General features: G+C 69.7%; 48 protein-coding genes and 1 pseudogene (2 of these 49 running past the window's edge). 30 read left to right on the plus strand and 19 right to left on the minus strand.

The genetic code is table 11. From position 1 onward, the window contains the following. Window positions 1-736, minus strand: partial view of a malto-oligosyltrehalose synthase gene (treY, locus tag AC3EUV_RS17250; RefSeq protein WP_432142735.1) — the beginning only. It extends 1,724 nt beyond the left edge of the window; the window shows 736 of its 2,460 coding nt (coding positions 1-736); the start codon lies at window positions 734-736; its stop codon lies beyond the left edge, outside the window. 151 nt (window positions 737-887) lie between these two features. Here treY and AC3EUV_RS17255 point away from each other — a divergent pair, with 151 nt between their 5' ends. Further along, window positions 888-2,204: an MFS transporter gene (locus tag AC3EUV_RS17255; RefSeq protein WP_435603262.1), complete on the plus strand. Its 1,317-nt coding sequence runs from the start codon at window positions 888-890 to the stop codon at window positions 2,202-2,204. Here the strand turns inward: AC3EUV_RS17255 and glgX are convergent. Continuing rightward, complete coding sequence (gene glgX / locus AC3EUV_RS17260; RefSeq protein WP_435603263.1) at window positions 2,164-4,377, minus strand: glycogen debranching protein GlgX; 2,214 nt, start codon at window positions 4,375-4,377, stop codon at window positions 2,164-2,166. The genes AC3EUV_RS17255 and glgX overlap by 41 nt on opposite strands. Window positions 4,378-4,632: 255 nt before the next feature. Between glgX and AC3EUV_RS17265 the strand changes: the two genes are divergently transcribed. The 4 genes from AC3EUV_RS17265 (at window position 4,633) to AC3EUV_RS17280 (ending at window position 11,404) form a co-directional block, all read left to right on the plus strand. After that, window positions 4,633-5,439, plus strand: coding sequence for a Tat pathway signal sequence domain protein (locus AC3EUV_RS17265; RefSeq protein WP_435603264.1), 807 nt, complete (start codon window positions 4,633-4,635; stop codon window positions 5,437-5,439). A 39-nt stretch (window positions 5,440-5,478) separates the two neighbouring features. Then, complete coding sequence (locus AC3EUV_RS17270; protein WP_435603265.1) at window positions 5,479-6,801, plus strand: copper amine oxidase; 1,323 nt, start codon at window positions 5,479-5,481, stop codon at window positions 6,799-6,801. Between the two features lie 100 nt (window positions 6,802-6,901). After that, complete coding sequence (locus tag AC3EUV_RS17275) at window positions 6,902-8,152, plus strand: DUF5919 domain-containing protein (RefSeq protein ID WP_085927119.1); 1,251 nt, start codon at window positions 6,902-6,904, stop codon at window positions 8,150-8,152. 111 nt (window positions 8,153-8,263) lie between these two features. Continuing rightward, complete coding sequence (locus AC3EUV_RS17280) at window positions 8,264-11,404, plus strand: ATP-binding protein (RefSeq protein WP_435603322.1); 3,141 nt, start codon at window positions 8,264-8,266, stop codon at window positions 11,402-11,404. A gap of 19 nt (window positions 11,405-11,423) precedes the next feature. Here the strand turns inward: AC3EUV_RS17280 and AC3EUV_RS17285 are convergent, their stop codons facing one another. Further along, window positions 11,424-12,227: an SDR family NAD(P)-dependent oxidoreductase gene (locus tag AC3EUV_RS17285; protein ID WP_432142729.1), complete on the minus strand. Its 804-nt coding sequence runs from the start codon at window positions 12,225-12,227 to the stop codon at window positions 11,424-11,426. Window positions 12,228-12,454: 227 nt separating this feature from the next. Between AC3EUV_RS17285 and AC3EUV_RS17290 the strand changes: the two genes are divergently transcribed. Next, entirely contained in the window at window positions 12,455-13,174 is a 720-nt protein-coding gene (locus AC3EUV_RS17290) for an exonuclease domain-containing protein (protein ID WP_432144106.1), read from the plus strand. A 51-nt stretch (window positions 13,175-13,225) separates the two neighbouring features. Here AC3EUV_RS17290 and AC3EUV_RS17295 read toward each other — a convergent pair whose 3' ends face one another. Continuing rightward, on the minus strand, window positions 13,226-14,116 hold the full coding sequence (locus tag AC3EUV_RS17295; protein ID WP_435603266.1) for an aminoglycoside phosphotransferase family protein: 891 nt from the start codon (window positions 14,114-14,116) through the stop codon (window positions 13,226-13,228). Between the two features lie 281 nt (window positions 14,117-14,397). Between AC3EUV_RS17295 and AC3EUV_RS17300 the strand changes: the two genes are divergently transcribed. From AC3EUV_RS17300 to AC3EUV_RS17325, 6 genes are all read left to right on the plus strand, one after another. Next, the gene (locus AC3EUV_RS17300; RefSeq protein WP_435603267.1) at window positions 14,398-15,339 is read left to right on the plus strand and encodes a carbohydrate ABC transporter permease; all 942 of its coding nucleotides are present in this window, start codon (window positions 14,398-14,400) and stop codon (window positions 15,337-15,339) included. A gap of 173 nt (window positions 15,340-15,512) precedes the next feature. After that, on the plus strand, window positions 15,513-16,283 hold the full coding sequence (locus AC3EUV_RS17305; RefSeq protein WP_435603323.1) for a carbohydrate ABC transporter permease: 771 nt from the start codon (window positions 15,513-15,515) through the stop codon (window positions 16,281-16,283). Further along, on the plus strand, window positions 16,283-17,602 hold the full coding sequence (locus tag AC3EUV_RS17310) for an ABC transporter substrate-binding protein (RefSeq protein ID WP_435603268.1): 1,320 nt from the start codon (window positions 16,283-16,285) through the stop codon (window positions 17,600-17,602). The genes AC3EUV_RS17305 and AC3EUV_RS17310 overlap by 1 nt, the downstream gene beginning before the upstream one ends. A 451-nt stretch (window positions 17,603-18,053) precedes the next feature. After that, the gene (locus AC3EUV_RS17315; protein ID WP_432144102.1) at window positions 18,054-19,253 is read left to right on the plus strand and encodes a S8 family peptidase; all 1,200 of its coding nucleotides are present in this window, start codon (window positions 18,054-18,056) and stop codon (window positions 19,251-19,253) included. Window positions 19,254-19,432: 179 nt separating this feature from the next. Further along, window positions 19,433-20,020, plus strand: coding sequence for a TetR/AcrR family transcriptional regulator (locus AC3EUV_RS17320; protein WP_432144101.1), 588 nt, complete (start codon window positions 19,433-19,435; stop codon window positions 20,018-20,020). Next, window positions 20,017-21,546: an MFS transporter gene (locus AC3EUV_RS17325; protein ID WP_435603269.1), complete on the plus strand. Its 1,530-nt coding sequence runs from the start codon at window positions 20,017-20,019 to the stop codon at window positions 21,544-21,546. Before AC3EUV_RS17320 ends, AC3EUV_RS17325 begins: the two co-directional genes overlap by 4 nt. Window positions 21,547-21,559: 13 nt before the next feature. Here the strand turns inward: AC3EUV_RS17325 and AC3EUV_RS17330 are convergent, their stop codons facing one another. Both AC3EUV_RS17330 and AC3EUV_RS17335 read right to left on the minus strand, forming a co-directional pair. Next, entirely contained in the window at window positions 21,560-22,333 is a 774-nt protein-coding gene (locus tag AC3EUV_RS17330; protein WP_432144099.1) for an RNA polymerase sigma factor, read from the minus strand. A 217-nt stretch (window positions 22,334-22,550) separates the two neighbouring features. Continuing rightward, a complete protein-coding gene (locus tag AC3EUV_RS17335) occupies window positions 22,551-24,275 on the minus strand; it encodes a sigma-70 family RNA polymerase sigma factor (RefSeq protein WP_435603270.1) in 1,725 nt (574 codons plus the stop codon). A gap of 461 nt (window positions 24,276-24,736) precedes the next feature. On the opposite strand from AC3EUV_RS17335, the gene AC3EUV_RS17340 reads away from it, so the two are divergent. From AC3EUV_RS17340 to AC3EUV_RS17350, 3 genes are all read left to right on the plus strand, one after another. Further along, window positions 24,737-25,774, plus strand: a complete 1,038-nt coding sequence (locus AC3EUV_RS17340) for an SPFH domain-containing protein (RefSeq protein WP_435603271.1) — start codon at window positions 24,737-24,739, stop codon at window positions 25,772-25,774. Then, the gene (locus AC3EUV_RS17345) at window positions 25,744-26,655 is read left to right on the plus strand and encodes a C40 family peptidase (protein WP_435603272.1); all 912 of its coding nucleotides are present in this window, start codon (window positions 25,744-25,746) and stop codon (window positions 26,653-26,655) included. The genes AC3EUV_RS17340 and AC3EUV_RS17345 overlap by 31 nt, the downstream gene beginning before the upstream one ends. Window positions 26,656-26,794: 139 nt before the next feature. Further along, on the plus strand, window positions 26,795-27,379 hold the full coding sequence (locus AC3EUV_RS17350) for a response regulator transcription factor (protein ID WP_435603273.1): 585 nt from the start codon (window positions 26,795-26,797) through the stop codon (window positions 27,377-27,379). 30 nt (window positions 27,380-27,409) lie between these two features. Here AC3EUV_RS17350 and AC3EUV_RS17355 read toward each other — a convergent pair whose 3' ends face one another. Both AC3EUV_RS17355 and AC3EUV_RS17360 read right to left on the minus strand, forming a co-directional pair. After that, on the minus strand, window positions 27,410-28,375 hold the full coding sequence (locus AC3EUV_RS17355) for a hypothetical protein (protein ID WP_435603274.1): 966 nt from the start codon (window positions 28,373-28,375) through the stop codon (window positions 27,410-27,412). A 180-nt stretch (window positions 28,376-28,555) separates the two neighbouring features. After that, window positions 28,556-28,816, minus strand: coding sequence for a WhiB family transcriptional regulator (locus tag AC3EUV_RS17360; protein WP_432144111.1), 261 nt, complete (start codon window positions 28,814-28,816; stop codon window positions 28,556-28,558). 573 nt (window positions 28,817-29,389) lie between these two features. Between AC3EUV_RS17360 and AC3EUV_RS17365 the strand changes: the two genes are divergently transcribed. Continuing rightward, complete coding sequence (locus AC3EUV_RS17365) at window positions 29,390-30,667, plus strand: RICIN domain-containing protein (protein ID WP_435603275.1); 1,278 nt, start codon at window positions 29,390-29,392, stop codon at window positions 30,665-30,667. Between the two features lie 195 nt (window positions 30,668-30,862). On the opposite strand, the gene AC3EUV_RS17370 is transcribed toward AC3EUV_RS17365, so the two are convergent. Genes AC3EUV_RS17370 through AC3EUV_RS17395 form a run of 6 tightly spaced genes read right to left on the minus strand, consistent with a single transcriptional unit; the run spans window position 30,863 to window position 36,433 of the window. Beyond that, window positions 30,863-31,897, minus strand: a complete 1,035-nt coding sequence (locus tag AC3EUV_RS17370; RefSeq protein ID WP_435603276.1) for a mannonate dehydratase — start codon at window positions 31,895-31,897, stop codon at window positions 30,863-30,865. Continuing rightward, window positions 31,894-32,745, minus strand: a complete 852-nt coding sequence (locus AC3EUV_RS17375; RefSeq protein ID WP_435603277.1) for a fumarylacetoacetate hydrolase family protein — start codon at window positions 32,743-32,745, stop codon at window positions 31,894-31,896. The genes AC3EUV_RS17370 and AC3EUV_RS17375 overlap by 4 nt, the downstream gene beginning before the upstream one ends. Before the next feature lie 31 nt (window positions 32,746-32,776). Beyond that, the gene (locus AC3EUV_RS17380) at window positions 32,777-33,511 is read right to left on the minus strand and encodes an SDR family NAD(P)-dependent oxidoreductase (protein ID WP_432144090.1); all 735 of its coding nucleotides are present in this window, start codon (window positions 33,509-33,511) and stop codon (window positions 32,777-32,779) included. Continuing rightward, on the minus strand, window positions 33,508-34,791 hold the full coding sequence (gene eno, locus AC3EUV_RS17385; protein WP_432144089.1) for a phosphopyruvate hydratase: 1,284 nt from the start codon (window positions 34,789-34,791) through the stop codon (window positions 33,508-33,510). The genes AC3EUV_RS17380 and eno overlap by 4 nt, the downstream gene beginning before the upstream one ends. Beyond that, entirely contained in the window at window positions 34,788-35,768 is a 981-nt protein-coding gene (locus AC3EUV_RS17390; protein ID WP_432144088.1) for a phosphotransferase family protein, read from the minus strand. The genes eno and AC3EUV_RS17390 overlap by 4 nt, the downstream gene beginning before the upstream one ends. A gap of 14 nt (window positions 35,769-35,782) precedes the next feature. Further along, window positions 35,783-36,433: a GntR family transcriptional regulator gene (locus AC3EUV_RS17395; protein WP_432144087.1), complete on the minus strand. Its 651-nt coding sequence runs from the start codon at window positions 36,431-36,433 to the stop codon at window positions 35,783-35,785. A 149-nt stretch (window positions 36,434-36,582) separates the two neighbouring features. Here AC3EUV_RS17395 and AC3EUV_RS17400 point away from each other — a divergent pair, with 149 nt between their 5' ends. From AC3EUV_RS17400 to AC3EUV_RS17425, 6 genes are all read left to right on the plus strand, one after another. Next, a complete protein-coding gene (locus AC3EUV_RS17400; RefSeq protein ID WP_435603278.1) occupies window positions 36,583-37,416 on the plus strand; it encodes an ATP-binding cassette domain-containing protein in 834 nt (277 codons plus the stop codon). Then, a complete protein-coding gene (locus AC3EUV_RS17405) occupies window positions 37,413-38,462 on the plus strand; it encodes an ABC transporter permease (RefSeq protein WP_432144085.1) in 1,050 nt (349 codons plus the stop codon). The genes AC3EUV_RS17400 and AC3EUV_RS17405 overlap by 4 nt, the downstream gene beginning before the upstream one ends. Window positions 38,463-38,513: 51 nt before the next feature. Then, on the plus strand, window positions 38,514-39,491 hold the full coding sequence (locus AC3EUV_RS17410; protein ID WP_432144084.1) for a substrate-binding domain-containing protein: 978 nt from the start codon (window positions 38,514-38,516) through the stop codon (window positions 39,489-39,491). A 76-nt stretch (window positions 39,492-39,567) separates the two neighbouring features. Beyond that, window positions 39,568-40,350, plus strand: coding sequence for an SDR family oxidoreductase (locus AC3EUV_RS17415; RefSeq protein ID WP_435603279.1), 783 nt, complete (start codon window positions 39,568-39,570; stop codon window positions 40,348-40,350). A gap of 121 nt (window positions 40,351-40,471) precedes the next feature. Further along, window positions 40,472-41,335 (plus strand): SMP-30/gluconolactonase/LRE family protein, encoded by an 864-nt coding sequence (locus tag AC3EUV_RS17420; protein WP_432144082.1) that lies wholly within the window; start codon window positions 40,472-40,474, stop codon window positions 41,333-41,335. After that, a complete protein-coding gene (locus AC3EUV_RS17425) occupies window positions 41,332-42,504 on the plus strand; it encodes a DUF4432 family protein (RefSeq protein ID WP_435603280.1) in 1,173 nt (390 codons plus the stop codon). Before AC3EUV_RS17420 ends, AC3EUV_RS17425 begins: the two co-directional genes overlap by 4 nt. Here the strand turns inward: AC3EUV_RS17425 and AC3EUV_RS17430 are convergent. Continuing rightward, window positions 42,481-45,369: a LamG domain-containing protein gene (locus AC3EUV_RS17430; protein ID WP_432144080.1), complete on the minus strand. Its 2,889-nt coding sequence runs from the start codon at window positions 45,367-45,369 to the stop codon at window positions 42,481-42,483. The genes AC3EUV_RS17425 and AC3EUV_RS17430 overlap by 24 nt on opposite strands. A gap of 272 nt (window positions 45,370-45,641) precedes the next feature. On the opposite strand from AC3EUV_RS17430, the gene AC3EUV_RS17435 reads away from it, so the two are divergent. The 3 genes from AC3EUV_RS17435 to AC3EUV_RS17445 all read left to right on the plus strand — a co-directional run bounded on the left by AC3EUV_RS17435 (window position 45,642) and on the right by AC3EUV_RS17445 (window position 49,300). Then, on the plus strand, window positions 45,642-47,063 hold the full coding sequence (locus tag AC3EUV_RS17435) for a DUF11 domain-containing protein (RefSeq protein WP_432144079.1): 1,422 nt from the start codon (window positions 45,642-45,644) through the stop codon (window positions 47,061-47,063). Between the two features lie 24 nt (window positions 47,064-47,087). Continuing rightward, window positions 47,088-48,509 carry a glycosyltransferase family 2 protein gene (locus AC3EUV_RS17440; protein ID WP_435603281.1) on the plus strand — a complete coding sequence of 474 codons (1,422 nt, stop codon included), beginning with the start codon at window positions 47,088-47,090 and terminating at the stop codon, window positions 48,507-48,509. A gap of 161 nt (window positions 48,510-48,670) precedes the next feature. Next, a complete protein-coding gene (locus AC3EUV_RS17445) occupies window positions 48,671-49,300 on the plus strand; it encodes a class F sortase (protein ID WP_432144077.1) in 630 nt (209 codons plus the stop codon). A 114-nt stretch (window positions 49,301-49,414) separates the two neighbouring features. On the opposite strand, the pseudogene AC3EUV_RS17450 reads toward AC3EUV_RS17445, so the two are convergent. After that, a pseudogene (locus AC3EUV_RS17450) lies at window positions 49,415-50,515 on the minus strand (glycosyltransferase family 2 protein); the annotation flags it as partial. Window positions 50,516-50,810: 295 nt separating this feature from the next. Here AC3EUV_RS17450 and AC3EUV_RS17455 point away from each other — a divergent pair. Both AC3EUV_RS17455 and AC3EUV_RS17460 read left to right on the plus strand, forming a co-directional pair. Beyond that, a complete protein-coding gene (locus AC3EUV_RS17455) occupies window positions 50,811-51,767 on the plus strand; it encodes a trypsin-like serine peptidase (RefSeq protein ID WP_432144075.1) in 957 nt (318 codons plus the stop codon). A 210-nt stretch (window positions 51,768-51,977) separates the two neighbouring features. Beyond that, window positions 51,978-52,571 carry a DinB family protein gene (locus AC3EUV_RS17460; RefSeq protein WP_432144074.1) on the plus strand — a complete coding sequence of 198 codons (594 nt, stop codon included), beginning with the start codon at window positions 51,978-51,980 and terminating at the stop codon, window positions 52,569-52,571. Between the two features lie 26 nt (window positions 52,572-52,597). Here the strand turns inward: AC3EUV_RS17460 and bla are convergent, their stop codons facing one another. Then, on the minus strand, window positions 52,598-53,515 hold the full coding sequence (bla, locus tag AC3EUV_RS17465; RefSeq protein WP_432144073.1) for a class A beta-lactamase: 918 nt from the start codon (window positions 53,513-53,515) through the stop codon (window positions 52,598-52,600). A 140-nt stretch (window positions 53,516-53,655) separates the two neighbouring features. Here bla and AC3EUV_RS17470 point away from each other — a divergent pair, with 140 nt between their 5' ends. Beyond that, the gene (locus AC3EUV_RS17470) at window positions 53,656-54,585 is read left to right on the plus strand and encodes a LysR family transcriptional regulator (RefSeq protein ID WP_432144072.1); all 930 of its coding nucleotides are present in this window, start codon (window positions 53,656-53,658) and stop codon (window positions 54,583-54,585) included. After that, window positions 54,582-55,484, plus strand: a complete 903-nt coding sequence (locus tag AC3EUV_RS17475) for a serine hydrolase (protein WP_432144071.1) — start codon at window positions 54,582-54,584, stop codon at window positions 55,482-55,484. The genes AC3EUV_RS17470 and AC3EUV_RS17475 overlap by 4 nt, the downstream gene beginning before the upstream one ends. 18 nt (window positions 55,485-55,502) lie before the next feature. Here the strand turns inward: AC3EUV_RS17475 and AC3EUV_RS17480 are convergent, their stop codons facing one another. Next, window positions 55,503-55,979: a DUF1453 domain-containing protein gene (locus AC3EUV_RS17480; RefSeq protein ID WP_432144070.1), complete on the minus strand. Its 477-nt coding sequence runs from the start codon at window positions 55,977-55,979 to the stop codon at window positions 55,503-55,505. A gap of 70 nt (window positions 55,980-56,049) precedes the next feature. On the opposite strand from AC3EUV_RS17480, the gene AC3EUV_RS17485 reads away from it, so the two are divergent. Next, a complete protein-coding gene (locus AC3EUV_RS17485) occupies window positions 56,050-56,667 on the plus strand; it encodes a TetR/AcrR family transcriptional regulator (protein WP_432144069.1) in 618 nt (205 codons plus the stop codon). 94 nt (window positions 56,668-56,761) lie between these two features. Here the strand turns inward: AC3EUV_RS17485 and AC3EUV_RS17490 are convergent, their stop codons facing one another. Then, window positions 56,762-57,671 carry the end of a SpoIIE family protein phosphatase gene (locus tag AC3EUV_RS17490; protein WP_435603282.1) on the minus strand. Its footprint extends 1,589 nt past the window's final position, so the window shows 910 of its 2,499 coding nt (coding positions 1,590-2,499); its start codon lies off the right edge, out of view — the gene reads right to left on this strand; it ends in the stop codon at window positions 56,762-56,764.

A 57,671-nucleotide genomic window follows, 5' to 3' on the forward strand; every position in this document is an offset into this window, starting at 1 on the left:
GGTGGTCGATGCGCAGCCCGTCGATCACGCCCTCGTCCATCAGCCGCAGCACCGTGCCATGCGTCGCCTCGAACACCTCGGGGTCCTCGACGCGCACCCCGATCAGCTCCGAAATGGTGAAGAAGCGGCGGTAGTTCAGCTCGCTGCGGGCCAGCCGCCACCAGGCGAGGCGGTACCACTGGGCCTCCAGAAGGCGGTCCGGCGGCAGCTTCTCGGTCCCGGGACGCAACGGGAAGGCATGCCCGTGATAGCGCAGCACCTCGCCCTCGACACGGAAGTGCCGCCGCTCCTCGCCGATCCGGCCGCCGAGCACCGGCAGCAGCAGCCGTCCGTCGTGCCCGGCACCCCAGTCGATGTCGAACCAGCGCGCGTACGGGGACGCCGGGCCGTCCCGCAGCACCTGCCACAGCGGCCCGTTCAGCGACATCGGCTCCGGCACCGCCATATGGTTCGGCACCAGGTCGACGACCAGCCCGAGGCCGTGCGCACGGGCCGTCGCCGCCAGCGCCCGCAGCCCCGTCTCGCCGCCCAGCTCGGCCCGTACGGCCGTGTGGTCGACCACGTCGTAACCGTGTGTGGAGCCCGGCACCGCCTCCAGCACCGGAGAGAGATGCAGATGGGAGATGCCGAGCGCGGCCAGATGCGGGACGGCCCGCTCGGCGGCGGCGAACGGGAAGTCCGGCTGGAGTTGCAGCCGATAGGTGGCGGTCGGTGACGGACTGGAGGGCTGCGTCATGGGAACACCCGTACCCCGCTGACGGCCCGTTGTGTCATCTCCCTCCCGCATGGGTGTCGTTGTTTCCTCCGACGGAGTGGGCTCCGGGGGCGGGGAGCTTCGTAGGTCCGGTCCATGGGGCGCGCGGCGGCCCGCCGGTTAGCGTTGGGCGATGACCGCTGCCACCGCCGCCTTCCGCCGGGTGCTCGCGCTGGGCGGGCCGCTGCTGCCCGTCGTCTCCTTCCTCGGCCGGCTCCCCACCGCCATGTGCCAGTTCGGCAGTCTGCTGCTGGTGGCGGAGACCAGCGGCTCACTGGCCACCGCGGGCCTGGTGGGCGGTGCGCTGGCAGCCGGCCAGACGGCGGGCGGACCGCTGCTCGGCCGGCTCGCCGACCGGCACGGACAGCGGCCGGTGGTGCTGGCCGCCTGCTGGTTCGATGCGCTGGCCGTGACCGCGCTGGTGCTGGCCGCGCTCGCCCGGACCGGGGCGCTGCCGCTCGCCCTGATCGCGCTGCTCGCCGGCGCCGGAGTGCCGCAGATCGGGCCGCTGGCCCGCACCCGGCTCGTCGCCCTCGCCCGCCGGGACCGGGCCGATGACCGCCTGGTCGACACCGTGCTGTCCTGCGAAGGCACCCTGGACGAGGTGTCGTTCGTGCTCGGTCCGGCCCTGGTGGGGCTGTCCGCCACGGTGGCCCACCCGGCCGTGGCGCTCGCCCTGGCCGCGCTGCTGCTCGCGGTCTGCGGCTCGGCCTTCGCGCTGCATCCCACGGCCGCGGTGCTGCCTCCCACGGCCAAGGCGCTGCGGCCCACGGGCGCCGGGGCCGGGCCGGCGCCGGCCCGCCCCTGCGGCCGGCGCCCCGGCGCCCGGCTCGCCCGGCCCGCCCGCGCCCGGATGCCCCGCGCGGTGCACGCCATGCGCGCCTCGATGGCGTTGCAGGGCGCCCTCTTCGGCGCCTGCCAGTCCGGTATCACCGCGCTCACCGCGGACCTGCACCGGCCCGCCCAGGCCGGGCTGGTCTATGCCGCGATGGGGGTGATGAGCGCGGTCGCCGGGCTCGCGATAGCGCTGGTGCCCGCCCGGATCGGGCTGCCGGTCCGCTGGCGGGCGGCCGCCGTGGCGCTGATCGCGCTGTCCGTACCGCTGCTGTTCGTACGGTCCCTGGGGGCGCTCTACCTGGCCGTCGTGGTCCTCGGTGTCGCCTTCGCCCCGCATCTGATCACGCTGTTCGGCCTCACCGAACGGCTGGTGCCGGCCGGCCGGCTGGCCGAGTCGATGGCCTTTCTGACCAGCGCGATCGTGGGCGGCCAGGCCCTGTCCCTGGCCGTCTCCGGCCGGCTCGCCGAGGCCCACGGTCCGTCCGCCGCCTTCGCGGTGGCCGTGGGCGCCGCCGTCCTGATCCTCGGCCTGGCCCTGACCACCCGGGCCACCGGCCGGCCGGCCGCCGCGGTCAGGCCGGCCGCTGGAGCACCAGCAGGCTCCGCCCGATGAGCGTCAGCCGGTCGCCGGCCTTCACCTGTGCGCCGCCGCCGTCCGCGACCGCCCGCGGCCGGTCGGTGTCCACCACGACCTGCCACTGACGGCCGAGGTGCTCGGGAACCCTGAACTCCTTCTCCTGGTCATGGGCGTTGAACATCAGCAGGAACGAGTCGTCGGTGACCGGCTCGCCCCGCGGGCCCGGTTCGGAGATCGAGCTGCCGTTGAGGAACACCGTCAGCGCCTTGGCATGCACCGACTGCCAGTCGCGCGGCCCCATCTCCTCGCCGCCCGCCGTGAACCAGGCGATGTCGGACAGCTCGTCATGGGCGCCCTCCGCCGGGTGGCCCTGGAAGAACCGCCGGCGCCGGAACACCGGATGGTCGCGCCGCAGCCACACCATCTGCCGCACGAACGCCAGCAGCGCCAGCTGCTCCGCGTCCGCGTCCGCCGCCTCGTCCGGCCCGTCCGGCCCCTCCGCCTCGTCCGGTCCGTCCGCGTCCGGTTCGTCGGGCGCCAGGGCGCCCGCGCCCCGCCCCCGCTCCGGCCAGCGCACCCACGACAGCTCGTTGTCCTGGCAGTAGGCGTTGTTGTTGCCGCCCTGGCTGCGCCCGAACTCGTCCCCGTGGCTGAGCATCGGCACGCCCTGCGACAGCATCAGCGTGGCCAGGAAGTTGCGCATCTGCCGCGCCCGCAGCCGCCGCACCCCGGGATCGTCGGTCGGCCCCTCGGCACCGCAGTTCCAGGACCGGTTGAAGCGCTCACCGTCCCGGTTGTCCTCGCCGTTGGCCTCGTTGTGCTTCTCGTTGTACGCGACGAGATCGCCCAGCGTGAAGCCGTCATGGCAGGTCACGAAGTTCACCGAGGCCAGCGGCCGCCGGCCGTCCTCCTGGTAGAGGTCCGACGAGCCCGTCAGCCGGGACCCGAACTCGGCCAGGGTGCGCGGTTCGCCCCGCCACAGGTCCCGCACGGTGTCCCGGTACTTCCCGTTCCACTCCGTCCACAGCGGCGGGAAGTTCCCCACCTGATAGCCGCCCTCGCCGACGTCCCACGGCTCGGCGATCAGCTTCACCTGGCTGACCACCGGGTCCTGGTGGACCAGATCGAAGAACGACGACAGCCGGTCCACCTCGTGGAACTGCCGGGCCAGCGTCGCCGCCAGATCGAAGCGGAAGCCGTCCACCCGCATCTCCTGCACCCAGTAGCGCAGCGAGTCCATCACCAGCTGGAGCACATGCGGGCTGCGCATCAGCAGCGAATTCCCGGTGCCCGTGGTGTCCATGTAGTACTGCCGGTCGTCCGACAGCCGGTAGTAGGAGGCGTTGTCCAGCCCCCGGAAGGACAGCGTCGGGCCCAGATGACTGCCCTCGGCGGTGTGGTTGTAGACCACATCGAGGATCACCTCGATACCGGCCTGGTGCAGGGCCCGCACCGCCGTCTTGAACTCCAGCACCTGCTGCCCGCGGTCGCCCCAGGACGCATAGGCGTTGTGCGGGGCGAAGAAGCCGATGGTGTTGTAGCCCCAGTAGTTCGTCAGCCCCGCGTCCACCAGCCGGTGGTCCTGGACGAACTGATGCACCGGCATCAGCTCCAGCGCGGTCACCCCGAGCTTGGTGAGATGCTCGATGATCGCCGGATGCGCCAGCGCGGCATAGGTGCCGCGCAGCTCCTCGGGGAGCTCTGGATGGCGCATCGTCAGGCCCTTCACATGGGCCTCGTAGAGCACCGTCTCGTGGTACGCGGTGCGCGGTGGGCGGTCGTCGCCCCAGTCGAAGTACGGATTGACCACCACCGACGCCATGGTGTGCGGCGCCGAGTCCAGGTCGTTGCGCACCTCGGGCCGCCCGAAGTGGTAGCCGTAGACGGCCTCGTTCCAGTCGATCCGGCCGCTCATGGCGCGGGCGTACGGGTCGAGCAGCAGCTTCGCCGAGTTACAGCGCTGCCCCCGCTCCGGCTCGTACGGACCGTGCGCCCGGAAGCCGTAACGCTGCCCCGGCATCACCCCCGGAAGGTACGCGTGCCGCACATTGGCGTCGCTCTCGCGCAGCTCGACGGCGGTCTCCGAACCGTCGTCGTGCAGCAGACACAGTTCGATGCGCTTCGCGGCTTCGGAGAACACCGCGAAGTTGGTGCCCGCCCCGTCATAGGCGGCACCCAGCGGATACATCTGTCCCGGCCAGACCTGCATGGGTAGACTCTTCCACTTTCTTCTCGGGCGCTGCGGCGACTCCACGACACACCTCCGCGGAACGGTGCGAAATCCTTCCCCCCTTCTGTCGCAACTTTTCGTACACAAAGGCTTTTTCGCGAGATCTCCGCTGAATGGTGGCAACCTGTCGCGATGTCGCATCGTCCTACTGGTCGCCCTACAGGTCGTCCTACCGGAGGGCCGGCCGGGGGAGCCGACATGCGGGTCACGAGGGTGTGACAGCAGGGGGGAACCGTGCGCCATCTGATGCACCGCCACCTGGGCAAGGCCGTCGCGGGCGCCGCCGTCGCCCTGACCGGCACCGCCGCCATGGTCGCGATCACCTTGCCGTCCGACGCCGGCGCCACCGGCGGTACGGACTCCCGGAGCCGGCCCGCCGCGGCCGCACCGGGACGCGACCAGGGGCCGCCGCCACCCGGCGTCGTGGAGAAAGCCCCCGCGGAGGGGGAGCGCGGCCGGGGACGGGACCCGCTCACCGACGACGAACTGCGGCGCGCCCAGGACCTGGCGCTGCCGCCCACCCGGCGCGGCGCCGCCGCCGACGTCACCGGACGGCCCGGACCCGAACGCCTCACCACCGACCTGGCCGACCTCGCCCCCTCGGAGACCGGGCTCGCCGACCCGCCGCGCCGGGCGCTGGTCTCCTTCTACGACTACACGAGCGACAGCTACGTCACCAGGACCGTCAACCTCACCACCTCGAAGGTCGAGTCGACGGACACCCGGCACGGCGTCCAGCCGCCGCCCAGCCGCGCCGAGGCCGTCGAGGCGGCCCGGCTGCTGATCGCCGCCCCGCTGGGCTCCGGTCTGCGCCAGGACTACCGCGCCGCCACCGGACACGACCTCACCGGGCCCGATCCGCTCTCCGTCACCGGCTTCGTCTACCGCGGCCGCGCCGAGGGCGACGCGCCGGGCGCCCTGGGCGACTGCGGGGAACACCGCTGTATCCGCCTGTTCACCAAGGTGAAGAACGGCCGGTGGATCGACACCCGCCGCTTCGTGATCGACCTCAGTGCCCGCACCGTCGCCCGTCTCGGCTGACCGCCGCCACCGATCACCCGCCACCCACCGGAGCCCGCCTTGCCCCGAAGACCCGCCCTCCGCCGCCCGCGCCGACGCGCCGCGGTCCTCGCCACCGTCCCGCTGCTGCTCGCCACGGCGGCCCTGACGACCGGCCCGGCGGCCCAGGCCGCCCCCGAGGCCCCCGCCGCATCCGCGCCCACTCCCCACTGCGGCGCCGCCCACCGCATCACCCGGACGCTGGACGGCGGCACCGTCTGGCGCATGTGCTGGCACTACGAGGGCCACGCCGGTCTCGTCCTGGACGAGGTCTCCTACCAGCCCAAGGGCGAACGCACCCCGGTCAAGGTGCTCACCACTGCCAAGCTCGCCCAGATCCACGTCCCCTACGACGACGGCCGCAACGAGTACGACGACCTCACCGGCCAGGGCTTCGCCCAGGGCCTCCAGAAGCTCGACCCCGCCGAATGCCCCGGCGGCACCATCAAGACCGTCAAGGTCCCCGGCGCCTATGACCCCGCGCACCCCGACATCAGCGGACTGTGCGCCACCACCCGCGCCCGCGGCCACGCCTACCGCATGGGCCCCTACCCCGGCGAGCGCGCCAAGATCTACCAGCTCCAGGGCAGGGACCTGCTGCTCTACACCGTCAACAAGGTCGGCTGGTACGAGTACATCAGCGAATGGCGGTTCTCCGGCGACGGCACCATGACCGTGCAGGTCGGCGCCACCGGCACCGTCTCACCGGGCGACTACGACGCCGGGGACGGCCGGGGCGCGCCGCTCGGCAAGGGCGCCAAGGACTACGCCACCAGCCACAGCCACAATGTCTTCTGGCGGCTCAACTTCGGCCTGGGCGGCTCCGCCGCCAACAAGGTCGAGCAGTTCGACTCCGCCACCACCGTCCGGCCCGGCGGCCGCACCCCCACCATCCGCACCACCCGCACCCCGGTCACCAAGGAGCTGGCCGGGGACGCCGGCCCGCTGCGCTGGTGGCGGGTGGTGGGCGCGGGCCGCAACAAGGACGGCCACCCGCGCTCGTACGAGATCGTCCCCGGGCCGACCAGCAAATACAGCGGGCGCAGTTACACCACCCATGACATCTATTTCACCGAGTACAACAAATGTGAGCAGTTCGCCAGCAACAACCTGGCCAACTGTGGCGCCCGGGCCGGCAAGAGCGTCGACACCTGGGTCAACGGCCGGCCGCTGAAACACCCCATCGCGTGGGTCAACATCGGATTCCATCACATCGCCAGGGACGAGGACCAGGAGCCGATGCCCGTGCACTGGCAGGGCTTCCAGCTGGTGCCCCGCGATGTCACCGCTATGAATCCGCTCACTCCGCCCACGCTGTCCGGGCACAACGGGCACTATGGATAAGGGGAGTTGGTAACCGACTCGAGCCATCCTGCTGCACCGCCTCCCGCACCGCAGTAGTCTGCCTTGATCGTTGGCACGGGGGTTCGGAAGGCGGTGGCAGGTGAGCGGCGGGCTGGAGTTGCCCCCTGGTGACGAGAGTCATGAGGGCCATGAGGGCGGCTCCGTCGACGCACCGCCCGGCGCGGTGTCCCTGGCACGACCGCTGGAGATCGGCGCTGAGCTGGACTGGGGCGCCGACGCCTGGAGCGAGGTGCGCACCCGCGCCCGCCGGGCCGGCCGCGCCTACATCTGGCTGAATCTCGTCGAGCAGCGGCTGCGGGCCGTCGTCGCGGCCGTCCTGCGGCCCATCTACGAGCCGGTGCACGGCGACGAATGGGTCATCGCCGCGGCCGGCCCCGCCGGCCAGGAGTGGGTGCAGCGCGCGGTCGCGGTCCGCGAGGTCAGCCGCCGCAAGGGCTACCTCCTCGACCCCGCCGACGACAACATCGTCAGCTTTCTGACCCTGCCGCAACTCCGCGAACTCATGGTCCAGCACTGGCCCTGCTTCGAGCCCTACTTCGACGACCGCCGCGACGTCGAGCTGGCCCTCGACGAACTGGAGGTCGCCCGCAACATCGTCTCCCGCAACCGCGCCCTGTCCGAGACGGTCCTCGCCCAGGCCGAGCGCGCCTCCGCCCGACTCCTGGACATCCTCGGCTCCGGCGTCGGCACCCGGATCTCCGGACGGCTGCCCATCGATGCGGTGGAGGACCTGGTCGGCGACCGCTACGCCGATGTCATCGGGGTGCACTCCGACCGGGTGCGCCTTCAGCGCCAGCTCCCCGCCGAGGACCTCTTCGGCGACGCCCGCCGCCTCGACGCCGTGGGCATAGGGCTCAACCTCCTGGTCCAGAACTACTCGGGCCGCCGCCTGGTCCGGCTCGCCGAATCCGGCTGCCGCGTCCGGCTGCTCTTCCTCAACCCGGCCAGCAGCGCGGTCCGCCGCCGGGAGCGCGAAATCGGCCTGAAGAAGGGCGAGATGAGCCGCTCCATCGAGATGAACATCCTCCATATGCGGCGGGTGCGGGCCCGGCTGCGCGACCCCGGCGCCTTCGAGATCCAGGTCTTCGACGAGACCCCGCGCTTCACCGCCTACCTCGTCGACGGCGACGGTCCCGACGGTGTGGCGGTGGTCCAGCCCTACCTCCGCAAGAGCCGCGGAATGGAATCCCCCGTGCTCGTCCTGCGCGGCGGCGGCCGGGAGGTCGTCCGCCAGGACGCCCCGCACACCCGCGACGGCGACCACGGTCTCTTCGAGACCTACCGGGAGGAATTCGAGAGCATGTGGGCGGATTCGCGGCCGGTTTCCTGAACCGGACGCCGCCCCCGTCACCCACGGGGGCGGCAGCCGCCGTACTACGGGGCCCCAGCACCGCGGGCCGGCCCCCGACTACCGTGGGGCAATGCATTTCCGTGTACCGAACTGCTCGGCGAGGCCCTGGAACTGTGGCGCGGCCCCGCCTTCGCCGGCTTCGCGGACAGCGATCTGGTGCGCCCGGTGGCCGAGAGCCTGGAGGAGCAGCGGCTGACCGCCCTGGAGGAACGGGCCGCGGCCCGCCTGGAGCTGGGCGAGCACGCCCCGCTGACCGCCGAGCTGACCGGCCTCGTGGCCCGGCACCCCCTCCGCGAACGGCTGCGCGCCCTCCAGCTGGCCGCCCTGTACCGGGCCGGCCGGCAGAGCGAGGCACTCACCGCCTACGGGGAGATCCGGGCGCGGCTGGCCGGCGAACTGGGCGTGGACCCCGGCCCCGAACTCACCGCGGTGTACCAGGCGATCCTCCGCCAGGAGCCCTGGCGGCCGCCCGGCGAAGCCACCCGGCACGACGGCAGCGCCTCCCGCCCCGACGACCGCGCCACGGCGTCCCTCACCCCCACCCGGCCGCCCGGCCCCCGCCCCCGCACCAACCTCCCCACGCCCCTCACCGCACTCCTCGGCCGTCAGGACGCCGTCCACCGGATCGGGGCGCTCCTCGCGGACACCCGGCTGGTGACGCTCACCGGCCCCGGCGGCGTGGGCAAGACCCGCCTCGCCCTGGAGACCGCCGGCCGGCTGGCCGACTCCTTCCCGGACGGTGTCTGGCTCGTGGAACTCGCCGCGCTGAGCCGCCCGGACGACCCCGCGCGGGGCGCCGGCAGCACCTGCACCGCGGCCGAGGTGGCCGAGGCGGTGCTGGCCGTCCTGGGCATCCGGGAGGGCGCCTCGACCGGACCGGTGGCCGAGCGCCTCGTCGGCGCGGTACGCGGCAAGCGGCTGCTGCTCGTCCTGGACAACTGTGAGCACCTCGTGGACGCGGTCGCGGAGGTCACCGCCCAACTGCTCGGCGCCGCCCCGGACCTCCGGGCCCTGGTGACCAGCCGGGAATCGCTGGGCCTGACGGGCGAGACGCTGTGGCCCGTACCGCCGCTGGAACCCGCCGGCGCCGTCGAGCTGTTCACGGCCCGCGCGAGCGCCGCCGACCCCGGCTTCGTCCTCGACGCCGACGCCACGGCCGCGGTGACCGAGATCTGCCGTCGCCTGGACGGCATCCCGCTCGCCCTGGAGCTGGCCGCCACCCGGGTACGGGCGCTGGGCGTACGGGAGCTGAGCGCCCGGCTGGACGACCGGTTCCGGCTGGTGGCATCCGGCCGGCGCGGGGTGCCGCCCCGTCAGCAGACCCTGCGCGCCATGATCGACTGGAGCTGGGAGCTGCTGCCCGCCGCCGAGCGCGCCGTGCTGCGCCGGCTCGCCGTCCACGCGGACGGCTGCACCCTGGAGGCCGCCGAAACGGTCTGCGCGGGCGACGGCGTCCACCGGGACGAGGTGCTGGACCTGCTGGCCCGTCTCGTGGACCGCTCCCTGGTGGCGGTGGCCCGGACGCCGTACGGGCCCCGCTACCGGCTCCTGGAGACGGTCGCCGCCTACTGCCTCGAACGCCTCCGGGAGGCCGGTGAGCTGACCGCCGTACGCCAGAGCCATCACCGCCACTACACCGAACTGGCCGAGCGCGCCGCCCCGTTGCTGTACGGGCCGGACCAGCGCGCCTGGCTGGAGCGGCTCGACCAGGAGACGGCGAGCCTGCGGGACGCCCTGGACGGCTCGGTCCGGGAAGGCGCCGCGGACCGCGCACTGCGCCTGGTCAACGCGCTGGCCTGGTACTGGTTCCTGCGCGGCCGACTCGCGGAGGCGGGCCGCTCGCTCACCGCGGCCCTCAGCGCGTACGGGGCACGACCGGAGACGGCGACGGAGGCCGGCGACCCGGCCGCCGAGGGCCGCCGGCTGCGGGCCGCCGCCTGGCAGGTCGGGATGGCCTCCCTGGCGGGCGATGACGCCGACCCCGTGGAACGGGCCACCGCCGTGCTCCGGCAGTACGGCACCCATGGCGACCCGGCCGGCCGGGCCTGGGCCCAATGGTTCCTGGGGTTCGCCCAGGTCGGCCTGGGCGACCCGGCGGTGGCGGGGGAGCGGGTGGCGCACTCGCTGGCCGCCTTCCGGTCCCTGGGCGACCGCTGGGGCATCGCCGCGGCGCTGAGCAGCCGCGCCCAGGGGACCGGCGGCGGGGACCTGCGGTCCCGGCTCCGTGACGCCGAGGAGAGCGCCGCACTCTTCGGCGAACTGGGCGACCGCTGGGGCCAGTTGCAGGCCGCCGATGTGCTCGGAGCCCTCGCGGAGATCACCGGTGACTACGAGCGCGCGGCCGGGCTCCACCGGGACGGGCTGCGGATCGCCGAGGAGCTCGGCCTCTGGATCCAGGTCTCGTACAAGCTCTCCGGACTGGGCCGGATCGCGCTGCTGACCGGTGATCTGCCGGCCGCCCGCGACTTCCACGAGCGGGGCAGGCGGCTGGCCGCGGAACAGTCCCATCTGCGGGGCGAGATGTTCGCCGAATGCGGACTCGCCCTCGGCGCCCGGAGGGAGGGCCGCCTCGACGACGCCGAGGCGCATCTGCTGCCCTGGCTGAAGTGGTGCCTCGGCCGGGACGGGGACCCCGGGACCGCGTTCGTGCTGGGCGAGCTGGGCTTCCTCGCCGAACTGCGGGGCGATGCGGAGACCGCCCGCCGGCACCATCTGGACGCCTTCGCGGCGGCCCGTGCCACCACCGACCCACGCGCCGTCGCGCAGGCTCTGGAAGGGCTGGCCGGCGCGGCCGCCCTGACCGGGCGGTGCACCGTCGCGGCCCGGCTGTTGGGGTGCGCGGCCGCGGCCCGCGCCACCGCGGGGGCGCCCCGGCCCGCCGCGGAGCGTGGCGACGTGGCACGGAGCGCGGCCACGGCACGCCGAAGCCTGGGCGCCGCGGCGTTCGAGGCGGCGTACGCGAGCGGCGCGGGCGTGACACCGGAGGTGCTGGTGAAGGAGGCGACGGAAGACGCGGGGGAAAACGGGCGGGAGCCCGCGAAGCCCCCCACCCCCGAACCCACCCCCACCCCCTCCCCCGAAGGGGGAGGAGGGGGGAGGGGGCGGGGGGAGCGCGGGCTTGAGGGAAACGGAGTGAGGGGAGAGGGGAGGGGAAAACGGGCGGGAGCCCGCGAAGCCGGCGGAGTGAGGGAAAGGACAGGGAGAAAACGGGCAACAAAGGGCGGAATGTGACCAGCCGGCCGGACACGCCCTACGGCGTCCCCGTGATCCCCCCGTCGACCCGCAGCTCGATCCCGTTGACATAGTCCGCGAGCGGGCTCGCCAGATAGGCGACCGCGGCCGCGATGTCCGACGGGCGCCCCAGCCGCCCGCTCGGATTCGGACCGTACTCCGCGACGAGCTCCGCCTCTTCCGGTCCGCCCTCCGAGTCCCCTTGGACGCCGTCGTCCCCGGCGGACCGCTCCTCGAACATCCGGTACATGGAGGGTGTGACGATCACCCCCGGGCTCACACAGTTCGCGGTGACCCCGGTCCCGGCGAGGTGCCGGGCCAGGCTGGTGGTCAGGTTCACCACGGCGGCCTTGGCGGCGGAGTACGCCACCATGTGGGGCAGCGGTGTCCGTACCGCCCGGCTGCCGATGGTGATCACCCGGCCCCAGCCGTGAGCGCGCAGCGACGGCAGCAGTGTCTGGCTGACCCGTACGGTCGGCAGCACATTCCCCTCGAAGGCCGCCCGCCAGTCGGACGGCCGGGAGCTCTCCCAGTCGTGCTCGGCGAACGGACCGGCGTTGTTGACGAGGATGTGGGCACCGAAGTCCCGTGCGGTGAGGGCGACCTGCTCGGCGATGCCCGGCTCCGTCAGATCACCGAGCACCACTTCGGCCCGCACCCCACGAGCCGCGACCTGCTCGGCCACCGCCGCCGCGGCCCCCGCACTCCGCCCATGGACGAGGACGTCACACCCCTCGCCCGCCAGCGTCTCGGCGATCGTGGCCCCGATGCCCGAACTACTGCCCGTCACCAGCGCGCCGTGCCCTGTCAGCCGTAGGTCCATGGCGGTCAGCCTAGGGGTGCGTGAGGCGGGTGGGGGCCCCGCCGCGACAGGCCGCCGGTCGATTGTCAGTGGTGCGTGCGAGAGTGGGCGAGCAACGGGGGAAGTACCACCGAAGGAGGCCGCATGAGCGGGCGCAGCAAGGGGATCCCCCCGGCCGAGGGCCGGGGGTTCGTCATGGCGGGGTGCGCGCCGCGCGAGTGTACGGCCGGGCGAAACGAGGTTTCGGCATGAGTTGGCATCAGGGGCTGCTGGTCAGCTTCGATCTGGAGACCACGGGCACCGACGTCGAGCAGGACCGCATCGTCACCGCGGCCCTGCTCCGGCTGGAGGGGGACGGCCGGCCGGCCGCCAAGCTGACGTGGCTGCTGGACCCAGGTGTGCCGATTCCCGACGAGGCAGCGGCCATTCACGGCATTTCCACCGCATATGTCCAAGAGCACGGGCGTCCGCCGGGCACCGCGATAGAGGAAATCACCGAGGCGCTGGCCGACGCCCTGCGCGCGGAGATCCCGCTGGTGGTGATGAATGCGCGCTATGACCTCTCGCTGCTGGACCGCGAGTGCCGCCGCCACGGCCTGCGCACCCTGACCGAACGCCTCGGCCACGCGCCCGCACCGGTCATCGACCCCCTCGTCCTGGACAAGCATGTGGACCGCTACCGCAAGGGGAAGCGTGCCCTCCAGGCACTCTGCGGTCACTACGGCGTCCGGCTGGACGGCGCACACGAAGCGGGCGCCGACGCAGCGGCCGCGGCCGGCGTCGCCCGGCGCATCGGGGAGAAGTACCCGGCCGTCGCCCTCCCGTCGCCCCGCGCGCTGCACACCCTCCAGGAACAGGCAGCCGCCGAACAAGCCGCCTCGTTCCAGGAGTATTTGCGACGCTCCGGCGACCCCCGGGCGATAGTCGAGCCGGCCTGGCCACTGATCCCGTACCAGGCCGGGGTCTGAGCGATAGCGGCCGGCCGGGCCGCAGGACCGGGCCCGTCAAGCCGCCCCCCCTCAGAAGGGATACCACCGCACCGTCGCGTCCTTGTCGCGCAGGGAGGCGATCCGGCGCTGGAACTCCTTGCGGGCCGCCGGGTTTCCGGGGGCGTGCTGGGAGACCCAGGCGCAGCTGGCCGTTTCCCGGGACCCGCGCAGCACGGCGCAGCCCTCCCAGTCCCGTACGTCCCAGCCGTAGACGGAGACAAAGGTGTCGTAGGCGTCGGCGGTCAGGCCGTAGCGGTCCCGGCTGAGGGCCATCACGACCAGGTCGTGTTCGCGCAGATCGGAGGAGAAGGTTTCCAGGTCGACCAGCACGGGGCCGTCGGGCCCGACATGAATGTTGCGGGCCAGCGCGTCGCCGTGGATGGGGCCGCGGGGGAGGTGCGGTTCCAGGGCCGTGGCGGCGGCCGCGAAGGCGTCCCGCCGTCCGCGCAGATACTCCGCGTCCGAGGCTGATACGGCGTCGCCGGCCAGCCGCAGCCAGCGCTCGACACCGCCGAGCAGTTCGCGGCGGGGGAGCGCGAACGGCGGCTCCGGCAGCGCGTGCACCAGCTTCAGCAGCGCGGCGAGATCGTCCGGGCCGGCGGGGCGGACGGCCTCCGGCAGCCGCTGCCAGTAGGTCACGGGATGTCCGTCCGCCAAGGTCGCCACGGGCTCCGCGGCCCGTACGGCCGGTACTCCCTCGGCGGCCAGCCATTGCGCCACGCCCAGTTCCCGCTCGGCCCGCTCCAGGAGTTCGGCGCTGCGGCCCACCCGGACGACCGGTCCGTGGTCGCCGAGGGCGAAGACGGCGTTCTCGCCGAGCGAGAGCAGTGCGGCGTCGGCGGCGGCCTCGGGGTGCCCGGCCGCGGCCAGCACGTCCCGGGCGCGCGCCTCCGTGAAGGCGGCGGGGCTCGGTTCGGTCATCGGGATGCCTCCTGGTGCATGGACGCGACCAGTGTCGCAGGTAGGGGCCGCGGCCCCGGACGGTATCGCGCGCGGGGGTTCCGCGCCGGAATCGGCCGGGGACCTTGACGGGGGTGCCGGCCGTCACGACGATGACGGCGGCCGGGAACGGCCGTCGGGGAGGAGGGGAAGAGGGGAAGGGGAAGAGGGGGAAGGGGAAGAGGGGGAGTGATGGCAGTAGTGGCAACCGTGGGGGCATACGGCATCGGACCGTCCACGACGCGTCGTGGGGAGCCGCTCCCATGACCCTGGCGACCGCACGGCGGCGGTCCACCGCACCGGCCGCGGACCGCGCCACCCGCCCGCGACGCGACCTGGGCGCCTGGTTCCTCGTGCTGCCCGCGCTGCTCCCGATCCTGGTGCTGAGCGTGGGGCCGCTGCTGTACGGCATCGGGCTGGCGTTCACCGACGCCCAGTCGGGCCGGACCCAGGACACCCGCTTCGTGGGGCTGCTGAACTTCTCCGATCTGTTCCAGGACTCGCTGTTCTGGGAGTCGTTCCGGATCGGCCTGTTATGGGCCTTCGGCGTCACCGTCCCGCAGTTCCTCCTCGCCCTCGGCCTGGCTCTGCTGCTCCATCTCGATCTGCGGCTGCGCTGGCTGGCCCGGGCGCTCGCGATCATCCCGTGGGCGATGCCCGAGGTCGTCGTCGGCATCATGTGGCGGCTGGTCTACCACCCGGACGCCGGCATCCTGAACGAGACCCTGCGCGGCCTGGGCCTGTCCGGAGCCGGCGACGGCCGGGACTGGCTGAGCGGGCTTGCCACCGCGCTGCCCGCGGTCATCCTCGTCGGCGTCTGGGCCGGCATGCCACAGACGACCGTCACCCTGCTGGCCGGTCTCCAGAACGTGCCCCGCGATCTGCACGAGGCCGCGTCCATGGACGGCGCGGGCGCCTGGCGCCGCTTCCGCACCGTCACCTGGCCCGCCCTCCGACCCATCGCCCTCGCCGTCACCGCGCTCAACTTCATCTGGAACTTCAATTCCTTCGCCCTGGTCTTCGTCCTGACCGACGGCGGACCCGGCGGCCGGACCAGACTGCCGATGCTGTTCGCCTACGAAGAGGCCTTCCGCTACGGGCAGTTCGGATACGCCGCCACGATGGGCCTGGCGATGGTCGCGGTGATCTCGGTCCTGCTGGCCGTCTATCTGGCCGGCCGGCTGAAGGGGGACGACGACCGGTGAGCGCCACCGAACGGGCCGGCGGCAGCCGCGGCAGGAGCGTCCCGCACGGCGCGGGAAACCTCCGTACCCCACGACTTCCACGACGCAACGGCAGCCCACCGCGGCGCCGCACTCCCCGCCGCGCCGCCACCCGCACCGGCCAGTACGCCGCCCTCCTCGGCTATCTCGCCTTCCTGGCCCTCCCCTTCCTCTGGCTGCTCTCCACCGCCTTCAAGCCACCGCGCGAACTGGGCAGCCCGCACCCCACCTGGATCCCCGAGGCGCCGACCCTGGAGAACTTCCGGCAGGCCTTCGCCCAGCAGCCGCTGTCGGCGGCCGCGGGCAACAGCCTGCTGGCCGCGGCGGTCTCCGCGCTGCTGGCCATCCTGCTGGCGACCCCGATGGCGTATGTCCTGGCCCGCGTCCGCAACCGACTCTCGCGGGCGGCCACCGGCTGGGTCGTGCTCAGCCAGGCCTTCCCGCTGGTGCTGGTGATCATCCCGTTGTTCCTGATCCTGAAGGGGCTCCATCTGGTGGACTCCCGGATCGGTTTGATCATGGTCTATGTGGTGTGGTCGCTGCCCTTCGCCCTGTGGATGCTGACCAGCTATGTCCGGGCCGTACCAAGGGAGTTGGAGGAGGCGGCGGCGATGGACGGCGCCGGCCGGCTCCGTACCCTCGTCTCGGTCACCGCCCCGCTGCTCGCGCCCGGCATCGTCGCCACCGCGCTGTTCGCCTTCATCACCGCCTGGAACGAGTTCTTCTTCGCCCTGGTCCTGCTCAAGTCCCCGGAGAAGCAGACGCTGCCGGTCGTACTGACCCACTTCCTGGGCGCCGAGGGCGTCGCCGACCTCGGCCCGCTCGCCGCCGCCGCGCTCCTGGCCACCCTCCCGAGCCTGCTGCTCTTCGCCGTCATCCAGCGGCGGATCACCGGCGGGATGCTCGCCGGGGCGGTGAAGAGCTGATGCGTCACGACCCTCCGCCCGGAGGCCGTGTCACCCGGCGGGGCCTGCTCGCCGCGGCCGCCGCGCTGCCGGCCGCGGCCCTGCTGCCGGGCTGTTCCGCCGCGCGCCGGCGGCCGGCCGGCGGCCCGGTCACCCTGCGCTTCCAGTCGCTGGCCTGGCAGCAGGACTCACTCAAGGCCAATAGACAGCTGGTCGCCGAATGGAACCGGCAACACCCCGACGTCCGGGTGCAGTACGTCCAGGGCGCCTGGCCCACCGTCCACGACCAGCTGCTGACCTCCTTCGAGGGCGGCGAGGCCCCGGACATCATCCACGACGCCTCCGACGACCTCGTGGACTTCGCCTACTCCGGGGACCTCGCCGACCTCACCGCCCTCCTGCCGCCGCGCCTCAAGCACGACATCCCGCAGCGGAGCTGGGAGACCGGCACCTTCGGCGGCCGTATCCACGGCGTCCCGTTCCTCCAGGAACCCCGCGTGCTGATCGCCAACCGCGCCAAGCTGCACCGGTCCGGCGTCCGCATCCCCACCCCCGAACACCCCTGGACCTGGGCGGAGTTCGAGGAGGCGGCCCAGCGGCTGACCCACGGCACCACCTACGGCGTGGCCTGGCCGCTGAAGGAACCCGTCTCCGCCACCCTCAACCTCGCCCTGTCCACGGGCGGCCGGATCTTCCACCGCCGCCGCGACGGCACCGTGGAGGTGCGCTTCGACGCCGTCGACCAGCGGGTGCCGCGCACCATCCACGACCAGGTCAACGTCGCCCGCAGCGCCTCCCGTTCGACGCTGGGCATGGGCGGATCCGACACCCTCCCGGGCTTCTTCGCCGGACGCTACGCGATGGTGCCGCTCGGCTTCTCCTACCGTCAGCAGATCGCCCAGCAGGCACCCAAGGGCTTCGACTGGACGGTGCTGCCCGCTCCCAAGGGCAGTGCCCTGGACCAGGGCGTGAGCCCGCAGACCCTGTCGATCGCCGAGGACTGCCCGTACAAGGAGGAGGCGATGGCCTTCATCGACTTCTTCCTCAGCCCGCCGAACATGGTCCGGCTCGCCCTGGGCGACTGGCTGCTGCCGACGGGTCAGGAGGCGCTGAGGGATCCGGCGCTACGGGTCGCCCGATATGACTGGGCGACGGGCACCGCACTGGCGGACTCGCTGCGTTCCGCCCCGGCCCAGTCCGTCCGCGGATATCCGGAATGGAAGGACAAGATCGCCACCCCGGGCCTCCAGGAGTACTACAGCGGCGCCATCGGCCTGGACACCCTGCGGAAGCGGCTCGTCGAGGACGGCAATCTGGTGCTGGCCCGCTATCAGCGCTGAGCGCACGGGGGGACGTATATCGGCGCACGGCTCTGAGTGCGCCGTGGTGGTTTGCCGGAGCTGTTGCCTTTCCCTCCAACTCGCCTTGCCTCCCACCGCATTGGGCGTGACACACGTCTCGCACCCACCGGAGCGCGCGTCACCAGGCATCGCCCGCACCCTCGGCACATCGTTCACTGCTCCGTTGCACCGTTCACTGCCCCGCCACCCTCTATTGCGTGAAAGTAAACGGAGTTGAGTCGCTCCGGTTCAACTCCTGGGCCACTTTGACCACTTCTGAAACATTTCCCATTTCAGGACCCTTGTTGCTTATCTCACACGCCCCGGCTGGCCTTGAATTGAACTCATCAATCAGACAGGGTTTCGAGCCAGTCCGACGCAGATCTTCCGGTCTGTGCGGGCTATTGCGCAACGCTTTCCCCCCACACCACGAACGAGGAGAATCCTCGCAATGGCTCACAAGCGTTCCAGCAAGAAGCGGCTCATCACGGCGATATCCGCCGCAGTTGCCGCCACTGGTATCGCCGCCGTCACCGCGGTCACCGCGGGCGCGTCCCCGGCCGCCGAAGGCAAGATCTACGGAGCCGAGGCCAAGGGTGCCGTCGACGGCAGCTACATCGTCATGATGAAGAAGTCGATCCGTACCACCCAGAGCGGCGACCTGGCCGACAAGTACGGCGGCAAGGTCAAGCGGAACTACTCCTCCGCCATCGACGGCTTCTCGGCGACCGGTCTCAGCACCGAGGAGGCCAAGCAGCTCGCCGCCGACCCGGCCGTCGACAAGGTCGTCCAGAACAAGAAGTTCCACATCGACGGCGCCCAGGCCAACCCGCCGTCGTGGGGCCTGGACCGTATCGACCAGGAAGACACCAAGGGCGACAAGAAGTACAACTACCCCGACAGTGCGGGCGAGGGCGTCACCGCCTACGTCATCGACACCGGTGTCCACATCAAGCACAAGGACTTCGGCGGCCGGGCGTCGTACGGCTTCAACGCCATCGACGGCAGCGACAAGGCCGAGGACGACAACGGCCACGGCACGCATGTCGCGGGCACCATCGGCGGTACCGAGCACGGCGTCGCCAAGAAGGCCAAGATCGTCGGCGTCAAGGTCCTGGACGGTCAGGGCTCGGGCACCACCGAGCAGGTCGTCGCGGGCATCGACTGGGTCACCAAGAACCACAAGGGCCCCTCGGTCGCCAACATGTCGCTCGGCGGCGGCGCGGACGAGGCGCTCGATGCGGCCGTGAAGAAGGCCATCGACGCCGGTGTCACCTTCGCCGTCGCGGCGGGCAACGAGTCCTCCGACGCGGGCCAGGGTTCCCCGTCGCGGGTGAAGGAAGCCATCACCGTGGCCTCCAGCACCAAGGAGGACGAGCAGTCCGACTTCTCCAACTTCGGCAAGGTGGTCGACCTTTACGCCCCCGGCTCCGACATCACCTCGGACTGGAACGACGGCGCCACCAAGACGATCTCCGGTACGTCCATGGCGACCCCGCATGTCGTCGGTGCCGCCGCGGTCTACCTGGCCGGTCACAAGGACGCCAAGCCGGCCGACGTGGCGAAGGCGCTGACCGACGGTGCCACGCCCGACAAGATCACGAACCCGAGCGAGGGTACGCCCAACAAGCTGCTGAAGGTCGTCAAGTAATCATCTGACTCCCTCAGCTCCACCCGCCGGCCGTCGCGCTCGCCCCCACGGGGCGCGGCGGCCGGCGTCGTTGTGCCCTCCGCGATGACGCCCGGGCGGCCCCGGCGCGCCTACCCGGCCGCCGCAGCCAAGCGTCCCGGGTGTAGACACTGTCTACACCCATGCGGTAGACAGTGTCTATGAGTGATCAAGACGCGGCGGGCCTGCGCGCCCGTTTGGTGCGGGCCGGTGTCGACCTGCTGACCGAAGAGGGCGTACAGGCACTGTCGTTGCGGGAGATCGCCCGCCGGGCCGGGGTCTCCCACGGGGCTCCACGGCGCCACTTCCCGACCCATCTGTCCCTGCTGTCCGCCATCGCCCGCCAGGGGTTCGCCGAGCTGGCCGACAAGGTCACAGCGGAGCTCGACGGCCACGGGACGGACCCCCGCGCCCAGCTCATGGCCCTGGGCCGCGGCTACCTCGACTTCGCGCTGACCCACCGCGGCATGTACGAGCTGATGTTCCGTCATGACCTGCTGGAGAGCAACCACCTCGGCCTTCGGGAAACCAGCCTGCCGCTCTTTCAGATACTCGTCGATCTCGTCTCCCGGGTGCAGCCGCAGTCCGATGTGCCGCCACAGGTCATCGCGGGCGCCCTCTGGAGCAATCTGCACGGCATCGCCCAGCTGTGGAGGTGGGGCAGCCTCCAACTCGCCACGGGGACCGACGATGTCGAGCCGCTGCTCCGGGCCGCCCTGGACGCGCACCTCGGGCCGGCGGGCCGATGAGCACCCGACACCGGCAACGCCTCGTCCTCACCGGCAGTATCACCGGGGCGGTGATCGTCGCCCTGGACGGCACCGTTCTGACCGTGGCGCAGCCCGCCCTCCAACGGGATCTGCACGCCTCATTCGGACAGGTCCAGTGGACCAGCACCGGCTATCTCATCGCCGTCGCGAGCCTGCTGGTCTTCGCCGGCCGGCTCGGTGACCGCTACGGCCACCAACAGCTCTTCGCCCTCGGGATCCTGGGCTTCGGCGCCACCTCGGCGGGAATCGGCCTGGCACCCGGCGTCGGCTGGGTGATCGGACTACGCGTGGCCCAGGGCATCTTCGGCGCGCTGCTACAACCCGCCACCCTGGGAATGCTCCGCGCCACCTATCCACCCGACCGACTCGGCATGCCCCTTGCCCTGCGCACCAGCGCCATCGGCCTGGCGGCCGCCGCCGGACCGGTCCTTGGCGGTGCGCTGGTCGCGCACTGGGAGTGGCGGGCGGTCTTCTTCCTGAACGTGGTGCCGGCGTGCCTGATCGGGGGCTTGGCGTGGGCTGTTCGGGGGGCTGCTATTACCCCTGCACCTGCCCCTGCCCCTGTCACTGCTCCCGCCACTACTGCCATGACCTCGAAGGCGGTGACCGTCAACACCGCCCGGCCCACTACCGCCGGAACTACCGCAACTACCGCAACTCGCGGCGCCCGCACCGCAGATGGCCTCGACCTGCCGGGCGCATGTCTCCTCGCGCTGGCTCTGGTGAGCCTCGTGCACACCCTCGTCGCCCTTCCGGAAACCGGTTGGACGGTGGTCACCGCACTGGGCGGGGCCGTGGCCGCGCTCGCCTGCGGCGCCTTCATCCGGCACGAACGCCGCACCGCGAGCCCGCTGGTCCCCCTCTCCGTGGTCGGTTCGGCCACCATCGCCTCGGCTCTCGCCGTCCTGCTCTCCGCCTCGGCGGCGCTGTTCGGCACGCTCTTCGTCAGCACCTACTTCCTTCAGGACGTCCTCGGGATGGACCCGCTGGAGAGCGGTCTGCGCGTGCTGCCCCTGGCCGTGCTCATGGTGCTGAGCGCCCCGGCCTCGGCCGTACTACAGCGCCGGTTCGGCCCCCGCCGGACGACCGTGACGGCGATGACGCTGCTCACGCTCGGCGTCTTCCTGCTGTCCCAACTCGACCGGACCTCGACGGCACCGGCCATCGGCGCGGGATTCCTCCTGCTGGGCGCCGGCTTCGGCACCGTGATGGTCACGGCAACGGCCGTCATCGTGCGCCATGTGTCCACGGCCCACGCCGGAGTGGCGGGCGGGCTCCAGCAAACCGCGATGAACATCGGCCCGACACTGGGTGTCGCCACCGCCACCATGCTGGTGACCCTCACGACCCCCACCACGGGCGACCACACACCTGGCGGACCGCACTGGACCGCCGAAGCCTTCCTCTCCGCGATGGGCCCGACCCTTCTGACCCTGGCGGCCGTCGCCGCAATCGGCGCCCTGGCCGCGGCCATGCTCCCGCGCAGTACGGTCGAGGGCGATTAGACGCCAGCTCGTCTTATCGACGAGTACCGGCCCGCCGTGACTTGGCCATGGTCATCCGGAAGTAGACATCGCGCGCGGCTGCGAACGCGTCCGCGCATGGCGCGCACGCCGCAATGTGGCCGACGAGTTGACTGCGGCGTCGTCCGGAGGATTTCCCCGCGAGGTAGGGGGCGAAGCGGCGCCGGTGGGCAGCACACACCGGATCATCGGTTGCCGGGATGTGGGCGGTGAGGAAGGCGGTGCGCAGCCGTTTGCGGGCGCGGTGCAGCCAGACAGATGCCTGGGTGGTGGGGATGCCGAGCTTCACGCCGATCTCGGACGAGCTGTAGCCCTGGACGGCGCTGGCCCAGACGAGCGACTGGTCGCGCTTGTCCAATGAGTTCCAGGACGACTTGGCCACGTCCGCCGCGTCACAGGGCTCCGGTGCCGCCGTCGCCCCGGCCAGCGCGGCAAGCTGTTCCGGATCGCCGATCAGGACCGTATCGGCGGACTTTGCCCGGCTGCCGTCGACGATCAGGGTGCGGACGGTGGCGAACAGGTAGGCACGGAAGTTGGAGGTCGGCCCCTTGCCTGCGCGCAGGTGACGCAGAATTCGGGCGAAAGACTCGGAGACGATGTCCTCGGCATTGCATCGGGTCAGGCTCTGCACCAGTTTCAGGGCGGTATGCGCGTAACGAATCCACAGTTCACCGTAGGCGTCCATTTTCCCCTGTCGGGTGGCCTCCACCAGTTCGCTATCGGTCGCCTGAGCCCACTCGTCGCGACTCGGTTGGCGGAAGGACCCCATCGTTTCCCGTACCTCCTGCGTAGACCGCTGTGGCATGCGGTGCATTTGCAGTCGAGAGGCCGTGGGGGCAGGTCGCTTACGCCGCGGACCATGTATGTGAGCGGCGTCACAGTCTTGATCTGCTGTCAGGCGACCACGCCTGAAGGGGGAGTTCGGCGTTCACTGGCGGATCGGTCATACCGAGGGCCCGCCCGGTGAACGGGACGGGCCCTTGGCGCTACCGCTTCGTCGTTCCGGACGGCCTCATGGCGGTCGGTCCGACTGAGGGCTCACGAGGGCTGGGAGTCCCGGTCGGCGGGGAGGGAGTCGGCGGAAGCTGGATTCGGTCGACTATCACTGCCATACGGTCCTCAAGTGGACTGCCCAGGACGCGAGTTCGTGTGGTCTGCGGGCAGTACATGCCGGGGATGGCAGGCAGGCTGTCCAGCTCCATCGCCGAGCAGTTCGTGGGGATTGCCGTCGCCGTGGTCTGGGGAGGGGGCGGCGTTGCCTTCAGAGGCGTGGGCTGGGGAGGGGGTGGCGTCGGGTTCGGGGGCGTGGGCTGGGAGGGGGGCGGCGTCGGACTCGGAGGTGTGGGCTGGGAAGGCGGTGGCGTCGGGTTCGGAGGTGCGGGCTCGGACGACATAGACGGGGACGGCCCGTCGGAGGCCGTCTCGGTCGGGCTGGAAGGTGCCGGGCCGGTGGCCGGTCCCGTGGGGTTGTCCGACGGATCTGCGGTCGGCGCCGCAGGCGTCCCAGCGACACGGGCCGGCCGCGGAACGACATGCCGCGCGGGCCACAGACTCGAAGCCGCCGGCTCCGGTGTGCCGCCGGGCGGCCCCGTCACCGTGACGGTTGACGCGTCGGCCGCAGGACCCTGCCGGGGCGGCGTCGGGCTGGTGGAGGGTGTGCCGGGCGGCGTCGGGCTGGTGGCAGGCGCGCCGGGGGAAGTCGAGGGCGACGGCTCGCTCCCGGGTGCCCAGGATTGTCCGACCTTTCCCGCATATGTGTGGTGGCCGGTGGTCTGGTGGCCGCCGGAGAGCGTCAGGGTGAGGGCGCCGGCGCCCAGCACCACGCCGACTGCGGCCGTTCCGATCAGGGCCTTGCCGCCGGTGAACTTGGCCGCGTGGCGGACACGGGCAAGGCGAGCCTGGGCGGCGTGCCCTGGGGTGCGCAGAAGATAGGTGGCCACGGCAGGGCCGAGAAACAGGGGGACGACGGCCGTGCGGATCGAGGACGAGACGTCGGTCAGTTCGAGGTAAAGGCCATTGCAGTACTGGCAGTTGTCCAGGTGTTCCCGCACGCGGGCGGTCTCCGTCGGGTTCAACTTGCCCCGCGTGTAGGCGCCCAGCTTGGCGGCGTGCTTGCGGCATGCCTCGTCGGACATGGTGGTGATGTGGGCCTGGATGTAGGCGATGCGCAGGCCCTCACGCGCTCGGTAGGCCAGTGCCGAGACGCTGTTCGGCCGGAGTCCCAGCAGGCGCCCGATGACCGCCGGCGCCTCGCCCTCCACTTCGGTGTGCCACAGCACCGCCTGCCAGCGCTCGGGAAGGGATTTGAAGGCTTCGCTGACCGCCCGGCTGTCGAATGCCTCGGCCGGGGCGTCCCTCATGGGTTCGGCCGGCTCGTGGGAGTGCCACACATCGGTGAGTACCGTTCGCCGCTGCTGCCTGGAGGAACGGAAGGCGCAGTGCTGGATCGTGCGCAGCAGGTATGCACGGAAGAACTCGGTGGGCCCTGCCCCCTTGCGCAACACGTCCAGAACGTTGGCGAACGCCTCGGCGACCAGGTCATCGACGTCCGCCTCGCGGGTGGCGAAACGCCGGGCGCAGGCGGCGGCGGCCTTGCGGTGCCGCGAGTACAGCACCTCGTATGCCGCGCAGTTGCCGGCACGTACGGAGGCGATCAGTTCGGCGTCGCCGGCCTCGGTGGGGGGTTGGGGGGTGGCAGGTCTGTCGCTCATGAAACCTCTGCATGAGGTGAGATGGGGGGACTACTGCTGGAACGAGACACCCTTGGCTGAAATGGGTGAGGACACGTTAGAAACTCGTAAGTTAAAGCGTCAACAATAGTTTGCACCGGCCTCCATGAGATTGATGAGTGAGGTCTGGGGGGTGTGCGCACCCGGAGCTCCCGCAAAGGCGGCTTGAGCTGCGGATTTCCTCTCGTGGCGGGCGCGCCCCGCATTGCCTGTGTCGTACGTCACACAGAACCGTGCTTCTCCCGCATCATGCAGCGCCGGCTGGGGCCTCATCAGTCCAGGACCGGTCAATGCGGCCGGCTGAGATGGTGAAGAGGAAGCCGCGGTTGAAGGACGAACGTGTAGGGCTGCCCGTGAACTCGGTGCCGCCCGCCGATGAGTTCCCCCTCTTCGTGGAGCGTTTGGGGAACACACCATTCAAAGATCTGGATCAGCCTGAGGAGTTGGCCGGACAAAACGAGAGCACGCTTGAGTTCCCTCCTGATTTCCTGCCGATAGCGGATTCCGGCACCGACCTCACTGCTGAACCGGAGGCACCCCGCGAGGTACGGCGGCGGGCACCGCGGCTCGTGGCGGAGATGCGTGAGGAGCGCCCGCGGCTGGTCCTGCCCGGCTGGATCGCCCTGCTGTGCGCGCTGCTGTGCGGTGCCGCCATCGCCGTGATCGTGGGGAGGTTCCGCTACCTACAGCGGTGGGTGGACCTGCCCGAGCCGGCTCCGGCACCCCTGATCTGTCTCGGCGTTGTCCTGCTGTTCGCGGTAACCGGCCTGATGGGTAACCGGGCAGGCTTCGCCGTCGTGCTGTCCCGCTGGGGGCGATACCGGGGCACGGTGCGCCGGTCCGGTCTCGTGTGGGTGAATCCCCTGCTCAAGCGGCACCGCGTGGACGTACGGCTGCGTCACTTCCGGGGCGACTCCATCGCCGCTGTGGACCGCGTCGGCCATCCGGTGGTCGTCAGCCTGCTGTTCGTCTGGCGGGTGAAGGACACCGCCCGGGCCACGTTCGCGGTCAGTGACCATGAGGAGTTCCTGCGCGAACAGGCGGCGGCAACGGTGTGCGAAGTCGCCGCCACACTGCCGTGCGACCGGTTCGGCGCACCCGGGCCGACGCTGCGCGACGGGAAGTGGTTCGGCGAGGAAATGACCCGGGCCCTGGTCTCCGAGATGGCGCCGCTGGGTCTGGAGATCTACTCCGTCCAACAGCTGTCCCTCGGCTACGACACGGAGATCGCCGAGAACATCCGCAGACTTCAGCGCGCCGAGCTCAACGCCGAACTGCGCAGCACTGTCATCAGTGATGCCGTCGACGTCGCGTGGGCGGCCCTTGAGCAGATCAAGGCCAAGGAAGGCGCCGACGAGCAACAGCCTCCGGGCCAGGACCCCACGTTCCTGCGCCTGCTCGTGCTTTCGCTGCTCACCCCGAGCGCGAATCTCAAGGAATGGGGAAGCCAATGGTCCGATCAGCAGAGTTCGTCGAAATAGCCGCCGCCGAGGGATGTGACGGCTGCGAATACTGCACCGCGCAGCTCGGAGCCCGGGACGTCGCCGCGGGAACCGGGCAACTGCCGCATATCCGCGAGAGCGCCCGTCGTAAGCGGGCGGCCGGTGTGGTACTCGCCCTCGCCACGGGCATGGTGGGCCTGGGGACGGCCGACGCGCCCTCGGCCGAGGCCATGCCGGCCCCGAGCAAGGCGGGATGGGACGGGACCAGATACTGGTTCAAGTCCAACAGCCAGTGGCGCTGGACGAGCCACTACCACATCTACCTCCAGCGCACCCGGCAGGCTCCGGCCCAGCACACCGGGCAGGCTCGGGCCCAGCGGACCTGGCTGGCGGCGCCGCAGCGCGAGGGGTGGGACGGCACCCGGTACTGGTTCCGGTCCAACGGGCAGTGGCGCTGGACGAGTCATTACGGCATCTACGTACAGCGCAGGCATACCGACGGCTCCCCGTCCACCTCCTCGGAGCGGACACCGGCCCCCACCCGCACCAGCCGCAGCTCCGGTGTCGAACGAGCCGTGGACTACGCCCTCGCCCAGCTCGGCAAGCCCTACATCTGGGGTGGCAACGGCCCCGTCGGCTACGACTGCTCCGGCCTCGTGCAGCAGGCGTACCAGCGCGCCGGGATCTCCCTGCCGCGCGTCGCCTCGGACCAGTACGGAGCGGTCACGAAGATCTCACAGAGCAGCCTCCGCCGCGGTGACCTGCTCTTCTGGTCGTCCAACGGACGGCAGTCGGGCGTCCATCACGTGGCCGTCTACCTGGGCGACGGACGCTATGTGGAGGCGCCCCGGCCAGGGAAGAACATCCGTACTTCGGCCCTGTACCGGGGTTTCTACCCCACCTTCTTCGGCCGCCCCTGAGGCGCCCCTGAGGCGCCCCTGACAAGAATGCGAGCCACTCGTCCGTGATGGCGTCATAGGAGCGGGGCTGGTGTCTCTGTCCAGGTGCCGTCTGTTCACAGCGGCGCCAGCCCTGCCCCCTACGGGAGAGGTCCCAGCCATGACGATGCCCACGCCGCCGCCCGCGTCACCGCCGCCGTCCCGGGTGCTCACGCCGCGGCAGGAGGAGGTTCTCCGGTACATGCTGAACGGTGCCACGGCGAACCAGATCGCCGAGGCGCTGACCATCGGCCGTGCCACCGTGCAGACACATCTGCGGGCCATCTACGCGGCCTTCGGGGTCCAGAACCGGGCACTGGCGGTCATCGCGGCCATTGAGCGGGGCTACTTGCCCGAGAACATCGACGCGGTCTGGCGGCACGACCGGGAGCATGTGCTGCGCGCGCTCCGGCAGGCATGGAGTCCGTGCCAGGTGCACCCGGTCTATGCGCGCGGCTGTGTGCTCTGCGTTCGCGCGGCCACCCTCACCCTCGCCATGGCACTCGTGCGGAACCCGGGCGCGGCGGCCGACCCGCCGCCGGTCGGGCCGCCGGCCGGCGTCCCCCGGCGCCCGCAGCCCGGAGTGCCCGGCAGGCGCCCGCGGATCCAGCCCGGCGTGCCCGGCACGGGCCCGCGGATCCAGCCCGGAGGATCGCCCTCCGGGCCGGGGGCCGCGCCCAAGGCCCAGTACAGAGCCGCTTCCTGACGCCCGCGCACGTGACGCCGGCCTTCAGCGTCACGGCCGATTCCGCGGTCGGCTCACGCGGCGTCCGGCGCGGCCGGCCGACCCACCGACGTGCCATCGTGCCCAGCCCGGTCCCGGTGCCCGCCCGCCTGCCGTCACCACCCTGATGAGCTGTGTCGGCAGACTGGCGCCCGGGACCGCGAGCTCCGCGACCAGGAGCCGGCACAGTGCGCACCCCTCCAGATGGGCGCGGACTTCGGCCCTCCGGCCGGCCGTCAGTTCGTACCGCACATACGAAGCGGCCGTCAGATACGACAGATGAGCCCCCCGCGTCTCCACGGTCCCGGTGCGCCGCAGCCCCCGCCACAGATAAGCGTCGACCAGAGCATCACGGCCGGCAGGCAGCAGGCCGGGTGCGTAGCGCGCTGCCGGTTCGCCTTCGATCCCGACCGCCCACAGGACGTCGGCGTGGTGCGCCGGGAGCGAGGCCAGGACGTCGTACGCGAGAAGCGTCTCCTCGCTGCTCCTGCCGTCTCCCGAGGCCGCACGGCGCAGCACGCGGTAGCCGGCGGCCACCCTGACCGCGATCCGCATCTCCCGCTCGAAGTCGAAGGTCCGGTCGTCCGCGGGGGTCTGCTGCAACGCCTGGACGGCCCGCCGGCACGAGTCGAAGAGCAACTCCTCCGTCCCCTCTCCCTCGGCGGGCCCGAGGTAACGCTCAACGAGTCTCCTGGCCGGGCGCAGAGCCCGCGTACAGAGCCGGTGAACGGCGACGCATTCGCCGAGCCTGGCCCGGCGCAGCAGTTCGGCCTTGCCCGGGGCGCGTGCGGGGGCAGCCGGAACGCCGGTGGACAGCGTGTGCGGAAACGGGTCCCGGCCGAGGCGAATCAGCCGCACGGTCTCCGGTTCGGCCTCGGCCCCGGTCGCCGGTGCCCTGGCACGGGTGATGCTCCAGCTGCCCCGGCGGCCCCGGCCGCCCCCCGCCCCACCCCAGCCTGACCTCTTCAGGTCGCTCACGGACTCCTGGCCTCCCCGCGCGGCAATTCCGGCCCCTCCGCACGCCGGAGGGCTCTGGAAGTCCTGAGACCCGGGAGGGACAGAAATGACGCGGAAGTCTTCGCGCGGTTGCGACATGCAGCGGCTGCTGCCGGTGGCCCACCACCAGCAGCAGCCGCGGTCGGCCGGAGTACCGGCGGATCAGGAACTGCGCCGCATACGGCGACGCTCCTCCCGGGTGCTTCCTCCCCAGACCCCGTAGGGCTCATTGTTCCGCAGCGCGAAACTCAGGCACTCTGCCCGGACCTCACACCGGGCGCAGATCTTTCTCGCTGCCGTCGCGGTGCCACCCAATTCGGGGAAGAACCGCTCGGGGTCGGTCTGCGCACACATCGCCCTCTCGGTCCACTCCTCATATACCGACAAGCGCTCCGACACGAGACCGAGGTCAAGCTTCTCCACCGACACGTCCACTCCTTCACACCCTTGAGGCGCACATCCGCCTCCGTGAACAGAGAGTCACGTCCGGGCGTCCATGACGCCGTCCGCGCCCCCCAATTCCTGAACGCGCAGTCAGGAGCACACCGGTGCTGCCCCGCGGGAGCCGGCAGCACTCTTCGGCCGGAGCTGCCCGGGCAAGATCAAACGATCTGCGGGTGAATTCGATCGGTCGACGGAAGCGTGGAATTTACCTGTATTCAAGCAGTCGTTGAGATCACACGCTTATGTCAGTTCTATTGGTCCTCGCTGTTGGTCAATATCCAGTGAACTGATGATTGTGGCGTCGCTGCCCTGATCGTAGATTGATGCGAGTCTCAATGAGCGGGCAGCGGGGCGCATGGTGCGCGTTCCACGCGAGTCCCTGCATCCACGCTGCCGTTCTGGCGCATCCAGATCTTCCGTCACCATCTGTCGCAGGCGAAGCCGTATCGGTTGTCGGCGAATTCCTCCGCTGCGACGCTGCCTACGCCTTCGGCCTGCCTTGGCTGAATGCCTGACGGTGGAACCCCCTTTGAAGAAGAAAAGGAGAAACCCGTGATTCTCGCACTGCGTCACAGGCGCACCTATCCAGCACCTCGGCTGATGGCCGCATTGCTGGCGATCTGCTGCATCGCCCTGGGCATCGCAGCGTCCCCGCTCGCCAGCGGCATCGCGCAGGCAACCGACGATTGCACATACAAGATCTCGGAATGCATAACGATGGCTCCGAGCAATGACAACCCCAACCAGGTGCTGAATGCGATGGACAATGGCACGGCGAACGGAACACAGGTCCTCACGTACGCGCCTCAAGGGGGAGATGCGCCTGCCGCAAACGAGCGGTGGCGCCTCGCGACAAATGACGACGGCACGTTTGAGATCGTCAACAACAACAGCGGTAGGTGTCTCGACGTCACCAGCGAGTCCTCCCTCTCCACCGGGCACTACCTTGCCTATCTGTGGGATTGCTCAAACAGTGACGGGCAGAAGTTCTACGCCGAACCTGCCGGTGACACCGGTGGTTACAGGCTGCGGCAGGCGTCGAGCAAATTGTGCTTGTCGCATCCCGACAAGATGACGCATGTGGTAGAGCTGAACACGGGAGATTGCACCACTGACGATAGCTTGATCTGGAATATCAATAGCTTCGGGGACGGGCAGACCGATGGTCTCATCCAGCTGGCGGCTGCGTACGCGATAGGAGCGTGCGGCGCTGACTACGACGCTGACACCGGCACGATTACCTGCGACCTCGACGATGCGGATGCCACCTACAGCAGAGGCAACCCTGTCTGTGTGCTGAACTTCCACAACACTGGCGACGAAGAAACGAAAGAGCAGAGCCGCGCAGTAACTGAGACCGTCGCTGACTCCAGGCTGACCGGACAGCAGACCACAACGGGGATGACCTCAGGTGTGAGCATCAAACTTGGCGCCCTCTCATTCAAGAGCCAGTTCAGCAAGACCTGGCAGGAAACGGTCCAGAACACGACCACCAACACCACTGCGGGTAGCAACACCTACTGGACCGGAAAGGTGCCGGCGCACAGCTACGCCTGGTTGCTGGCCACGCCTATAACCAAGTCCTACACGGGGAACTTCAACTTCAACATCAACCAGTGGAACGCATGGTCTTACTCTGCCGGCGAACCCGTCACGGTCACTGTGCCCGCAGACGAAAATGGCAACCCCACCCTCATCACCACCGGCAACGGACCCGACTCCGACCCCAACAACGAATGCGACGGACAAGCGGGGACCTTCACCGGTAGCAGCGGAACCATGGATGATCCGCCCGGCGAGACGGCATCGACCACGGCTCCGGTCAGCTGACCGAGCGCCCTGTGGGGCCACGGAGGTGACCGCGCGGCAGCGGTGGACGACCGATGATGCATCGGGGCGGTCGTCCACCGAACCCAGGTGGAGGGCCTCCACCTGACCGGCGAGCGCGAGCTCCAGCAGCGGCTGACGAAGCGTTGCTGGAGCACGTGCCGGCCGGCGTGATGACCGGACGTGCGCCTTATGAGCTCAGCTCAGGCCGAGACCGTTGAGCACGCCCTGGAGATATCCGATCGCGTGGGCCCTGCCCCTGCTGCAGTAGGCGTCGGACGAGATGTCCTGCCAGGTGTCGGCGTCGCCGATCATTGCGGGTACATGGTCGTCGATGAGGAATCCGTCGAACCCGGTGTCGTGGAGCCGGCGAATGACGCGCGCCGGATCGTAGTTGCCTTCACCGAGGAAGCATTCGGTGAAGCGCGGGACGCTGCCCTGCACATCGCGGAAGTGGACGTAGAAGATGGCGCGTTCGGCACCGAGGGTGTCGATCACCTCGTTGATGCTCTGCTCACCGGCCATGGACGAGACGGTGCCGAGGCAGAAGTTCAGGCCCCACGACGGGCTCGACCGTGCCTGTTTCCGCGCCGCGACCAACGCGGCCGGAGAGGTGAAAATCCGGGCCGCCCCGCCGAGCGGCTCATCGACGGGCGGGTCGTCAGGGTGCAGGGCCAGCCGTACGCCGACCTCTTCGGCGACCGGGAGCACCGCATCCAGGAAATACTGGTGGTTGTCCCACATCTGTTCCGCCGTCAGCGGCTCGGTGAGCGGCTCGCTCGGCGTCAGACGGTAGCCCGACAGGGCGTTGCCGTGGTGGATTTCGGCGAGGTCAAAGGATGTCACCTTCGCGCCGCCGCGGCCGGGCTCGGCCATGGACGTGCGCCATACGAACGTGGCAAGCCAGTTGTACCCCAGCAGATCGATGCCGACCGCGGCCATGTTCCGAATCGTTCGGCAGTAGTTCTCGATCTGCTCATCGCGCCCGGGGGCGCCGCGCTGGATCTTCCAGAAGTGCGCCAGCGGGACGTTTTCCAGTCCGTCGATGGCGAGACCGTCGGCCTCGCACCGCTCCCGCAGCGCGCGAAGCTCGGGCAGACTCCAGTACCCCTCTTCGCCGGGCAGCAGATTCGGGGTATGAAGCTGGACGCCGGTCAGCCCCAGCTGATGTGCGAATGCGGCGACCTGCCCGTCGTACTCGTCCACATGCCCGAGAGAGATTCTGATGCTCATGCCCTGACCACCTTCTGACGCTGCCGGCCGAGTCCGTCGATCTCCAGCTCCATGACGTCGCCCTCGGCGAGGTAAGGGAACCGCCCGGAAAGGGCCACGCCTTCCGGGGTGCCGGTGTTGATGAGATCGCCGGGTTCCAGGACGGTGACCTGGCTGAGTTCGTGGATCAGCGTGGCGACGCTGAAGATCATGTCCTTGGTCGAGGAATCCTGCCGTGGTTCCCCGTTGACCCAGGAACGCAGGCGGAGGTTCTGCGGGTCCGCTATCTCGTCCGGAGTGACCAGCCAGGGTCCGAGGGGATTGAACGTCTCACAGCTCTTTCCCTTGGACCACTGGCCACCGCTGATGTCAAGTTGCAGCGCCCGCTCGGAGACGTCGTTGGAGACCGCATACCCCGCCACATGGCGGAGCGCCTCGGCAGGCGACTCGGTATAGCGCGCTCTGCGGCCGATGACCACGGCGAGTTCGACTTCCCAGTCGGTCTTGGGGGAATCGCGCGGCAGCAGCACCTCGTCGTGCGGGCCGACGACGGTGTTCGGTGCCTTGTAGAACATGACGGGGTGCGCGGGTGGCGGCGATTCCGTCTCGGCGGCGTGCGCCGCGTAGTTCATGCCGATGCACAGGACGACGCCGGGACGGGCGATCGGCGGTCCGGTCCGGAGACCCGCGATATCGATGCCGGGGAGCCGGCCGTTCGCGACCGCTTCTTCCACCAGTCCGGGACCGCCCGCGCTGAGGAACTCGCCGTCGATGTCCGTGGTGAGGCCGCGCAGATCGAGGTGCCGTCCGTCTTGGGTGAGTGCCACGGGGATTTCGGCCCCCGGCTCACCGACGCGCAGATATTTCATAGGGGCCAGTTCCTTGCTGCCGTAGGAGTGGTCAGGCGGCTACCAGGCCGCCGTCTATGACCAGTGCGGTACCTGTGATGAAGGCCGCCTCATCGGAGGCGAGGTACAGAGCGGCGGCGGCGATTTCGCCCGGTTCGCCGAGCCTGCCCATGGGCTGGCGGTCGGTCAGATTCGCCCGTGCCGCTACCGGGTCGTCAGCGGCGGCGAGAAGCCGGCCGACCCAGGGGGAGTCCACCGTGCCCGGGCAGACGCAGTTGCAGCGGACTCCGGTGCCGGCGTACTGCACGGCGACCTGCCGGGTGAAGGCGATCACCGCGCCCTTGCTCGCACAGTAGGCAGCACGGTCCCTGAGCCCCACCATGCCCGCGACGGAAGCGGTGTTGACGATCGCGCCGCGTTGCTGCGCCAGCATGACCGGCAGCGCCGCGCGGGTGCCGAGGAAGACGCCCCGGGCATTCACCGCGAAGATCCGGTCCCACTCCTCGACCGTGCAGCCCAGCGGTCCAGTGGTGGACGAGGCGCCTGCGTTGTTGCACAGCACGTCCAGCCGCCCCGTCTCCTCGACCGTGCGCGTCACGGCGGCCGAGACGGAGTGCGGATCGGAGACGTCGACACGCAAGGCGACGGTGCTCTTAGGCACATCGTCGGGCTGGAGGTCGGCGGCGTAGACGAGGGCGCCCTCGTCGCGGAACCGCCGCGCCATCTCGTACCCGATGCCCGAGGCCGCGCCCGTGACGAGCACGGTCTGCCCTTCGAATCTGTTCACTGCGCTGTTCCCCTCCCTGGCCTGCCGTTGGGCCATGGCCCTGCAAAGGTGGTGGGTTCGGTGGCTTCGAACTGCAACAGGCGGTTCCACTTCGCGGTGCGTTCCGAGCGATGCGTGGAACCGACCTTGATCTGTCCGGCCCGCCAGCCGACGGCCAGGTCGGCCAGCCAGTCGTCCTCGGTCTCGCCCGAGCGCGCCGAGACGACCGTGCGGTACCCGGCGGACCTGGCGAGATCCACCACCTGCCGAGCGCCGCTGAGCAGGCCGTTCTGATTCACCTTGACCAGGACCGAGTTGGCGGCGCCGGAGTCGATACCGCGACGCAGCCGATCGGGCCGGGTGACGAACAAGTCGTCGCCCACGAGCTCAACCCGCTCTCCCAGCAGCTGCGTTGCCGTCCGCCAGCCCTCCCAGTCGTCCTCGGCGAGAAGGTCTTCCACCGAGACGACCGGGAACCGTTCACACCAGTCGGCGACTTCGGCGACGAGCTCGTCCGCGGTGAGTGCGCGGTTCTCGCGGGCGAGCCGGTACCGGCCGTGGGAGAAGAACTGCGTAGCGGCGATGTCGATCGCTATCGAGATCTGTGCACCTGGGGTGAAACCGGACGCTTCGATGGCGTCGGTGAGCAGGTGGAGGGCGGAGCGGTTCGAGTCGAGAGCCAGGCCGAGGCCGCCCTCGTCGGCGACGAGTACCGCGTGCTCATGGCCACGCGCGAGCGCCAGACGCATCGCGGAGTGGCGGACCGCGGCCGACCACTCCAGGGCCTCGGCGAAGGTATGGGCTCCGACCGGGACGACGAGGAAGTCCTGGACATCCAGCATGCGTCCGGCGTGCGCACCGCCGGACAGGATGTTGACCATCGGCATGGGAAGCAGGAGCGGGGAGTCCTCGCCGGTGAGCAGGCGTGCCAGTGAGGTCCCCTGAGCGGTGGCCGCGGCGCGGGCGGCGGCGAGGGAGACCGCCAGGACGGCGTTGGCCCCGAGGGTGCGGAAGGCCGGCGAGGGGTCAAGCGCTGCCAGGACGCTGTCCGCCGTGGCCGGGTCGGTCCCGATGAGGGAAGGAGCGATGACCGACGGGATGTTGGCGACGGCGCGGCGGACTCCGCAGCCGGCGAACCGGGCTTCGCCGTCGCGGAGTTCGATCGCCTCATGTGATCCGGTCGAGGCGCCCGACGGTGCCAGTGCCACTCCTTCGGTGCCGTCGGCGAGGACGACCCGGGCGGCGACCGTCGGTCTGCCGCGGGAGTCGAGCGCCTCCCAGGCATCCACTGCGGTGATCAACGCGCTGCCTCCACTGTTCGGGCCCATACCTCGGAGAGTGACGGGTCATCGTCGGCGAGCAGACCGAGCGCCAGGCGTCGTACGGCGTCGCGGGTGGCGGTGTCCAGATACCCCGCGGGCGACAGGCCGTCGACCCGTGCCAGCAGCAGGCAGGCGGTGTGCGCCCCGAGCCCCGCCACGGGCTCGGGGCACTCCCGCTCATAGGAGGCGAGGAACCGCTGGGCGGCGTCCGCCAGTTGGTCCGTGCGCCGGGGTATATGGAGTGCCTTGAGGATGAGGTGGCACTGGAGGAACGCCAGGTCGAGAACGGCGGCGCCGAAGTGCGCGACCTCGAAATCCAGCACCATCGGCCCGTTCGGCCCCACCAGCACGTTCTTCGGTGAGAAGTCTCCGTGCACCAGGCAGTCCCGGCGCGTGGCCAGTTCCTGCGCGCACTCGGTGATGCGTGCCGCGACGCCGGGGTACTGGGCTGCGACTCTGCGGTGGAACGGGGTGATGCGCAGCTGTTCCAGTGCCTCGTAGTCGTCGAAGCGGGTGGCGACCTCGGCGTCGTGCCAGGTCCGGGAGTGCCAGGTGCCCAGCACCGTGCCCAGTTCGGCTGCCGTTTCGGGGATACGGGCGGTCAGTTCTGACGGGGTGTCGTCGAGTATCACGCTCTTCCACGTCGGCCAGTCGGCAGGGGCGGCTGTCATGACAAGGGTGTGGCGCAACGGGTCGGCGTGACACAGCGCGGGAGTGCGCTCGGGCGTGATCGAGTGGAGCAGTTCCAGTGCGCCGGCCTCGGTCATCGCCCGCTCGGGCTTGGCCGTCCATTCCCCGGCGACGAGCAGGCGACCCAGCGCCCGCTTCACCACGAGCCGGGACGGAGCGGTCTCGACAAGGAACGTCTCGCCGGAGACGCCGCCCGTCAAAGCGGTGACCCGGGGCGGTGGAAGCTGGCCTTGCGAGCGGAGGTAGTCGATCAGCGTGTCGGTCACTGCCCGCCGCCCGCTCATTCGCTGAAGTACTCGGGATGCTTGGCGAGGAGCACCGGGCCATTTTCGAGCACCCGGCGGGCGTGCTGGCTGATGCGCTTGCGCCCGGCCCGGAGGTCGCCTGCCTCCAGCGCATCAACAATTGCCGTGTGCTCGTCGATCAGCCCGCGCATGGTCGAGGCTTCGGGCAGGCTCAGCCGTCGCAGCCGGTCGAGTTGCATCTTCATCCGCTGAACTGCCTGCCAGGCGCCCGGATATCCGGCGAGCGCGAAGATCCCCGCGTGCAGGGCTTCGTCGGCGGCGAAGAAGGCGTCGAAGTCGTTCCGCTCCTGGCTGAGCTCCTGGTCCTCCAGCAGCCGGCGGAGGGCCCGTACATCGCGATCGGGCTTGCGGCATGCGGCCTCGAACGCGGAGAGCTCCAGGCTCTCCCGTACGAAGCGGGCCTCCTCGACATCGTGCAGGCTGATCAACTCGACGCGGGTGCCCACCTGTGGCACCACCACGACCAATCCGTCGTTGACCAGGCGCGCGATCGCCTCACGCAGGGGAGTGCGGCTGACGTGCAGCTGCTCGGCCAGCTCGGTTTCGGAGACCGTCGCTCCAGGGGCCAGTCGCAGCTCGCGGATGGCGGCGACCAGCTCGCTGTGCACGCGGTCGGAGGTCCTCATACGGGATTGGGCACGGCTGCGCTCCCGCCCCACAGGGGCCAGTCCCGACGAGGTCCGCGATCGCGTTTCGGTGAATTCCATTGCAACATTCTTGCAGACTGGCGCTCTTGTATGCAAGTGTGCGGCCACTAGGCAGAGAGGAAGCAACGGTGTCCAGCGAAATGCCGGAGACGGCACTGCAAACAGCTCACCCTCCTGGCCGGTCGGCCCCGGTGCTCTCGGCGACGGGCATCTCGAAGCAGTTCGGCCACGTCACCGCCCTCAGTGGCGTCTCGCTCGAAGTGGCGCCGGGCGAGGTGGTCGCGCTCATGGGCGACAACGGCGCGGGCAAGTCCACCCTGGTGAAGATCCTGTCCGGAGTTCACCCGCCGGACCGCGGTGAGCTGCAAGTCGGCGGCCGCCAGGTGCACTTCACCTCACCGGCCGAGGCGCGTGCCGCGGGGATCGAGACCGTCTACCAAGACCTGGCGCTCGCGGACGATCTCTCCGCGCCCGCGAATCTCTTCCTGGGCCGCGAACACCACAAGCGGGGGCTGCTCGGAAAACTGAAGGTCCTTGACAACAAGCGCATGCAGCGCGAGGCGGAAGAGCACCTCGCCTCGCTCGGGGCGCGCGTGCCGGACTACCGGGCGTCGGTGCGGATGTTCTCCGGCGGGCAGCGGCAGAGCGTGGCGATCGCCCGTGCCAGTATCTGGGCCCGCGAACTGATCATCATGGACGAGCCGACCGCGGCGCTCGGCCTCGTGCAGACCGAGCAGGTCGCACAGCTGATCAAGCGCACCCGTGACCGCGGGGTCGCGGTGATTGTGATCAGCCACAGTGTGCCGTTCGTCTTCGACGTGGCCGACCGGATCGTGGTGCTGCGGCTCGGCGCCACCGTGGCGAACCTGCCCCCTTCAGAGGCAACGCACGACACCATCGTCGCGGCCATCACGGGTGCTTCGGTGACCGACGTGGCGTCTTCCACGGGAGGTGCCCGATGACGGGAACCCTGACCGCGCCGCCCCGGGCTCCCGAGGAGAAGGCCACCGCCGACCGCGCTCGCCGGATCGCGACCACGGTGACCGGCAACTGGGTCTTCCTCGCCTTGATCGTGCTGATCGTGTACTTCTCCGTCACCGCCGGTGACAGATTCCTCGACATCAACAACTTCCGCAACGTCCTGTTCAATGCGTCCGGCACCATGCTGCTGGCCGTCGGTACGGCTTTCTTGATCATCGGAGGTCAGCTGGACCTGTCCATCGGCTCGGTCCTGGTGTTCAGCGAGGTCATCGGCGCCAAGGTCATCATCGCCGTCAGCGGCTCCGCCGCACAGTCCTATCCGAACGCCACCGTCGCGATCGCTCTGGGCATCGTTGTCAGCATCGGCGTCGGGGCGGCCTGGGGCCTGCTCAATGGCGTACTCGTCACCCGCCTGAAGATCCCGTCGTTCATCATCACGCTGGGCACCCTGGGGATGGCTCTGGGCCTTGCTCAAGTGATCACCAAAGGCACCGATGTCTCCGGGATACCCCCGCAAATGATCACTGGCATCGGAGTCAGGAGCGTGCTCGGTCTGCCGCTTCCGGTCTGGATCGCCGCAGTCGTGGCAGTCGTCGCGGGCCTGGTCCTCGCCAGGACCCAGTTCGGCCGCTACACCTACGCGATCGGTTCCAACCCCGAAGCCGCGCGCCGTAGCGGCATCAAGGTCACCCGCCACGTCCTGGTGCTGTTCACCATGATGGGCGGCCTCGCCGGCCTGGCCGGCATCCTCGACGTCGCCAGGTATACGACGACGCAGGTCAGCGGGCACAGCAGCGACAACCTCGTCGCGATCGCCGCGGTGATCATCGGCGGGGCCAGTCTGTTCGGCGGACGGGGAACGATGTTCGGCGCCGCCATCGGCGTGCTGATTCCCGCCGTGCTCAACAACGGCCTTGTCATCATCAACGTCCAGCCGTTCTGGCAGACCGTGGCCATCGGGGCGATCCTCATCGTCGCCGTCGCGGCGGACAACATCAAGCGAAGTCACCGGATGCGGGCGTCATGACGCGTCCGCCCTCGCCCCCAGCCCGGCCCTATCCAGTAAGTGGAGTCCCCCATGCCACGTCACACCGCCATCGCACTGGCCGCGATGGGCACCGCGGCCGTACTCGCTGCCTCCGGCTGCTCAAGCGGCGCTGCCAGCTCGCAGGGTAAGGGGGGCAAGCACTACACGGTGGCCTTCATTCCCGGCTGCACCTGCGACCCGTATTACTCCACCGAGACCGCCGGCTTCCAGGCCGCGGCGAAGAGCGCCGGGGTCGACGCCATCGTTCAGGGACCGGCCAACTTCCAGGCATCGGAGCAGATACCGGTACTCCAGGCCGTGGTCCAGAAGCGGCCCGACGCGATCGTCATCGATCCCACCGACGCCAAGGCGCTGGCCGCCCCGATCGAAGCGGCCATCGCCCAGGGCATTCCGGTGATGACGACCGGGAACAACGTCAACACCGACAAGATCTTCACCGCCATCGCGGCCAGCTCGGTCAAGGGCGGCCAGCTCGGCGCAGAGGAACTGATGCGGCAGAAGCCCGGGGGCGGGGAGGTGGTGTTCGTGCACATCAAGCCGGGCATCAGCTCGATCGACGACCGCGAAGCCGGCTTCAGGAAGGCGTTCAAGGACAAGTCGAAGTACACGGTGCTCTCGAACCTGTACGCCGGGAACGACTCGGCCACCCAGGCAGCCGGCCTGGTGTCCGCCACCTTGTCGGCGCATCCGAGGCTCAAGGCCATCTTCGCCTCCAACGTGATCACCGCCGAGGGCGCCGCGAACGCGGTGAAGACCGCAGGCAAGGCAGGCAAGATCGCGGTCGTCGGCTATGACGCGGGCCCGCAGGAGGTCACCGAACTGAAGGCGGGGACACTGACCGCGCTCGTCTCCCAGAACCCCTACCAGATCGGGCAACTGGCGATAAAGAACTCGGTCAAGTACCTCAACGGCGACAAGAACATCCCCAAGGACCAGCCGCGCGACCCGCTGGTGATCACGAAGGACAACCTGAACGACCCCCGCTCGCAGACGTCGCTGTACAAGTAATGTCCCCCCTTCGCTGGTTCCGTGCCCGGGAACAGCCCGGCACGGAACCGGCGGAGCCGTACCGAAGGGTGTGAACGTGACCGAGTTCGACGGCAAGGTCGCCCTGGTCACCGGCGGATTCAGTGGAATCGGGCAAGCGGCGGCCGACGTGCTGGCCCGGCGTGGCGCGCGGGTCGTCGCCGCCGGACTGGGGCCGCCCGGCGCAACACCCCCGGCGCCGCACGGGGTTGAGCAGGCCCAGGCAGACGTCACCGACGAGACGGCAATGGCCTCCCTCGTGGACCAGGTGCTGGCCCGGCACGGCAGACTCGACATCCTGGTGACCTCGGCGGGTATCCAGCGCTACGGGAACACCACACAGACCACCGCCGAGGGGTGGGACGAAGTTCTCGACGTGAATGTGAAGGGCGCGTTCCTGGCCGCCAAGCACGCGCTTCCGGCGTTGCGGGCCACCGGCTGCGGGGCGATCGTGTTCGTCTCGTCCGTCCAGGCATTCGTCACCCAGACCGGGGTCGCCGCCTACACCGCGAGCAAGGGAGCCCTCAACGCGCTCACCCGGTCGATCGCCGTCGATGAGGCCGCCTCCGGCGTACGGGCGAACGCCGTGTGCCCGGCCTCCGTCGATACCCCCATGCTGCGGGCCGCCGCACGGAAGTTCAGTGACGGCAGCGACGCGTCGGCGGCCGCACTCGTCGAGTCCTGGGGACGCAGTCACCCCCTCGGCCGGGTCGCACGTCCTGACGAGGTCGCCGAGGCAATCGCCTTCCTCGCCGGCGACCGGGCCAGCTTCATCACCGGAGTGGCCCTCCCCGTCGACGGAGGGCTGCTCGCGCAGGCCGCGGTGGTGATCCCGCAATGAGCAACGCACCACCGTCTCACCACTCCGGCACGCACACCGCAGTACGGAGGGCGTGTACGGGGCAGCGGTCCCCGTACGCCCGCCGGGCCGGCCCTGGCGCGAAACCGCGTGGTGAACCGCTATGACCCCCGCGGTCACCGTCGCCTTCCCGGGGAGCGCGCGAGTCGGCGAAGGACCCCACTTCGACTCTCGATCCGGGCTGCTGCACTGGGTCGACATCCTCTCCGGGCGGATCCACACCGGTGATCCCGCGACCGGGAAGGAGCGGCAGCCCCTCACCTTGCCGACGCTGATCGGTGCCGCTGTCCCGAAGGCCTCGCACGGCTTCGTGGCCGCTACGGCTGAAGGGTTCGCCGAAGTGCGCACCGATGGCACGTCCACGACGCTGCTGGCGTTTCTCCCGGACGGCCGGCGGATGAACGACGCCAAGTGCGACCCGTCCGGACGGCTCTGGGCGGGGAGCACCGACCTGGACTTCGCCCCCGGACAGGGGGCCTTGCATGTGCTGTCCGCCGACTGGCACAGCGAGCAGGTGCTCGATGGTCTCTGGCTGCCCAACGGGCTCGCCTGGAGTCCTGATTGCCGGACTTTCTACCTCATCGACACCATGGCCGGCGAGCTGAACGCGTTCGATGTCGTGCCAGGACAGCCGGTTCCGGCGGGCCGCCGCCTGTTGCTGACGTTCCCACCACACGCCGGCCTGCCGGACGGCATGACCGTCGACATACAGGGATGTCTCTGGGTGGCCATGTGGGGCGGCGACCGGCTGCTTCGCATCTCCCCGGAAGGACGCGTCCTGTCGGAGGTTCCGCTGCCCGTGCACCAGCCGTCCTCCTGCGCATTCGGCGGCCCCAATCTGGCCGTGCTGTATGTGACATCGGCACGGGAAGGGCTCGATCTCGCCGAGAACGATCCCGCAGGCTCGGTGTTCGCGGTGCACGGCCTCGGCGTCCGGGGCCTGCCTGCATCGAGGTTCCGGGGATGACCGCCCACACCCCGCCGCTGATCCTGCGCAGCGACCAGCTCACGGTCGGCGTGCTGCCCGGCAAGGGCGCCGACATCGTCTCGCTCGTCGACACCGCCACCGGCATCGACGTCCTGTTCCGCTCCCCGTGGGGCCGCCGCGATCCGGCCCTGTTGCCCTCCACCAGGGACAGCCAACTCGACTGGCTCGCGCGATACCCGGGCGGCTGGCAGCAGCTGGTCCCGAACGCCGGCGCCGCCCGTGTCGTCGACGGGGTGCTACGCGGCTACCACGGCGAGGCAGCAGTCGTCGGATGGGAGGTCGAATCCGCCGACGAGAGCAGTGCCGCACTCAGTGTCCAGCTGGTCACCGCGCCACTCACCCTGACACGACGGCTGAGGGTGCGGGGGCCGTCCCTGCTCGTCACCGACACCATCCACAACGACTCCGCCGAGCCGGTCGACGTCATGTGGGTGCAACACCCCGCTTTCGGCGCACCGTTCATCGACGGACACAGCACACTGACCACAGGAGCCCGCGGCGTCCTCAGCGATGCGCAGGCTCCGGGGAACGTCCTCCCTCCGGACGCCGCAACGCCCTTCCCCTTCTCCACCGGACTCGACGGAAACCCCATCGACCTGAGCCGGGTTCCGCCGCCGGAAAGCGGGCGTGCCCTCTTCGCGGCGCTGACCGACTTCGCATCGGGCTGGTTCGCCATCAACAGCCCCAGTGCCGGATTCGCCCTCCGTATGGAATGGGACGCTCACCTCCTGCCGTACGCCTGGCTCTGGCAGGAGTGCCGTGCGACCGCGGGGTTCTCATGGTTTCGGCGTGCCTACGTCATCGCCGTGGAACCGGCCAATGTGCTGCCCGGAGAGCCCTCCCGGACCTGCCCTGACCGCGGACGCGCACCCACACTCGCCGGAAGGGCGAGTTGGACGACCACGCTCACCCTCACGCGGACGGAGCTGACGCCGGGTACCGCCTGCGCGCAACCGCCGCCAGGTGGGCCACAGCCGACAGATGGCCCCCCTGACGCTGCGCACCGGGCCAGGAAGCGGCTGCCAGGTCAGCGACGCGAGCCCTCGCCTGATCACCAGGCGCTCTCCAGCCGGTCGCCGCGTAGGGGACCGGCTGGAGGGCTCACGTCTCTGGAGGGCTCACGTCTACTGGATGGACAGGCCCGTTGACCCACTGGTGATCGTGTAGCTCTTGCCATTGAACCGCACACCGGACAGCGTGCCCTTGTATCCCCGCGGGACGCCTGATTGCCGGAGGGCCTTTGCATCAAGTGCCGTTGATCCAAGTGCCGGGTTGTAGCCGAACAGATCAGTGATGATGACATCCGCGAATTTTCCGCTGCATACATTATTGAAGGGCATGCCGTGGGCAGCCTTCACCGCAGTGGAAGATGCGCTGAATGTGAGGCACTTGCCAAACCCGGGCTTCCCGGTCGACCAGCTCGCCCCGTAGATCAGCAGCGCCGTTCCACTGATCGATTCGGTCGTGGTGGCGCCGCTTCCTTCACCGAAGGGAAGCCGCAGCACCAGAGCCGAGTCGCTGCTGCCGGTGTCGGGAGTGTGGGCCTGGTACGCGTTGCTGATGTCGGTGGCGGACAGTGCACGGCTGTAGACGCGCACTTCGTCGATACTCCCGCTGAAGGTACGGGTGGGATCGGCCGGACTATTCCCGACTATGAGCGCTTTCCTGGTTGATGCGGTCAACTTCCCGGATTGCGCCTGCGACGCCCGCTGAACCCCGTCGATATAAATCTTCATCGTGGCACCGTCATAGACGCCGGCCACATGATGCCAACCACCGGTCGGCACCGTCGCACTGGTTTGAGCCTCAACCCAGTTACCGTTCAGGACCACCGCAAAGGAGATCTTGCCACCACTGCCGCCGCGCAGGACATACCCCCCACTCCCTGATGCCCAAGCATCCTTGGCGATGATGCTGCCCTGGAAGATTTTTGTCGGCCAACTCGTGGCATTGACCCACGCCGAAAGCGTCAGCGCTTCAGAGGGATTGAGGTCGGCGCGATCAGGTACCGTAAATCCAGTCGCCGGGAACTCGTGGGCCTGGCCGAACGGCCCTTGGCTTGTTACTTTCGAGAAGCTCTTGAGCTGGCTCAAGAACGATGGATAGTCGCCGAACTGAGCGAAGGTCTGCGCGGTCATGGCGGGCCATGCATCGTAGGCTCCGTCGCTGCCGTGGTCCGGGCGCGAGACATGTCCCTCGGAGTCACTCAGGGACAGGGCACGTATCCAGTCACCGTGGAGCAGCTCAGTCTTGACGAAGTTCTTCATCTCCGTCTTCTGCGTGCTCGACAGGTGGTCGGCAAGAAGATTCGATGCGATCGCGAAATCGACAACCGTGCGGACGGAGACCAGAGTGCCGTCCGGCTGTCTGCAATTCCAGACGCCTTGCCCGGAGTCGTACAGGTCGAGCACGTGGGGTAGCAGGTCGGTCGCCGACTTCTTGAGGTCTTCCGCGGTTGCGGTATCGCCTGCGTTCTTGTGCAGAGCCGCAGCCTGATTCATCAGCCATACGTTCGCCGCATTGAAGGAAGCGACCTGGTTGGTGTACTTCGGAAGTACTTCGAGCAGGTTAACCGCACCGCCATAGTCGGCCAGGTTCTGCCCGGACGGCACCAGATGTTGTTTCCAATAGGTGGCGCTGTCGGTCAGGTGTTGCAGCACGGTCTTGTTGTTCGACGACTGCTTCAGGTAGGCCAGATCACCGCTGTAGTAGAGATAGTTGAGGACCATGGTGGACACGGTGAGGTCGTTCGCCGAATACCATGGCCCTTCCGTCCCGCCTCCCATGCATTCGATCGCGTAGCAGTTGTGAATGTCTACACTCAGCCAGTACTTGGTCAGAGCCTTCACCATGGCCGGATCGAGCATGGTCAGGAGGACCGAGCAGTACGAGGTGTCCCAGAAGTAGGTGAGGGTCGGCGCGTTTTCGGGTCCAGCGGTCACATAGACGCGGTCGAAGCCGTTGAACGTACCCGTCCGGCCGAGAATCGTGTTGAACTTCGGTCCGAAATTGGTGCGTTCACAGGCCAGGACCGACAGGATGCTCATGTAGTACATGGCGGCGATGGCCGTGTCGGTACCTGTGGGGGTAAGTACCGGCAACGAGCCGGAGTAGTGCGCATTTCCGGCGGTGAATGCCTGGTCCCAGCGCTTCGACCAGGCCGTACCGGCAGTGTCGAAGACCGAGGTGAAGTTCTGCATCGTGGTGTTGACGGCGCTGACAACGCTGTCAGCGTCTGCGGTGGAGCCCAGGGGCTTACCCGTTGAAGTGTCGCCAACTGCCATGGCAATGTGCAGGATCTTGGTCGCGCCGGCCGCCAGCGTCAGGTTCCACGCGGCGGTGCCGCTGGTACCGGATGCGGTGAGCGTCGCGGCAGAGTCAACGGCGAAGGCGGTCACGGCAGCACTGGAATTGTCGGAGATCATCACATTCGTGACCGGACTGCCGACAGCGTGCGCGGTGAAATTCTGATCGCTCGGCCGGGGAACGAACCAGTTCCAGCCCCGTGTTGTCTTTCGGATGCGCGGATTCAAGTTCACCGAAAATGCGGTCTTGATCTGGGCCGATGTCGGGTTCGATACCGAGATCTGAAGCAGAAGCTGGTTGGCTTCGAAAACGAGCCTGGTGGCGGTCCGTATCGCCAGCCCTGACGATGTCGTGGTCTTGCGTAGAATCTCGTAGGCCGACCACCGGGAGGAAGTCGCGGTGAGGCTTGCGCCATCTACCGTGAGATCGCAACAGGAACCGTTCTGCGCATACGGCGGCAAAGTGAAGTTCTGCACACCGAGCACATTGGCATTGCCGGAGGCGTTGACCGCTCCCCAGAAATTGCTGATGGCCGGCGCATGCGCAATATCTGATTGCTGGAGCCAATCGCTTCTCAAGGCATCCAGGCTCGGAGGTGTTCCCGGACTCGCGTGGGCGATTGCGGCGGGCAGCAGCGGAGCCGCCCAGACGGCAGCCGCCCCGGCGGCTGACCACTTCAAGAAGTTACGACGGCTGGAGGTACTCACAGCGGCTCTCCTTAGACGGGTGTGGCATCCTTGCATACAAGTGCCCCAGTGCTCAAGGCTTTCGGCACGCCCATCAGAAGTGATCAGTTGCGAGGGTTCCTCGCGAAGCCGGATCCCTCGTGGAACCGGTCACCTGCCTGCCGGACCTGGAGGTGCGTGAAACCGCACCCTCGGCTCGCCTGGCTGCCTCATGCGGTGCAAAAACTGATGATGTATCGGCTGCGAATGCAATCGGAGGTCACCTCATTCGTCTGGAGAGACGGAAACACAGCGTGGGCCACACGCCCGCCTGGTCCGTTTCGGCAGTGCTCACAGAGATTGAGGTCAGGATGTTCGGATCACAGCCCTATGGGGCCGGGATCGACAGGCGCGGTGAACGCAGCAATCGAAGGGGGAGTTCGACGACGCGACGGCGGACGACCGGGAGGGTGGTGGGTGGCGTACTCGCGTCGGCACTGTTCTCGTTCGGTGGTCTCTCGCTTGTCGCCCTCGACGCGCCTGCTGCACATGCGGTCGCCGGCACCCAGTGCGAACCGTCCGTCAGTTCCACCAGTGACGGCTGGGCCCACACCGGGGCCTGGACATTCCAGGACAACGGCTGGTTTGACGCCAACGAAGGTCCAGGCCCGGATACCTTGTCCCGCGATATCTCGGACCTGCCAGAGAACGGTGCTCAATTCACCTTTGACCACAGCTGGAACTGGGCTGACACAGGGGGCGGCTCACAGCAGACCGACCTCACCCTCTCCTACGACGGCACCGTGTATGCGACGCTCCACTCGCCCGGTCCGAACGCCAACCCCCGGGTGGGGACCGTGTCAGCGAGCAACGGTGCCTCGATCTCGCCGACCACCGGCACGCGTAATGCCGAGAGCGCCACGTACACCGTCACGCTCCCTGACGGTGTCGCCACCAACGGGCAGCTGAAGTTCACCATGAGCACGGGCACCTCCGAGGGCGGCGCCGGTTACGTCAACAATGTCTCGGTCGCCAACATCAAGGCCACCAGCACCAACTGCGCAGACTTCGCGGTCACCAAGCAGGGGCCGGCCGCCGTACGGCCGGGCGGGTCCGTCGAGTACAAGATCGACGTGACCAACAGCGGTCCGTCGAAGGACACCTTCACGGTGTCGGACACGCTGCCCGCCGGTCTCACCGAAGCCACCACGAGCACGCGGGGCTGCACCATCGCGTCGGGCACCCTGACGTGCAAGGGAACGGCCCTACCCGTTGGCAGCAAGAGGACCATCACCGTTCAGGGGAAAGCCCCGGCCACGGACGGGAGCACCTTGTCCAACACCGCCAGTGTGAAGGGCACGCTGACCGATCAGGACACGTCGGACAACACCAGCCAGACCGTGAACACCAGCGTCGACGCCAAGCTGGTTGAGCCCTCCGTCACTCCTGTCCCGTCATCAAGTGCCGCTCACCCGCCTGGCCGAGACGCCCTCCCCGGACGGCAACCGGACCGTGACAGTGGGGATCGCCCGGGCCACCAAGCAGCTGATCGAGCGGAGAGCGGACTGAGCGGGCCCCATGGCTCTCCCTCCAACATCGCTGTCAACACCGGCATTCCGGCGGCGGCCGGCACATGGAGTCTGGCGTTCGGCATCGTCCTGCTCCTGTGCGGCGGTCTCGGACTCTCGCTCGCGGTGCGCGCACACCGCCTGCGGATCCGAACCTTCCACGGCTAGAGGGACGAGGAGCGCCCCCGGACCGTGGATGCCTTTCAGTTGACGCCGGCCTTGATCACGAGTGTGGTCATTGTTTTCGGTCTGCTCTCCATCACCTCCATCACCTTGCCGGGTATCCGGGAAACCCGGAAAGCCGGCGTAGCGATGGCAAGGCAGGAGGGCCTCATTGCGGCCGAGCCGGATGCGGAGGCCGAACTGTACGGATTCGGCTTCTACTTCCTCGTTCCGGGACTCAACGAAGAAGAGGTGATCGGCGGCACCCTTTCCGCATTGCTGAAGGATCAGCCCGGTGCGACCGTCGTCGTGATCGATGACGGCTCCGATGACCGGACAGCCGAGATGGTGCGCTCCTATGAGCACACGGGGCGTGTTGAGCTGCTCAGCCGCACCGTCTCGAATGCCCGTCTGGATAAGGGGAAAGCCCTCAACCACGGGATCGAGTGGGTCCGCGCCGACGTGGCGGACAGGGGCGTTGACACCTCCAAGGTGATCGTCGCCGTGATGGACGCGGACGGTCGTTTGACCGCGAACGCCACCTCGGCCGTGGCCAGGGAATTCGCGGCGGACCCGTCGGTGGGCGGTCTCCAGCTCGTGGTGCGCATCCGCAACCGTGACTCGCTGGCCCTGTCGTTCCAGGACATGGAGTTCTGGTCCATGGCCGGCTCGGGGCAGCTCGGCCGTATGGCCGCGGGGTCGGTGGGCATGGGCGGCAACGGCCAGTTTGCGCGCCTGGCCGCGCTGGACGAGGTCGGCGCGGAGCCGTGGTCGGATTTCCTGACCGGGGACCTCGATCTGGGCATCTCGCTCGCCGTACTCGGCTGGCGGACGACTTCGATGCCCTGGGCCTGTGTGACACAGCAGGGAGTCGGTGATCTGCGTCGTCTGGTTCGCCGGCGCACCCGCTGGTACCAGAGCCGTATGGCCTCGATGCGCCGCCTTCCGGAGCTGGCGCGCTCGCGCTACCTGCCCACCGGGCGCTTCCTGGAGCATGCGGCCTACCTCGCGGTTCCCTGGGTGGTTTCGCTGCCCTGGTCGGTGCTCCAGCAGTACCTGCTGGTCGAGTTGCTCACGGGGCACGGCCTGCCGTCGGTCGGGGGCAGCCCGCCCATGGGCCGGGTGCTGCTGGGCGTCCTCTGGTGCGTGGTTTCGTTCACTCCGCATGTTCTTTGGGGATTCGTGTACTGGCGACGCGCGTGCACCGCGCCGCTGTGGAAGGCACTGGCCATGGCGCACCTGATGATCCCGTGGTCCTACGTAGCGCACCTTGCGGCGTGGCGGGCACTGGCCCGGATCATCCTGCGCCGTAACTCCTGGGCCGAGACACGGCGCATGGCCGAGCGCGGTCCGGCACAGCTCGGCGGCGCCGCGAGCGGTGGCGGGGAGTTGCCCGGCCCGCCGGCCAAGCCCTCGCTGGAACCGGCCTCTGACGGGGCCGATCTCAGGTGAGCCCGGTGAAGCAGATCCGTACGCACCGGGCAACCCCACGCGAGCGGCGGCCGGTTGCCCTCCGCGCCCGGGCCGGTGCATCCCATCGCGGCCGGCGTGCCCGGCGACGCGGGGTGCCGCGGTGGACGATCGTCTCAGCGGTCCTGGCCAGCCTGGCGATCATGGCTTCGGGTGTGGTGCTCATCTCCCGACAGCTGTCCGATGCGGCCGCCGGGTCGGCCGCTCCGCTCCCTGCCACTCCCTTCTCGGCCGACCCGTCCGGGCTCCCGCGCGCCGTGCCACCCGAAACGAGCGGCCGGCAGGCGCCACCCGGACGAGGCGGCCGGGACTGCGACCGGACCCTGCGGGCCTCGCACATCGTGATCCCGGCGCTGTGCGTCAACGCCCCCGTCGCGGCCACCTCGCGCATCAGGGACGGCGCGTTGACCATCCCGGAGGACGTGCGGCGGGTCGGCATGTGGGACCAGGGCGCGGCACTGGCGGATCCTGCCGGGACGACGCTGCTCGTCGGGCACGTCCATGCCCCCGGGCAGGGCAACGGAGCCCTGTACGACCTCTATCGGTCCCGGCCCGGTGACGTGGTGTACGCCAGCGATGCCGACGGAACCGTCACCACGTGGCGCATCGCGAGCCTGGAGGCGGTCAATAAGTCCCGGCTGCACGAGTCGGTGTTCGCCGGGAAGACCGGACCGCGCCGGCTGGTCCTGATCACCTGCGGCGGGCCCGTCGAGTTTCACCCCGGATACGGCAACGTCTACCGGGACAACGTGATCGTCACCGCCGTCCGGTAGTACTCCGGTCGCAGTGGCCGGGCCCTGGTGGCCCTGGAGCTGTGTCTGCCCAAGGGTCCACCGGGGATACCGGGTGGGGCCGCTCCATGAGCCCGCCATCGACGTGGCGTGTCTTCACCCGCCTGCGAGCGCCGCCCGAGCTGGCGCGGTATCGGCCCGGCCCTTCTCGTAGACCGTGAGGCCCCGGGCCAGATGGAGAGGTACCAGGAGTAGTTCGACGATGAGGGCCTTCCAGGCGTAGACGAGGTTGACGGCCTTGGTGGCGTAGACGCAGGGGATGTTCAACAGGACGGTGGTGAGCGGGAGTTTGCGCCGGTGGGCGGCGTAGAGGAGGGGTGGCAGGGTCAGCAGGAGTTCGGCGCCGGCCCACCAGGCCACGGCGAGTGCGGGTGAGGCGCCGGTGGTTGCTGCGACCAGGAAGGGTGTCGCCCACCACAGGGGTGCGGTGAGGATCTCCAGGAGGGCGAGCAGGACCCAGAGCGCCAGCAGGGGTTTGTGGAGGATCAGTTGGCCGAGGTGGAGGCGGACGTTCTGGCAGAAGCCGGCCATCCAGCGCCAGACCTGTTTGCGGAGGTAGGTGAGGTCTTCCGGGTCGGCGGCCAGGGCGACGGCGTCGGAGACGTAGACCGCGCGTCTGCCCGCGATCTGCTGGGACCACGTGAAATCCATGTCTTCGACGATGGTTCGTTCCGGGAAGCCGCCGAAGGACATCAGATCGTCGCGCCGGAAGACGGAGCAGCAACCCGAGCAGACCATAGGGCTGTTGGCGCGGGCCTGGATGGGGCGGTGCCAATGGAAGCCGAAGAGGTACTCGGTGGAGCGCCCGCGTTCCCAGAGTGTGCGGGTGTGGCGGGTGCGGACCGTGCCTGCCGCGACCGTGACGCCGGGGTCGTCGAAGACGGGCAGGACGGTCTCGATGTAGTCGGGCGCGAGGACGGTGTCTGCGTCCACGGCCAGCACGAGGTCGGTGGTGCACTGCGGCAGGGCGTAGTTCTGTGCCTTGGCCTTGCTGCCGAGGTTGCGGGGCGGGCGGAGCACGGTCACCCCATGTGAGGCCGCCACTTCGCCCGTACGGTCCGTGGAGGCGTCGTCGACTACCAGGACCCGGTCAGGCGGGACCGTTTGAGAGGCGAGGGACTCCAGAGTGGCCGGGAGCCCTTCCTCCTCGTTGTGTGCGGGCACGATGACGGTGATGGTGTGCATGTCGTTCTCCCCCTGTCTTGCGGATAGTGCTGACTGCGACGGTGAGCAGTCCGATCACGCCGTAGACGATGGTGCTGATGCCGATGAACGGCAGTCCTCCGTGCATGTCACCGACGGTAGGGGAGGTAGTGCCCGGCGTGGTTCCGGAGGCAACCTCCTGTGGATAACTCGAGCAAGGGGAGGGGGTGTCGGGCGTCGCGGGATGTGGCGTCCGGTGAAACCTGACGGGGTGAAAGGCCGTCATGTCCTGTGAAAACGCACGGTGTTCAGTGTCCGTCGTCACCGACCGCTGCCTCCAGGAGTTCGCATGCCCGCCGCCCCCACCGTCCCGGCTCCCTCCGCGATGTCCGCTGCGCCCGCGGCCTTGGCCTCCCCGCCCCGCCGCCGGCACCGGATCGCCGTGGCCGTTGCCGCGGGCACGCTGCTTGCGGCCGTCGGGCCGATGCCTGCGACGGCCGCGCCCAAGGCCGCGGCCGACAAGGTGGCCACCGTCAACTACACCGCCGGCGAGCGCCGGGAGGCCCTCGCCTACTGGACCCCGGCCCGCATCAAAGCCGTGGGGAAGTCCGTGGACCTCGGCCCGACCGGCCCGAAGTCCCGGCCGTGGCGGGGCACGACCATGAAGACCGTTGGACGGCTCTTCTTCGTCAACGCCGACGGGGCGGACTCTTGGTGCACGGCCACCGCCGTGCGGAGCGCCAACCGCTCCGTGGTGATGGCCGCCGCACACTGCGTGCGCCGCCCCGCCTCACCCGTCAACACCTATATGGACCTGGTCTTCGTGCCGGGTTACCAGAAGGGCACTCAGCCGTACGGCGCGTTCCCGGTGCGCGCCGCCATGACTGCGCGCTCCTGGGCGGAGGACGCCGTGAACGACGTGGCTGCGCTGGCTGTCGACCCCGACGCCAAGGGCCGCCGGCTCACCGACGTGGTGGGCGGTCAGACCGTCGCCTTCCACCACCGGGTCGGCGGGCGGACCGTGGCCTTCGGCTACCCCGCCACCCGCCCGCAACGTGGCGAGGAACTGCTGCATTGCACCGGTACGGCCACGCGGGCACGCGACAACGAGCAGTCCGTGCCATGCGACCTGGGCGGCGGCGCCAGCGGCGGCCCCTGGCTGACCGACTTCGACACCGCGACGGGGCAGGGCGTGCTGGTCTCCGTCAACAGCCATGGCGATGCGCCGACGGGCGGCACGCGCATGTTCGGCCCGGTGCTCGGGGACGTCGCCAAGCAGGTCTATCAGCGGGCGGAGCGTGGCTGACGCTCACGCTGACCGGCGGGTGGGGCCGGGGCGATCTCCGGCCCCCTCCCTCCGGCCCGCGTCCCGCCATCCCGCCATCCCGCCTCCCTCCGTACCGGAGCCGAGCCGGATACGGCGGCACATGCACATCTCCGGTTCGGCCGTCACGTCAGGCGAGCTGATTCCGCCACGAGCGGTGGCTGGCGAGCGCGCGAGCGGCAGACTGGCCCCATGACCCCATCAGATCCCAAGGCTGACCTCCACTTCTACCTTCAGTCCGCCCGCGATGCCCTGTTGTGGAAGCTCGACGGGCTCTCGGAGTACGACATCCGCCGCCCGCTGACCCCGACCGGCACCAATCTCCTGGGCATGGTGAAGCACGTGGCCACTGTGGAGCTGGGCTACCTCGGCGACACCTTCGGACGGCCGTCCGGCGAGCCGCTGCCCTGGCTCGAAGACGCTGCCGAGACCAACGGGGACATGTGGGTCACCGCCGACGAGTCACGCGAGTACATCGTCGAGCTCTACCGCCGGGCGTGGGCACACGCGGACGCGACGATCGACGCGCTTGCGCTGGACACGATCGGCAAGGTGCCGTGGTGGCCCAGTGGCAAGGACGAGGTGCGGCTGCATCACGCTGTGGTGCGGGTGATCGCCGATACTCACCGGCACGCCGGCCATGCCGACATCCTGCGGGAACTCATGGATGGTGCCGTGGGGATGAACGAGGGCAATGACAGCATGATGCCGGGCGACTCGGCCTGGTGGGAGAACTATCGAAGCCGGCTGGAGCGGTCAGCTCAGGAAGCCGACCGGGGCGCGTAACCCCCGGCGCCCCCTCCTACGGCCTCCTACGACACCCTCTCCGCCACCACCGCCGCCGCCTGCGCGATCAACGCGTCGTCATGGTCCGCGTCCTTCTGCGTGCGGTTGGACATGATCGCTACGACGATGGGGGCGGCGTCGGGCGGCCAGACCACGGCGATGTCGTTGCGGGTGCCATAGGTGCTGCCGGCGCCGGTCTTGTCGCCGACGAGCCAGGTTTTGGGCATGCCGGCCCTGATGAGCTTCGCTCCGGTGGTGTTGGTCTGGAGCCACTTCGCGAGCTGTGCGCGTTCGCGCCCGGGCAGAGTGTCCCCGAGGACGAAGGAGCGCAGGTCCTTGGCGAATGCCCGGGGGGTGGTCGTGTCCCGGGTGTCGTTCGGGGCCCAGTCGTTCAGTTCCGGCTCGCGGCGGACCATCCGCGTGGTGTGGTCACCCAGCTTCTCCAGTACGGCGTCCAGGCCCTTGGGGCCGCCGATCGAGTCGAACAGCAGGTTGGCGGCCGTGTTGTCGCTGTAGCGGACGGCGGCGTCACACAGGGCGCGCAGGGTCATCCCGGTGTCGACGTGCTTTTCGGTGATGGGGGAGTAGGGGACCAGATCGTCGCGGGAGTAGGTGATCACCTTGTCCATGCCGGGCAGTGAGTGCTTTTTCAGCACGGCGCCGGCCGCCATCGCCTTGAAGGTGGAGGCGTGGGCGAAGCGTTCGTCCTGGTGGTAGGCGATCTCGCGGCCCGTGCCGGTGTTGATCGCATAGACACCGAGCCGGGCGTCGAATTTTCGCTCAAGGTCCTTGAACGCCTGGGCGGATGACTTCGGCGTCGCGCTCGCGTGCGCTGCCTTCGTGGTGGGGGAGGGGTCGGCCGGGGAGCCGCAGGCGGTGAGCGGGACGAGGCTGAGGGTGGCGAGCGCGCCGATGAGGAGGCGCCGGGCTCGGGTGTGGGGCATGTCAGATCCTTTGGGAGTCCCGGGCGCGCAAGGCGTACGGGGAAAGGGTGGCGGCCGGCCCTGCGCCGGGTGGCCGCCGTTGCCATGACCACCCTCGCGTTCCGGTACCTATGCAGTCCAATGCGCTCATGAGGGTTTCCATGCCGAAATCGCATAGGGTGGCTTTCGTGGATCTGGTGGGAGCGTGTCGTGCGTTTGTCAGCGTGAGCGAGCGCGGCAGTTTCACCGTCGGAGCGGCCGCCGCGCGGATGTCGCAGTCGGTGGCCAGCCGTCGTGTCGCCGCCCTTGAGGAGCGCTTCGGTGAGCGGCTTTTCGAGCGAACGGCGCGGCGGGCCGTGCTCACGCCCTTCGGCCGGGACATGCTCCCGGCCGCCAGACAGCTGGTGCTCGCGGCCGATGTCCTGCAACACGAGGCGGAGACCGCCAAGCTCAAGCCGTGGCGGCTCGCGGTTCCCGACATCTGCTCCACCGCTGGTCTCGCCCGCCTCATCGCCGACGCACGAGGCCACGGTGTCACCCTCGATCTCCGCGCCGCGGCACCGGCGGAGCGGGCCGAGCTGCTGCACTCCCAGCAGGTACGGGCCGCCCTGCTCGCCGTCCCGCGGGACGAGGCGACCTGGTCCGTGCCGCTCGGGCTCGCCGGTGCGCAGGATCCGGGAGGCAAGCGGCTCTATGTCGAGACGCTGCGCAGGGGGCGCGCCGCGCTCGGCGAGCCCCGCCGTATCTGGATCCAGCCGGAGGACGATGTGCCGCATATCCGTGACCCGTTGACGCGACTGCGCGATGCCGTCGGTCTGCGGCCCGCCCAGCTCGTCGTCGCGGCGGATCACACGACCGCCGCGGCCGAGGTGCTGTGCTCGCGCGATGTGCTGCTCTGCTCGCCCGCCCAGGCCCGGGAACTCGCCCTGCACTGGCGTCCCATCGGCGAGATCACCGTCACCCGGGGGTTCGCCCTCGCCACTGCCGTGGCCGGCCACCCGGACCATATCCGTGCGCGTCTGGGCGATGAGATCGCCCGCTGTCTCGGCGCCGACGAAGGCGCCGGGACGCCGGGCGCGGTGGCGACATGAGCACCGAGGCACTGCTTCGCGAGATGCGTCAGCGGCTGCGCGACGGCGGCCTGCACGGCTGCTTTCTCGTCCGGGACCTGCATACGGGACAGGAGCTGGGCATCGAACCGGACACCCAGCTGCCCGCCGCTTCCCTGGTGAAGATCCCGCTGGCGCTGGCGACACTGGAGCGCATCCGGCGGGGCGAGCTCGACGGATCGACGATGCTGACGGTCGAACCCGGGCGGATCACCTCGCCCGGTCCGACCGGGCTGAGCCGCTTCCGTCATCCGGTCCGGATCGCGATCGATGACCTGCTCTACCTCAGCACCTGCGTGAGCGATGGAACGGCCGCGGACGCACTGTTCGCCCTCACCCCGCCTGCTCAAGTCGCCGAAATCATGCGGGAGTTCGGGCTTCAGGGCATCTCCGTCCGGCACACCACGCGCGAGCTGACCGAGACCCCCGTCGAGCGCTTCGATGCCGCAGAGGCGCATCTCGCCTACGCGCTCGCCATTGAGGCCGGCACCAGCGGCCGCGGCCACCGGGTGCCGCAGCTCGATGTGACCCGGGCGAACTCCGGCAGCGCGCGCTCGTACGTCGACCTCCTCCAGGCCCTGTGGACACCGTCGGCGATCCCCCCGGAGGTGGCCGGGCGCGTCCGCGGCCTCATGGCGGATAATCTGCTGCGGCAGCGCATCGCCCCGGACTTCAGCTCGGACGCCTCCACCTGGTCCTCCAAGACGGGCACCCTCCTCAACCTCCGCCACGAGGTCGGCGTCGTCGAGCACTCCGACGGCCAGTCCTTCGCCATCGCCGTCCTCACCGAGTCCCTCGTCCCCGCCGGCACCCGACCCGACGCCGACGCCCTCATGGCCCATGTCGCCCGCACCTTGCGTGATCACCTTCGGCAGCTGTAGGGCTGTCCGCCGAGTGAGTCAGCGAATACGCGTAGGGGCGAAGGGAATCCCCGAGGCCATGCCGCGACGGCCGACCATGAGGGACTCGCCGAGGAAGCTCAGGCCGATGGAGAGCTGGATGGAGCGTGCGTTCTCGTGCATGCCCATCTTTACTGCCAGGAGGCTGAAGCCGGCCGTGATCGCCAGGGTGCCGATCACGGTGAGGAAGGTGCGGCCGGTGTAGCGCTGCCACAGGACACCTCCCTTGTCGACGAGCTGAATGGTGGCGCCGCGGAGTGCGCCGAGTGCCGCGCCGAGGAGGGCGCCGGTGATGATCCAGGTGAGGTCGGTGCCGGTCAGGTCCGTCTTCTTGGCGAGGGACAGGATGCCGATCCCGATCAGGATCGCCGGGGCCACGAAGAGGTCCTTCGCGTTGACCGGTTCACCGTGCATCCGTTTGATCACGACGGCGATCACGACCACCGCGACGATCGCGGCGAGCAGCCAGGGGTTCACGCGGATACCAACCAATCTTTATGGCATGACTGAGCTAAAAAATTTAGCTCAGTCGTGCTATAAAGGCAATGTGCCAAAGATCGTCGATCCCGTGGCCCGTCGCAGGGCGGTGGCGCAGGCCGCTCTGTCCGTCGCCGCCCGGCATGGGCTGGAGCATGCGTCGCTGCGCAATGTCGCCGAGGAAGCCGGACTCGCCATCGGCTCGGTCCGCCACTACTTCGCCGACCACAACGAGTTGATGACCTTCACGATGCGGGAGCTGAGCCGGCGCATCGGCGACCGCATCCGCACGCACGCCGAGCGGCTGCTGGCTCCCGATGGCGGCATGGACCGCCGGGCCGGAACGGAAGAGCTCCTGGCCGAGTTCCTCCCCGTGGACGAGGCCCGCCATACGGAGTCCGCACTCTGGCTCGCCTTCACCACCGCCGCACTCACCCGCCCCGAACTCCGGCCCTGCGCCGCCGAAATGCAGGCCAACCTGCACGCCCTGATGTCGCGTGTGCTGCACGAAGCCCGGTCCGCCGGTGGACTGCCGGGCGGCATGGACGTCGAACTGGAAAGCACGCGACTGGCCGCCCTCCTCGACGGCCTCAACCTCCAGGCGACGCTGCTGCCGGACCGCTATCCGCCGAAGCTGCTCCGGCAGGTACTGCGACGGCACTTGGACGCCCTCCGCGCCGGCAGCTGAGTTCCCAAGCCGCGTGGCATGAGGCCAAGCCCCGGTCGGCCGGTCGCCACTCCCGCGACCGTATGACCCACCGGCCAGCGCCCAGTGCCGCCCCCTAGACGCCTCCCCCTCGGGCCCCACCCCGCTGCGCCGGCCCGGGACCGTACTCGGTGAGCAACAAGGCGATGTCGTCCGCCCGGTACGAGGAGCCCCGGGCGTTGTGGAGGAGCCGGTCGGCGAGTTCGTCCAGGGAGTCGGCGCGGGCGTGGGCCAGGGAGGAGCGGAGGCGGTCGATGCCCACGTCGATGTCGGCTCCGGGCTCCTCGACCAGGCCGTCCGTGTAGAGGGCGAGGACGGAGCCCGGCGGGAGGTCGACCGGGGTGGTGGGGTAGTCGCTGGTGCGGTCCACCCCGAGGAGCGGGCCGATGTCGAGGTCGAGGACCTCGGTCGTTCCGTCGGGGCGGCGGAGCAGCGGCGGGGGGTGGCCGGCGGTGACGGCTTGGGCGTGGTGGGTGTGGGCGGCCACGTGGAGGCAGCAGCAGCTGGCCAGCAGCCCGGGGTCGAGGTCGACCAGGGTGTGGTTGACGCCCGCCATCACCTCGCCGGGGGTATGGCTCACCGCCGTGAACGCCCGTACGGCGCTGCGGAGTTGGGCCATGGTGGCCGCGGCGGCGATGCTGTGGCCCTGGACGTCGCCGATGATGAGGGAGACGCCGTCACCGGTGGGGATCGCGTCGTACCAGTCGCCGCCGATGTCCATACCGCTGGTGCCGGGCAGATAGCGGGCGACGGTGCGGATGCCGGGGATCACGGGCAGCCGGTGCGGCAGGAGCGCTTGTTGGAGGCCGCGTGCGATGGCGAATTCCGAGTCGTAGAGCTTCGCGCGTTCCAGGGCCTGGGCGATCAGCCCGGCGAGGGCGGTGAGCACGCCGCGGTCCTTCTCGGTGAACCGGTGGTTCCGGTCGAAGCCGAGGACGCAGGTGCCGACCGGGTGGCTGGAGGCGATCAGCGGCAGATACGCCCAG

Source organism: Streptomyces sp. bgisy130 (genome assembly GCF_057708345.1).

What these genes read in the sequence shown, in the direction of transcription:
- AC3EUV_RS17255 (WP_435603262.1), top strand. Translation starts at nt 888, where the DNA reads ATGACCGCTGCCACCGCCGCCTTCCGCCGGGTGCTCGCGCTGGGCGGG.
- glgX (WP_435603263.1), bottom strand. Translation starts at nt 4,377, where the DNA reads ATGCAGGTCTGGCCGGGACAGATGTATCCGCTGGGTGCCGCCTATGAC.
- AC3EUV_RS17285 (WP_432142729.1), bottom strand. Translation starts at nt 12,227, where the DNA reads ATGGACCTACGGCTGACAGGGCACGGCGCGCTGGTGACGGGCAGTAGT.
- AC3EUV_RS17290 (WP_432144106.1), top strand. Translation starts at nt 12,455, where the DNA reads ATGAGTTGGCATCAGGGGCTGCTGGTCAGCTTCGATCTGGAGACCACG.
- AC3EUV_RS17295 (WP_435603266.1), bottom strand. Translation starts at nt 14,116, where the DNA reads ATGACCGAACCGAGCCCCGCCGCCTTCACGGAGGCGCGCGCCCGGGAC.
- AC3EUV_RS17300 (WP_435603267.1), top strand. Translation starts at nt 14,398, where the DNA reads ATGACCCTGGCGACCGCACGGCGGCGGTCCACCGCACCGGCCGCGGAC.
- AC3EUV_RS17310 (WP_435603268.1), top strand. Translation starts at nt 16,283, where the DNA reads ATGCGTCACGACCCTCCGCCCGGAGGCCGTGTCACCCGGCGGGGCCTG.
- AC3EUV_RS17315 (WP_432144102.1), top strand. Translation starts at nt 18,054, where the DNA reads ATGGCTCACAAGCGTTCCAGCAAGAAGCGGCTCATCACGGCGATATCC.
- AC3EUV_RS17320 (WP_432144101.1), top strand. Translation starts at nt 19,433, where the DNA reads ATGAGTGATCAAGACGCGGCGGGCCTGCGCGCCCGTTTGGTGCGGGCC.
- AC3EUV_RS17325 (WP_435603269.1), top strand. Translation starts at nt 20,017, where the DNA reads ATGAGCACCCGACACCGGCAACGCCTCGTCCTCACCGGCAGTATCACC.
- AC3EUV_RS17330 (WP_432144099.1), bottom strand. Translation starts at nt 22,333, where the DNA reads ATGGGGTCCTTCCGCCAACCGAGTCGCGACGAGTGGGCTCAGGCGACC.
- AC3EUV_RS17335 (WP_435603270.1), bottom strand. Translation starts at nt 24,275, where the DNA reads ATGAGCGACAGACCTGCCACCCCCCAACCCCCCACCGAGGCCGGCGAC.
- AC3EUV_RS17345 (WP_435603272.1), top strand. Translation starts at nt 25,744, where the DNA reads ATGGTCCGATCAGCAGAGTTCGTCGAAATAGCCGCCGCCGAGGGATGT.
- AC3EUV_RS17350 (WP_435603273.1), top strand. Translation starts at nt 26,795, where the DNA reads ATGACGATGCCCACGCCGCCGCCCGCGTCACCGCCGCCGTCCCGGGTG.
- AC3EUV_RS17370 (WP_435603276.1), bottom strand. Translation starts at nt 31,897, where the DNA reads ATGAGCATCAGAATCTCTCTCGGGCATGTGGACGAGTACGACGGGCAG.
- AC3EUV_RS17375 (WP_435603277.1), bottom strand. Translation starts at nt 32,745, where the DNA reads ATGAAATATCTGCGCGTCGGTGAGCCGGGGGCCGAAATCCCCGTGGCA.
- AC3EUV_RS17395 (WP_432144087.1), bottom strand. Translation starts at nt 36,433, where the DNA reads ATGAGGACCTCCGACCGCGTGCACAGCGAGCTGGTCGCCGCCATCCGC.
- AC3EUV_RS17405 (WP_432144085.1), top strand. Translation starts at nt 37,413, where the DNA reads ATGACGGGAACCCTGACCGCGCCGCCCCGGGCTCCCGAGGAGAAGGCC.
- AC3EUV_RS17410 (WP_432144084.1), top strand. Translation starts at nt 38,514, where the DNA reads ATGCCACGTCACACCGCCATCGCACTGGCCGCGATGGGCACCGCGGCC.
- AC3EUV_RS17420 (WP_432144082.1), top strand. Translation starts at nt 40,472, where the DNA reads ATGACCCCCGCGGTCACCGTCGCCTTCCCGGGGAGCGCGCGAGTCGGC.
- AC3EUV_RS17425 (WP_435603280.1), top strand. Translation starts at nt 41,332, where the DNA reads ATGACCGCCCACACCCCGCCGCTGATCCTGCGCAGCGACCAGCTCACG.
- AC3EUV_RS17445 (WP_432144077.1), top strand. Translation starts at nt 48,671, where the DNA reads ATGGCTTCGGGTGTGGTGCTCATCTCCCGACAGCTGTCCGATGCGGCC.
- AC3EUV_RS17455 (WP_432144075.1), top strand. Translation starts at nt 50,811, where the DNA reads ATGCCCGCCGCCCCCACCGTCCCGGCTCCCTCCGCGATGTCCGCTGCG.
- AC3EUV_RS17460 (WP_432144074.1), top strand. Translation starts at nt 51,978, where the DNA reads ATGACCCCATCAGATCCCAAGGCTGACCTCCACTTCTACCTTCAGTCC.
- bla (WP_432144073.1), bottom strand. Translation starts at nt 53,515, where the DNA reads ATGCCCCACACCCGAGCCCGGCGCCTCCTCATCGGCGCGCTCGCCACC.
- AC3EUV_RS17470 (WP_432144072.1), top strand. Translation starts at nt 53,656, where the DNA reads ATGCCGAAATCGCATAGGGTGGCTTTCGTGGATCTGGTGGGAGCGTGT.
- AC3EUV_RS17475 (WP_432144071.1), top strand. Translation starts at nt 54,582, where the DNA reads ATGAGCACCGAGGCACTGCTTCGCGAGATGCGTCAGCGGCTGCGCGAC.